General features: G+C 69.9%; 50 protein-coding genes and 1 tRNA gene (1 of these 51 only partly in view). 15 read left to right on the top strand and 36 right to left on the bottom strand.

Going from position 1 to position 56460, the window contains the following annotated elements; genetic code table 11:
* Positions 1-32: 32 nt before the first annotated feature.
* The 6 genes from Ahu01nite_RS24310 to Ahu01nite_RS24335 form a co-directional block, all read right to left on the bottom strand.
* Entirely contained in the window at positions 33-494 is a 462-nt protein-coding gene (locus Ahu01nite_RS24310) for an OsmC family protein (protein ID WP_203838922.1), read from the bottom strand.
* Positions 495-569: 75 nt separating this feature from the next.
* Entirely contained in the window at positions 570-1220 is a 651-nt protein-coding gene (locus Ahu01nite_RS24315; RefSeq protein ID WP_203838923.1) for an ABC transporter ATP-binding protein, read from the bottom strand.
* Positions 1217-4234: an FtsX-like permease family protein gene (locus tag Ahu01nite_RS24320; RefSeq protein WP_203838924.1), complete on the bottom strand. Its 3018-nt coding sequence runs from the start codon at positions 4232-4234 to the stop codon at positions 1217-1219. The genes Ahu01nite_RS24315 and Ahu01nite_RS24320 overlap by 4 nt, the downstream gene beginning before the upstream one ends.
* On the bottom strand, positions 4231-7266 hold the full coding sequence (locus Ahu01nite_RS24325; RefSeq protein ID WP_203838925.1) for an FtsX-like permease family protein: 3036 nt from the start codon (positions 7264-7266) through the stop codon (positions 4231-4233). Before Ahu01nite_RS24325 ends, Ahu01nite_RS24320 begins: the two co-directional genes overlap by 4 nt.
* A 46-nt stretch (positions 7267-7312) precedes the next feature.
* A complete protein-coding gene (locus tag Ahu01nite_RS24330; protein ID WP_203838926.1) occupies positions 7313-8320 on the bottom strand; it encodes a magnesium transporter CorA family protein in 1008 nt (335 codons plus the stop codon).
* Positions 8321-8352: 32 nt separating this feature from the next.
* Complete coding sequence (locus tag Ahu01nite_RS24335) at positions 8353-9150, bottom strand: polysaccharide lyase family 7 protein (protein WP_203838927.1); 798 nt, start codon at positions 9148-9150, stop codon at positions 8353-8355.
* A 158-nt stretch (positions 9151-9308) separates the two neighbouring features.
* Here Ahu01nite_RS24335 and Ahu01nite_RS24340 point away from each other — a divergent pair, with 158 nt between their 5' ends.
* The 3 genes from Ahu01nite_RS24340 (at position 9309) to Ahu01nite_RS24350 (ending at position 12031) form a co-directional block, all read left to right on the top strand.
* Positions 9309-10193 carry a dioxygenase family protein gene (locus tag Ahu01nite_RS24340; protein ID WP_239159095.1) on the top strand — a complete coding sequence of 295 codons (885 nt, stop codon included), beginning with the start codon at positions 9309-9311 and terminating at the stop codon, positions 10191-10193.
* A gap of 109 nt (positions 10194-10302) precedes the next feature.
* Positions 10303-11538: a COG1361 family protein gene (locus Ahu01nite_RS24345; protein ID WP_203838928.1), complete on the top strand. Its 1236-nt coding sequence runs from the start codon at positions 10303-10305 to the stop codon at positions 11536-11538.
* Between the two features lie 148 nt (positions 11539-11686).
* The gene (locus tag Ahu01nite_RS24350) at positions 11687-12031 is read left to right on the top strand and encodes an effector-associated constant component EACC1 (protein ID WP_203838929.1); all 345 of its coding nucleotides are present in this window, start codon (positions 11687-11689) and stop codon (positions 12029-12031) included.
* Here the strand turns inward: Ahu01nite_RS24350 and Ahu01nite_RS24355 are convergent.
* Together Ahu01nite_RS24355 and Ahu01nite_RS24360 are read right to left on the bottom strand one after the other, a co-directional pair.
* Positions 12028-12849, bottom strand: coding sequence for an SDR family oxidoreductase (locus tag Ahu01nite_RS24355; protein WP_203838930.1), 822 nt, complete (start codon positions 12847-12849; stop codon positions 12028-12030). The genes Ahu01nite_RS24350 and Ahu01nite_RS24355 overlap by 4 nt on opposite strands.
* A 76-nt stretch (positions 12850-12925) precedes the next feature.
* The gene (locus Ahu01nite_RS24360; RefSeq protein WP_203838931.1) at positions 12926-14416 is read right to left on the bottom strand and encodes an amidohydrolase; all 1491 of its coding nucleotides are present in this window, start codon (positions 14414-14416) and stop codon (positions 12926-12928) included.
* Positions 14417-14487: 71 nt separating this feature from the next.
* Between Ahu01nite_RS24360 and Ahu01nite_RS24365 the strand changes: the two genes are divergently transcribed.
* Genes Ahu01nite_RS24365 through Ahu01nite_RS24375 form a run of 3 tightly spaced genes read left to right on the top strand, consistent with a single transcriptional unit; the run spans position 14488 to position 16738 of the window.
* Positions 14488-15006 carry a SigE family RNA polymerase sigma factor gene (locus tag Ahu01nite_RS24365; RefSeq protein WP_203838932.1) on the top strand — a complete coding sequence of 173 codons (519 nt, stop codon included), beginning with the start codon at positions 14488-14490 and terminating at the stop codon, positions 15004-15006.
* Positions 15003-15674, top strand: coding sequence for a hypothetical protein (locus Ahu01nite_RS24370; protein WP_203838933.1), 672 nt, complete (start codon positions 15003-15005; stop codon positions 15672-15674). The genes Ahu01nite_RS24365 and Ahu01nite_RS24370 overlap by 4 nt, the downstream gene beginning before the upstream one ends.
* The gene (locus Ahu01nite_RS24375; protein WP_203838934.1) at positions 15671-16738 is read left to right on the top strand and encodes an amidoligase family protein; all 1068 of its coding nucleotides are present in this window, start codon (positions 15671-15673) and stop codon (positions 16736-16738) included. Before Ahu01nite_RS24370 ends, Ahu01nite_RS24375 begins: the two co-directional genes overlap by 4 nt.
* Before the next feature lie 944 nt (positions 16739-17682).
* Here the strand turns inward: Ahu01nite_RS24375 and Ahu01nite_RS24380 are convergent.
* The 6 genes from Ahu01nite_RS24380 to Ahu01nite_RS24405 all read right to left on the bottom strand — a co-directional run bounded on the left by Ahu01nite_RS24380 (position 17683) and on the right by Ahu01nite_RS24405 (position 22992).
* Entirely contained in the window at positions 17683-19281 is a 1599-nt protein-coding gene (locus tag Ahu01nite_RS24380) for a rhamnogalacturonan lyase B N-terminal domain-containing protein (protein WP_203838935.1), read from the bottom strand.
* An 11-nt stretch (positions 19282-19292) separates the two neighbouring features.
* A complete protein-coding gene (locus Ahu01nite_RS24385; RefSeq protein WP_203838936.1) occupies positions 19293-20693 on the bottom strand; it encodes a pectate lyase in 1401 nt (466 codons plus the stop codon).
* 103 nt (positions 20694-20796) lie between these two features.
* A complete protein-coding gene (locus tag Ahu01nite_RS24390) occupies positions 20797-21399 on the bottom strand; it encodes an RBBP9/YdeN family alpha/beta hydrolase (protein WP_203838937.1) in 603 nt (200 codons plus the stop codon).
* Positions 21400-21488: 89 nt separating this feature from the next.
* Complete coding sequence (locus Ahu01nite_RS24395) at positions 21489-21836, bottom strand: winged helix-turn-helix domain-containing protein (protein WP_239159096.1); 348 nt, start codon at positions 21834-21836, stop codon at positions 21489-21491.
* On the bottom strand, positions 21833-22288 hold the full coding sequence (locus tag Ahu01nite_RS24400; RefSeq protein WP_203838938.1) for a hypothetical protein: 456 nt from the start codon (positions 22286-22288) through the stop codon (positions 21833-21835). Before Ahu01nite_RS24400 ends, Ahu01nite_RS24395 begins: the two co-directional genes overlap by 4 nt.
* A 152-nt stretch (positions 22289-22440) precedes the next feature.
* Positions 22441-22992: a TetR/AcrR family transcriptional regulator gene (locus tag Ahu01nite_RS24405; protein WP_239159097.1), complete on the bottom strand. Its 552-nt coding sequence runs from the start codon at positions 22990-22992 to the stop codon at positions 22441-22443.
* A 181-nt stretch (positions 22993-23173) separates the two neighbouring features.
* Here Ahu01nite_RS24405 and Ahu01nite_RS24410 point away from each other — a divergent pair, with 181 nt between their 5' ends.
* Positions 23174-23980 (top strand): alpha/beta fold hydrolase, encoded by an 807-nt coding sequence (locus tag Ahu01nite_RS24410; protein WP_203838940.1) that lies wholly within the window; start codon positions 23174-23176, stop codon positions 23978-23980.
* A gap of 1 nt (position 23981) precedes the next feature.
* Here Ahu01nite_RS24410 and Ahu01nite_RS24415 read toward each other — a convergent pair whose 3' ends face one another.
* Both Ahu01nite_RS24415 and Ahu01nite_RS24420 read right to left on the bottom strand, forming a co-directional pair.
* Positions 23982-25010, bottom strand: coding sequence for a S66 peptidase family protein (locus tag Ahu01nite_RS24415; protein WP_203838941.1), 1029 nt, complete (start codon positions 25008-25010; stop codon positions 23982-23984).
* An 81-nt stretch (positions 25011-25091) separates the two neighbouring features.
* On the bottom strand, positions 25092-27998 hold the full coding sequence (locus Ahu01nite_RS24420) for a GH92 family glycosyl hydrolase (RefSeq protein ID WP_203838942.1): 2907 nt from the start codon (positions 27996-27998) through the stop codon (positions 25092-25094).
* Positions 27999-28181: 183 nt separating this feature from the next.
* Here Ahu01nite_RS24420 and Ahu01nite_RS24425 point away from each other — a divergent pair, with 183 nt between their 5' ends.
* Complete coding sequence (locus Ahu01nite_RS24425; protein WP_203838943.1) at positions 28182-29810, top strand: CocE/NonD family hydrolase; 1629 nt, start codon at positions 28182-28184, stop codon at positions 29808-29810.
* 32 nt (positions 29811-29842) lie between these two features.
* On the opposite strand, the gene Ahu01nite_RS24430 is transcribed toward Ahu01nite_RS24425, so the two are convergent.
* Genes Ahu01nite_RS24430 through Ahu01nite_RS24450 form a run of 5 tightly spaced genes read right to left on the bottom strand, consistent with a single transcriptional unit; the run spans position 29843 to position 34447 of the window.
* Positions 29843-30526, bottom strand: coding sequence for a hypothetical protein (locus Ahu01nite_RS24430; RefSeq protein ID WP_203838944.1), 684 nt, complete (start codon positions 30524-30526; stop codon positions 29843-29845).
* Between the two features lie 4 nt (positions 30527-30530).
* Positions 30531-31046, bottom strand: a complete 516-nt coding sequence (locus Ahu01nite_RS24435; protein WP_203838945.1) for a SigE family RNA polymerase sigma factor — start codon at positions 31044-31046, stop codon at positions 30531-30533.
* A 19-nt stretch (positions 31047-31065) separates the two neighbouring features.
* The gene (locus tag Ahu01nite_RS24440; protein WP_203838946.1) at positions 31066-31848 is read right to left on the bottom strand and encodes an HlyD family secretion protein; all 783 of its coding nucleotides are present in this window, start codon (positions 31846-31848) and stop codon (positions 31066-31068) included.
* A gap of 11 nt (positions 31849-31859) precedes the next feature.
* Positions 31860-33530, bottom strand: a complete 1671-nt coding sequence (locus tag Ahu01nite_RS24445; protein ID WP_203838947.1) for a glycosyltransferase family 2 protein — start codon at positions 33528-33530, stop codon at positions 31860-31862.
* On the bottom strand, positions 33530-34447 hold the full coding sequence (locus tag Ahu01nite_RS24450; protein ID WP_203838948.1) for a glycoside hydrolase family 16 protein: 918 nt from the start codon (positions 34445-34447) through the stop codon (positions 33530-33532). Before Ahu01nite_RS24450 ends, Ahu01nite_RS24445 begins: the two co-directional genes overlap by 1 nt.
* Positions 34448-34654: 207 nt before the next feature.
* Between Ahu01nite_RS24450 and Ahu01nite_RS24455 the strand changes: the two genes are divergently transcribed.
* Complete coding sequence (locus Ahu01nite_RS24455; RefSeq protein ID WP_203838949.1) at positions 34655-35809, top strand: dienelactone hydrolase family protein; 1155 nt, start codon at positions 34655-34657, stop codon at positions 35807-35809.
* Positions 35810-35812: 3 nt separating this feature from the next.
* On the opposite strand, the gene Ahu01nite_RS24460 is transcribed toward Ahu01nite_RS24455, so the two are convergent.
* The 12 genes from Ahu01nite_RS24460 to Ahu01nite_RS24515 form a co-directional block, all read right to left on the bottom strand.
* Positions 35813-37846 (bottom strand): 5'-methylthioadenosine/S-adenosylhomocysteine nucleosidase family protein, encoded by a 2034-nt coding sequence (locus tag Ahu01nite_RS24460; protein WP_203838950.1) that lies wholly within the window; start codon positions 37844-37846, stop codon positions 35813-35815.
* Complete coding sequence (locus tag Ahu01nite_RS24465; RefSeq protein WP_203838951.1) at positions 37834-40134, bottom strand: ATP-binding cassette domain-containing protein; 2301 nt, start codon at positions 40132-40134, stop codon at positions 37834-37836. The genes Ahu01nite_RS24460 and Ahu01nite_RS24465 overlap by 13 nt, the downstream gene beginning before the upstream one ends.
* On the bottom strand, positions 40134-41204 hold the full coding sequence (locus Ahu01nite_RS24470) for a hypothetical protein (RefSeq protein WP_203838952.1): 1071 nt from the start codon (positions 41202-41204) through the stop codon (positions 40134-40136). The genes Ahu01nite_RS24465 and Ahu01nite_RS24470 overlap by 1 nt, the downstream gene beginning before the upstream one ends.
* Entirely contained in the window at positions 41197-42264 is a 1068-nt protein-coding gene (locus Ahu01nite_RS24475; protein WP_203838953.1) for a protein phosphatase 2C domain-containing protein, read from the bottom strand. The genes Ahu01nite_RS24470 and Ahu01nite_RS24475 overlap by 8 nt, the downstream gene beginning before the upstream one ends.
* Entirely contained in the window at positions 42257-42982 is a 726-nt protein-coding gene (locus Ahu01nite_RS24480; RefSeq protein ID WP_203838954.1) for a vWA domain-containing protein, read from the bottom strand. The genes Ahu01nite_RS24475 and Ahu01nite_RS24480 overlap by 8 nt, the downstream gene beginning before the upstream one ends.
* Positions 42979-44403, bottom strand: a complete 1425-nt coding sequence (locus Ahu01nite_RS24485; protein ID WP_203838955.1) for a DUF4407 domain-containing protein — start codon at positions 44401-44403, stop codon at positions 42979-42981. Before Ahu01nite_RS24485 ends, Ahu01nite_RS24480 begins: the two co-directional genes overlap by 4 nt.
* A complete protein-coding gene (locus Ahu01nite_RS24490; RefSeq protein WP_203838956.1) occupies positions 44396-45115 on the bottom strand; it encodes a hypothetical protein in 720 nt (239 codons plus the stop codon). Before Ahu01nite_RS24490 ends, Ahu01nite_RS24485 begins: the two co-directional genes overlap by 8 nt.
* Positions 45103-45585 carry a PASTA domain-containing protein gene (locus Ahu01nite_RS24495; RefSeq protein WP_203838957.1) on the bottom strand — a complete coding sequence of 161 codons (483 nt, stop codon included), beginning with the start codon at positions 45583-45585 and terminating at the stop codon, positions 45103-45105. The genes Ahu01nite_RS24490 and Ahu01nite_RS24495 overlap by 13 nt, the downstream gene beginning before the upstream one ends.
* Positions 45586-46020: 435 nt before the next feature.
* Positions 46021-46614, bottom strand: a complete 594-nt coding sequence (locus Ahu01nite_RS24500; protein ID WP_203838972.1) for a GTP-binding protein — start codon at positions 46612-46614, stop codon at positions 46021-46023.
* Positions 46595-46909, bottom strand: a complete 315-nt coding sequence (locus Ahu01nite_RS24505) for a DUF742 domain-containing protein (protein ID WP_239159098.1) — start codon at positions 46907-46909, stop codon at positions 46595-46597. Before Ahu01nite_RS24505 ends, Ahu01nite_RS24500 begins: the two co-directional genes overlap by 20 nt.
* 77 nt (positions 46910-46986) lie before the next feature.
* On the bottom strand, positions 46987-47415 hold the full coding sequence (locus Ahu01nite_RS24510; RefSeq protein WP_203838959.1) for a roadblock/LC7 domain-containing protein: 429 nt from the start codon (positions 47413-47415) through the stop codon (positions 46987-46989).
* A gap of 41 nt (positions 47416-47456) precedes the next feature.
* A complete protein-coding gene (locus Ahu01nite_RS24515) occupies positions 47457-49802 on the bottom strand; it encodes a sensor histidine kinase (RefSeq protein WP_203838960.1) in 2346 nt (781 codons plus the stop codon).
* 551 nt (positions 49803-50353) lie between these two features.
* Here Ahu01nite_RS24515 and Ahu01nite_RS24520 point away from each other — a divergent pair.
* Together Ahu01nite_RS24520 and Ahu01nite_RS24525 are read left to right on the top strand one after the other, a co-directional pair.
* Positions 50354-51307, top strand: coding sequence for an RNA polymerase subunit sigma-70 (locus Ahu01nite_RS24520; protein WP_239159099.1), 954 nt, complete (start codon positions 50354-50356; stop codon positions 51305-51307).
* A gap of 22 nt (positions 51308-51329) precedes the next feature.
* Positions 51330-51965, top strand: coding sequence for an SDR family oxidoreductase (locus tag Ahu01nite_RS24525; RefSeq protein WP_203838962.1), 636 nt, complete (start codon positions 51330-51332; stop codon positions 51963-51965).
* Positions 51966-52288: 323 nt separating this feature from the next.
* Here the strand turns inward: Ahu01nite_RS24525 and Ahu01nite_RS24530 are convergent.
* Positions 52289-52360 (bottom strand) — tRNA-Val (locus Ahu01nite_RS24530).
* 58 nt (positions 52361-52418) lie between these two features.
* A complete protein-coding gene (locus tag Ahu01nite_RS24535) occupies positions 52419-52817 on the bottom strand; it encodes a TIGR02611 family protein (protein WP_203838963.1) in 399 nt (132 codons plus the stop codon).
* Between the two features lie 335 nt (positions 52818-53152).
* Here Ahu01nite_RS24535 and Ahu01nite_RS24540 point away from each other — a divergent pair, with 335 nt between their 5' ends.
* From Ahu01nite_RS24540 to Ahu01nite_RS24555, 4 genes are all read left to right on the top strand, one after another.
* Complete coding sequence (locus tag Ahu01nite_RS24540; RefSeq protein WP_203838964.1) at positions 53153-53584, top strand: SsgA family sporulation/cell division regulator; 432 nt, start codon at positions 53153-53155, stop codon at positions 53582-53584.
* A gap of 200 nt (positions 53585-53784) precedes the next feature.
* Positions 53785-54753 (top strand): AraC family transcriptional regulator, encoded by a 969-nt coding sequence (locus tag Ahu01nite_RS24545; protein WP_203838965.1) that lies wholly within the window; start codon positions 53785-53787, stop codon positions 54751-54753.
* A 101-nt stretch (positions 54754-54854) separates the two neighbouring features.
* Positions 54855-55310, top strand: coding sequence for an RrF2 family transcriptional regulator (locus tag Ahu01nite_RS24550; RefSeq protein ID WP_203838966.1), 456 nt, complete (start codon positions 54855-54857; stop codon positions 55308-55310).
* 118 nt (positions 55311-55428) lie between these two features.
* A complete protein-coding gene (locus Ahu01nite_RS24555) occupies positions 55429-55614 on the top strand; it encodes a DUF4236 domain-containing protein (protein WP_203838967.1) in 186 nt (61 codons plus the stop codon).
* Here the strand turns inward: Ahu01nite_RS24555 and Ahu01nite_RS24560 are convergent.
* A protein-coding gene (locus Ahu01nite_RS24560; protein WP_203838968.1) for a hypothetical protein crosses the window boundary here: on the bottom strand, positions 55609-56460 show its 3' portion. Its footprint extends 51 nt past the window's final position; only the last 852 of its 903 coding nucleotides appear in the window; its start codon lies off the right edge, out of view; it ends in the stop codon at positions 55609-55611. The two genes, Ahu01nite_RS24555 and Ahu01nite_RS24560, sit on opposite strands and share 6 nt — an antisense overlap.

Raw genomic sequence — 56460 nt, forward strand, 5'->3', positions numbered from 1 at the left:
CTGCCCTTCGCTGCGCTGACACGGCGCTCTGGCTACCCTGCGAACACGATCGTTGGAGTGATGGTGATCGTGGAGTTGAGGGAGTTGGCGATGTAGCACTCGTCGTGGCCCTGTTCGACCAGTTCGCGTACCAGACCCTCGTCTGTGCCTTCGGTGACCGTGATGGTCGGGTTGAGGGTGATCTGTTCGATGGAGGCCTTGCGGAGGTCTTCGCTCAGGTAGCCGGTCGCGTCGTCGGTATAGGCGACCACGTCGAGGTGCTTGCGGGCGGCGAGCGACAGGAACGACAGCATCTGGCACGAGCTGGCGGCGAGGACGATGAGCTGTTCCGGGTTGAGCAGCGTGGCGTCGCCCTTGAAGTGCGGGTCGGCGCTGAGCTGCAAAGACGCTTCAGCGGGTGCGGCCGTCGCGCTGTGGTTACGGGAGTAGGCGCGGTAGCCGACCCCGGTTGAGCCTTCCCACTCCAGCCGGGCGTGGTGCGCGAGTCGTTCCATCCCGCAACGATAAGCCCACGTCGGTGCGGCGCCGGCCGAAAGGTCAGCGGGCCGGAACCAGACGCCGGCCGGCGGTTAGCGGACCAGGACCGCGACGCCGTCGGCGAGGTGGAGTTCGTGGTCGCAGGCGGCTGCGGCTTCCGGGTCGTGGGTGGCGAAGACGACGGCGGCGCCCCGGTCGGCCTCCGCGCGGAGGAGGTCGATCACCCGTTGGCGGTTTGCGGCGTCCAGCTCGCTGGTCACCTCGTCGGCCAGCAGGACGTCGCCACGCAGCGCGAGGCCGCGGGCGATCGCCGTACGTTGCTGCTGGCCGCCGGAGAGCTCTTCGATGAGCTGGCCCGCCTGCCCGGAGAGGCCGAGTTTCTCCAATGACGTCGACGTGCCGCGGCGGGCCTCGGCCGGGGTGCCGCCGGTCGCGATCATGGCCACCGCGATGTTCTCCTCGGCGGTGAGGATCGCGGCGAGCCCGTTGTCCTGCGGGATCAGGACGACGCCGAGCTTCACGCCCTGGTCGCGGTCCAGCAGCGGGTCCCCGTCGACGAGCACCCGGCCGGCCGCCGGGGGCAGCAGGCCGGCCATGGCCGAGAGCAGGGTGGTCTTGCCGGCGCCCGAGGTGCCGGTGACCGCGAGCAGCTCGCCGGGGCGGGCGGTGACCGTGACCCCGGTCAGCACCGGAACCCCGTCGCCGTAGGCCAGGTCGGCGCCCTCTACCGTCAACGTCCTCACAGGACACTCCTTCGCAGATTCCGGCTCGTCAGGGTCGCCACCCCGCCGAGCACGACCAGGATCGCGAGCGCGACCAGGGCGATCACCCACGCGCGCGGCCAGATCGGCAGCGGCAGCGGGGGCGGCTCCAGCCCGGCGAGGGGCAGGGCCCAGCCGGTCAGTCCATAGCCTGCCAGCCCGGTCCCGGTCCCGGCGATAACCGCGATCAAAACCATCATGGGGTACGCCCAGAGCGTCGCCCGTCCCGCCGACCTGCGATCGAGCCCCTGGGTACGCAGCGCCGAGAGATCCTCCACGCGGCGCGCCCGGTCGACGACGGCGGCGAGCACCAGTGCGCCGGCACCGAGCACGATCGCGAGGCAGCCGGCGAGAACGTAGAACCACAGGGCCAGCGCCGGCCCCTGGTTGTCGAGCTGGTCGCGGGCCACCGTCGCGCGGATGTCGCCGGTGATCACGAGCCCCTGCGCGGCGAGGCGGTCGAGCACGTCGGCGGGAGCCGTGGCGGAGAGCCACACCTCGGCGTCGGTCGCCATGCCGGACTGGGTGGCGGCGCGGTCGGCGTACTCGAGGTCGACGAGGGTGGCGCGCTGGCCGAGCCGGGGCACCGCCGGGATCTCCGCGACCCGGTCCACCGCCAGGGTGCGCCCGTCGAGGCCGGTGATGACGTCGGCGGGGCGGCCGGAGGAGACGATGGGCATCGGGTCGGGGGCGTCCACCGGCTGGATCCAGGCTCCGCTCGTGCCCATGCCGCTCGGGGCGTCGATGTCCACACCCAGGGCGCCGTCGTCCGCGGTGAGCTTGCCGTAGTTGGACATACGCCACTGCGCGGGATCGCCGAGGCGTTCCGCGCTGACCGCCGGGACGACCGGGTTGATGCTGCCCAGGGACGTGATCCGCAGGTGGGCGGCGACGCCGGACGTGGCGTCGGTGGAGTTGACCTGCACACCGTCGACGCGGCAACCCTGAGCGCAGGCGGCGACGCGCTGGGCGTACTCGTTGGAGCCGTTGCCCAGCTGGGTGAGCGAGATCCGGGCGGACCCGCGGCCGGTGATCGAGCTGACCGCGAGGGTGAGGTTCAGCGGGATCGTGGCGCGGGCGCCGCTGATCTCGAACGAGATGTTGACGTCCTGACCCCTGATGATCACGGCTTCGGGTGCCTTCGGGTGCAGCAGCGCGCCCACGTCGGCGGCGGACGGCCCGCTGCCTGGCCAGTTCGCGACCGCTCCCAGCCGGGGTGCGTCGACGGCCAGGCCGGCCGGTTCGCCGGGGGCGTTGCCGGGCGTACGCGCGACCGCCATGGCGAACATGCCGTGGGGGTCGACGGTGCGCACCGCGGTCATCAGCTGCGACGGCGTCACCGGCTGGACCGAGACCGCGCGGGCGGCACCGGTGCCGAGCTCCGCGGCCACTTCCCGGTCGCGGGTGCCCGAGTCGACCGCGCAGAACGCGAAGACCGTCACCGCGACTGCCGCGATGAGCAGCGAGAACAGCCCCGTGGCCCCGGGGCGCCGGGCGAGCTGCAGACCGGCCAGCGCCACGCCGACGCGGCCGTTGCGCAGCGCCCGGGAGGCGATCCGCGCGACGAGCGGCAGCAGCGCACGGGCCACCACCAGCGCGACGGCGAAGATGATGAGTGCGGGCGCGAACAGCCCCGCCCCGGTCGGATCGCCGCCGGAGACCGCGAGCTGGACGCCGGTGACGACGGCCAGCAGGATCGCGGCGGCCTCGAGCACCGGTGGGCGCCGGCCCGTGCCGGGCACCCGGCGCAGCAGCGCGGCGACCTGCGCGAAGAGCTGACGCCGCTGGGCGAGCAGCGCGGCGAGGACGGCCGCGACGGCGGCGAGCGGCGCGTAGATCAGGGAGGCGAACCCCGCCGCGGCGCCGACACCGGGGAACAGCGTGGCGGCCATGAGGTTCACGAGGAGTTGCCCGGCCACGCAGCCGAGCACCGAACCGGCCACGATGGCGATCAGGTTCTCGCCGGTGGTCAGCCACCAGCGCTCGTACCAGCGGACGCCGCGCAGGGCGACCACGGCGAGTTCGGGGCGGCGGCCCTCGGCGCCGTACCCGGCGGCCAGGAAGATGACGAAGCAGGAGAGCACGATCAGCGGGACCGCGATGACCGGGACGATCTGGCGGGCGGCGGCCCGGCCGGAGTCGATGCGGTCGAGCAGGTCCGGCAGGCCGGTGCGCACCTCGACCGTGGTGTTCAGCTTGCCGGTCAGGTCGGTCAGGTCGCCGAGGGCCGCGCGCAGCCCGTCCAGCTTGTCCACGTCGAGGGCGCCCGGTCCGGCGGTGCTGTCGACCGACTTCACCGTCGCCCCGTGGTCCATCGTGTTCAGCGTGGCGAAACCGACGAACAGCGGCTCACCGGGCCGGTCCCCGGTGTCGGCGGAGAAGTAGCCGTGCGCTCCCCAGTAGGCCGCGTCCGGATCCGGCACGGTGTAGGTGCCGGCCACCGTGATCCGCTTCTCGGCGCCGTCGGCCACGAAGATGGGGGTACGCGGGTCCGTGCTGAAATGCGCGTACGCCAGCGTGATCGTGTCACCCGGCGCGAGCTCCAGCCGTTTCGCGGTCTGCTCGCCGAGCACCGCGTCGCCCTCGCCGACCAGGCACCGGCCGCTCACCAGGGTCAGGTGCGCGCAGACGTCCTGCCGGAAAACGAACCGCGTGCGGTTGGCCGGGTCCGGTTCGATCCCGACGGCCGGGTATTCCGACGCGTACACGCCGGTGAACCCGGGCAGCGAGGCCAGCACCGGGCCGAGCGTGGTGAAGCCGAGCCCGTTGCCCTCGGCGGCCTGCGGGTCGTTGCGGTCGTCCTCGGACTTGCTGAGGGCGAGCCCGCGCTCGACCGGGGTGGCGGTGGCGACCTGCCCGGCGGCAACCGCGCGATCGGCGGCCCGCAGGTAGGCCGGGGCGGCGACCGACGCCGCGACGGCCAGCAGCGACAGCAGCGCGAGGGCGACCGCCTGCCCGCGGCGGATCCAGAGCATCGCGAGAACCAGGGTGGTCATCGGTCGGCTCCCCGCTCACGCAGGGCGCGCCGGCCTCGGTTGCCCTGGCGCCGGCCCTGTTCACGCAGGCCGCGGGCGAGGGGGAGCAGCGCGAGCCGGCCGGTGACGCCGAGCACGACGAGGGTCGCCAGGCCGGTCAGGGTCAGGGCGGCGGCGCCCAGCGGTGATGGTGGCGGCACGATGTCCCAGCTGTCGGTGAACACGAACCCGGTGGACCCGGCGATCCGGCCGGCTGTCGCGGCGGCGAGCACTCCGGCCAGCACGCCGGCGACCACGAGCACCGTTCCGGCCGCGTAGCCGATGCTCACGGCAGCGCGTACGGTCAGGCCCTGAACTCGCAACGCACGCAGCTGTTCCAAATGGGATCTGCGGTCGGCGGCGGTCGCGACAGCGACGGCCGCGGCAGCGAGCAGGACCCCGATCACGGCCGCGAAGAGCGCGAACGCCGCGGCCCGCGCGGAACCCTGCTCGTCGAGCCGGTCGGCACGCGCGGAAACCGAGTCGTCGCCCACGATCGTCAGCCCGGCCTTTCTCAGCGCGGGCAGCAGCGACTCGGGCGCGTCCTGCGCGAGCCACACCTGCATGGCGCCGCCCTGATCAGCGTCGGCGGCCACCCGCCGGGCCGCGTCGATGTCCATCAGTACGCCCGACCGCCCGACCCCGGGCAGCGCCGGAGCCGTCCCCACGACCCGGGCGGTCACCGCGGAGACGCCGACCGAATACAGCAGCGCGTCGCTGAACTGCCAGTCGGTCGGCGGTGTCCCGGCCAGCAGCACGGGCAACGGCAGCGTCGAGTCGGCGGCGTAGACCCGGGTGCCGACGTTCGCCGCGCCGCTCAGGTTGGGGTTCATCGCCAGGGTCAGGGCACCGGGTCGCGCGGTGATCTCCATGGCCGCCCCGACGAGATCCGCCCGCCACCGGGAGATGTCGCCGAGCGTCGTCTCGTCCAGCACTGTCCGCTCGGGGTTGCGCTGGCTGAGGCCGGTGACGGTCACCTTGGCGCCGGTGGGCATGCCCTGCGCGGCGGACAGCTCCCAGAGGACCAGCCGGCACCCGGGCGCGGTGGTGCAGCCACCGCCGAGACGCGCGCTGACCGTGTGGGTGCCCTTGGTCAGCGGGCCGAAGACGGCGCTCGCGATCAGGCCGGTGGCCTCGTTCTGCACGACGGCCGAGACCGTGACCGGTGCCGGGCCGTCGCTGCGGACCCGCAGGTCGAGCCGGTCGCCGGTGATCGGCACCGGTTCGCGCTCCGGGGTGGCCCGCGCCAGCGTGGCGGGATCGCCGTATTCGGGGCGCCAGTTCGCGACGGCGGCGAGGCGGGAGCTGTCGACCGCCAGCACCGGCGGAACCTTGCCCAGGTCGGCGACGACGGCCATGGCGTTGTGCCCGTCCGGGTCGGCGGTGCGGACGGCGTGCTCCAGAGTGGTCCGGTTGGGTGCCTCGACGGTCAGCACCCGCGCGGCGCCCAGCTCCACCTCGGCGCGCTCGGTGCGGGCGGTCTGCCCCGCCCACCAGATGCCGGCGGTGGTGGCGAGGATGGCAACGGCGACGGTGACCAGCGTGAAGACCCGGTCGGTGCCGGGCTGCCGGGACACCCGCGCGGCGGTCAGACCCAGCCGCAGCCGCCCGGTACGCAGCGCCGCGGCCCCGGTCCGGTCGGCGATCCGGCCGAGCAGGCGCGCCAGGAGCAGGGCCAGCGCCAGCGCCACGAGAGCCGGCGCGACCAGGGCGAGCCCGCGATCCGCGGCGCCCGCGTGGGCCTGGTAGACGGCGGCGACCGCGACGCCGACCAGCACCAGGTCGAGCAGGTCGGCACGCCATCCGCGGTGGGCCGGTTGCACCCGGCGCAGCAGCGTCGCGACCGGCAGCCGCAGCACGGCGAACTCCACGGCGATGAGCACCAGCAGCCCGCCGAGGAGCACTACCAGCGCCGCCGCCGCGCAGAGCAGCAGTGCCGTGTTCCGGTCGGAGGCCTCCTTGACCGGGCCGGCCAGTCCCCACGCCGCGAGCAGGCCCAGCGGGGAGCCGAGCAGCACCCCCGCGGCCACCGGGACGAGATGCTGGCCGAACGCGAGGCCGAACATGCCCCGGCGGGTGCTGCCCCGCAGCTTCAGCAGGGCGGCGTCGCCCCGCCGCTCCCGGCCGGTGTAGCGCCCGGCGAGTCCGATGGCGAACCAGCTCAGCACCAGCACCTGACCGAGCGCCACCAGCACGCCGTCGCGGACCAGGTCGCGGTCGCGCGCGATGGTCGTCAGCAGCGGCCCGGTCGGGATCACGAGGCGCAGGTCGGCGTCGTCGAACGCCTGCCCGGCCCGGTTCAGCGCGCCGATCAGGTCGTAACCGCCGTCGCCGCGGATCAGCGCCGCGGGCAGGCCGACGTCGTACGTGAGCGTGGGGTCCATCAGGATCGGATCGCTGAACGTGTCCAGCGGGGTGAACGCCGGCGGCAGGCCGTCGTCGGCGCGGTAGAGCTTGTTGCTCCAGTACTCCCCGGCCGGATCGGTGGTGCTGTAACGGCCGACGACGCGCATCTCGATCGGATCGGAGATCTCCGTGGCGCCGATCTTCAGGGTGCTCCCGACGTCCAGGCCGAGCCGCTGGGCCGAATCCAGGCTGATCGCCACGTCCCCGGCGCGCGCAGGGCACTCGCCGACCAGCTGGACGTGGTCGCAGAACCCGTCGCGGTAGGCCAGCGCCATCGAGACGCGGGAAGCACCGGCGAACGCCGTCCGGGACAGCGTCATGCCGAGCACGGGCTGCAGGTCGGGCAGGGGCAGCAGGCGCCGGACGGAGCTCGCGAACGCGTCGAGGCCCTGGCGCGGGTCCTCCGCCACCTTCGACGACTGGCGTACGGAGATCACGTGCTCCCCCGCCGGGGCGTTGGCCACATCGGAGGCGGCGGCGCGGCTCGCGGCGGCTACGGCGTACCACGGCCCGGCGACCGCGACGGCGGCCGCAAGGGCGGTGAGGATGAGCACGGTCAACGCCTGCGCGGCCCGTGCGCGGACCGCACCGAGCACCAAACCGATCATGTCGCTCCCCCGCCCGGCCGAAGATCCCCGGGCAGGGTACGCGAGATCACAACCAGCCGCGCCGTTTCAGATAGAGATAGAGCGAACCGCCGGACACCGCGATCAGAAACACGCTGGCCACGAAGCCGGAAACCTTCTCGTAACCCCAGAACGGCACGTTCTGGCCGAACCACCCGGTGAGCGCCGTCGGCACGGCGATGATCGCGGCCCACGCGGCGAGCTTGCGGGTGATGTCGTTCAGGGCGTTGCTCTGCTCGTTGAGGTCGGCGTCGAGCAGCCCGATGATCCGGTCCCGGGACGCGTCGAGGGTCTCGGTCGCGCGCCGGGCGTGGTCGTCCACGTCGCGGTAGTAGGGCTTCAACCGGTCGTCGACGAGCCCGACCTCGAGCCGCAGCACGTCCTCGATCAGCGCGGGCATCGGTGCGACCGGGCGGCGCAGGTGGGCGAGGGCCTTGCGGAGGCCGAAGCCGTACATCCGGACCGGGCGCGGGGCGCCGCCGACCTCCAGGATCGCGTCCTCGGTCTTGTCCATCGCCTCGTCCAGCGCGCGGGCCGCGGCGAACTGCCCGTCGACCACCACGTCGAGCAGGCCGTAGACGAGGAACGCGACGCCGCTGTTCTTCGCCAGCTCGGGGTCGGCGTCCCAGCGCTTCAGCACGCCGGTGATGTCGACGTCGGATTTGCGTACGGTGATCAGCGCCCGATCGGTGATGAACGAGCTGATCTCCCACTTGTCCATCGTCGGGACGGGGCCGTCGGTGGTGACCTGGACGGCGTACACGTTCATGAAGAGGTGGTTGCTGTACCTGTCGAGCTTGGGCCGCTGATGGTCGTGCACGGCGTCCTCGACGGCGAGCGGGTGCAGGGCGAAGGCCGGGGCGATCGCCTGCAGGTCGGCCTCGTCGGGGTCGAGCAGGTCCATCCAGAGCACCGCGTCGGGGTGCTCGTCGAGCCTCTTCGCCGCCTCGACGGCACCGAAGCCCTCGGCCACGACACGGCCGCCCTCGTACAGCCGCGTCGTGACCGGGCACTTCGGCAATGCTGGTTCTGTCACAGGTGGGAGCCTATGCGGGCCCCCACCCGCGATCAGCTGTGGGAGACGGTCAGGGTGTAGAACTTGACCTTCGCACCGTTGGAGGTGCTCTCCGACGAGCTCTGGTTGTACGAGCCTGCCTTGAAGTACTGCTTGTACGGGTTGAACGACGACGGGATCGTGTACGTCGTCTTCGACCCGTTGACCGTCAGGTTGATCTTGTTGCCGGTCACGTTGATGACGTAGTTCCACCGGGTGCCGAGCGGGACGTTGCCGACGAGGTGCAGCGTCTGGCCGCCGTCGGGCGAGTTCTCCGTACCGATGTAGATGTCGCCGTTGGGCCGGTAGTAGAGCTCCAGCAGCGGCTTGGTCGACGAGCCGCCGGAGCCCAGGTGCACCTGGCCGACGGCGACGTTCTTGGTCACCGACACGATCCGTAGGTTCGCGGTGAGCGTGTGGTTGCCGGACAGCGGCCAGTCCGCGGCGCTGCCGTTGGAGTTCATCTCCCGCAGCTCGGAGCGCGCGTAGTTGGAGTTGGGCGTGGTGACGCCCTTCTCCGGCGCCCAGAACGTCATCGAGCCGTCGTTCTTGTCGGTCCAGAAGTACGCCGGGTTGCTGTACCCGCTCGCGCCCTTGAGCTGCGCCGGCGCGATCGTGGTGGGGGAACCGGGCGAGCCGATCGGCAGCTGCAGCGACCAGACCGAGAGGTTGAAGTTGCCGCCGGGCGCGACGGCGGGGTCGAGCGCCGCCGCGGCGGTCGTGGCCGCTCCGGCGTTCGTGATGCCGAGGACACCGAGGGTGCCTACTACGGCGGTGGAGGTGGCGATGGCGAGGAGTCGTCGTCGATTCATGCCGGGCCTTCCGTGGCTCTGGGGATGCGCCGCTCCGGGCCGGCGGTGGGGGTCCGTCCCGAATTGGCAAGGCAGCTAACAATTAACTCGTCTTACTTAAAGCTGTCAACTGTCGGCTATCGTGGTCACTTCAAGCTTCAAGTGTCAGGAGCCCGGTGATGAGTTCGCCCTTCGGATTGAACGTGCCCGCGGGGGCGTACGACGCCTTCCTGCCCGGCGCCCTGGAACGGGCCCGCACCCAGCGCGCCTGGACACCCGCCGACGGCCCGATGCCGGCGATGTACCTCAGCCACGGCGCCCCGCCGCTCTTCGACGACGGCCCCTGGCTCGCTCAGCTCCTCGACTGGGCGCAGTCACTGCCCAAGCCCAAGAGCATCCTGATCGTCTCGGCCCACTGGGAAACCGCGCCGCTGATGCTGTCGGCCACCGCCGCGAGGACCCCGCTGGTGTACGACTTCGGCGGCTTCGACCGCCGCTACTACGAGATGCGGTACGAGACCCCCGACGCGAGCGCCCTCGCCCGCCGGGTAGCAGCGGTCATGCCGGACTCCGAACCGGTCTACCAGCACCCGCGCCGCGGCCTCGACCACGGCGCCTGGGTCCCGTTGATGGCTATGTACCCGCTCGGCGACGTCCCCGTCCTGCAGATGAGCATGCCCACCCACGACCCGGCCCGGCTGATGGAGATCGGTTCCCGGCTGCGGTCGCTGCGCGCGGAGGGCGTACTGGTCATCGGCTCCGGCTTCATGGTCCACGGCCTGCCGTTCCTCACCCGCGCCATGGTCCAGCACGGCGAGATCCCCGCCTGGTCCGCGGACTTCGACGCCTGGGCCGCCGACGCCCTCGGCCGCGGCGACATCGACGAACTCGCCGCCTACCAGGACCGGGCCCCGGGCATGCCCTACGCCCACCCCACCCCGGACCACTACACGCCGCTCTTCGTCACGCTCGGCGCCTCGGCCGATCCCACGAGCCCGGTGAAGACGGCGATCGAGGGCTACATGCTCGGCTTCTCCAAGCGCTCGTTCCAGACAATCGGCTGATTGCGGTTCGGCCTCGAAAACCGGCCGGCGCCGGTCGCGGGGCATTGAACGTTGTGCGCGGTCCTTACGCTTTCAGACAGTAGTTCGGACTGTCCCGGAAGGATCCGCCATGCGCCGGTTCATGCTTGCCGCATCGGCCGCCGCCATCGCCGTTGCCGGTCTGGCCGCGCCGGCTCTTGGTCCGGCGGCGCCGGCCCGCGCCGCGGATCCCGTTCTGCTCGCGGGGAAGTCGTGGACGGTCGAGGCCACCCCGGGCAGCGGGTTCACCGCCGAGGTGACGGTGCGCAACAACGGCACGGAGGTTGTGCACGGCGTCGCGCTCTCGCTGTACACCGATCATCCGATCGAGCCGGCCACCTCAGCGGAGAACTGCCGCTATCACGCCGGCGAGCTGGGCACGGCGGTCGTGGGGGCCTGCCTGTTCGTGCAGGACCTGCTGCCCGGCGAGAGCTACCAGGCGAGCATTCCTTACATGCTGCGCGCCGACACCTATGCGCCGTCGCGTTACGTCGGCCAGTTCTCGTGGTCGCCCCTGGACGGCTTCGACGCCGACGAGCACGGCACGCCCGGCACCGGCGCCCCGCTCACCCTCGACGCGTTGCCCTCGGGTGACTTCGCCACGAGCGCTTTCAGCGACTTCGATGTTGCCGTCGCCGGCAAGCAGGGCGCCGACATCACCGCGATCGGCACCCGGGTCTCCGGCGCGGCCGGCACGACCGTGGACGCGACGGTGAGCCTGCGCAACAACGGCCCGGCGGTCCTCGGCGGCTCCCGCGGCGGCAATTCCGCGAGCGTCGCCGTCATCACCGTTCCCGCCGGGGCCGCCGTCGTGACGGTCCCGGACGACTGCGGCAAGGACGACGGCACCTATCTCTGTGACACCGGCACCCTGCTCGCCGTGGGCCAGACCGTGAGCTGGACGTTCGGCCTGCGCATCGCCAGGTTCACGCCGGATGCGACCGGCTCCGTCGAGGCCAACCCGGCGTGCTCGTGCCAGCGTTTCGCCGCCGACCTCGACAGGTCGAACGACAAAGCCTCGATCGTGCTCAACCCGGGCGCCGCTCCGAGCCCCAGCCCGAGCCCCAGCCCGAGCCCCAGCCCTAGCCCGAGCCCCAGCGAGACCCCCAGCCCGACGCCGCCGACCACGTCTCCTACCCCGGTCGCCACCGAAACCACCTCGACTCCCGCCGTGGTAGTCGCCGGAGACCCGGGTGGCACGGGCGGAGGCCTTCCCCTCACCGGGCCGGTGGCAGCACTGATCGGTGGCGGCGGCACCCTGCTCGTAGTGGTCGGCATCTTCGCCTTCATGGTGGCCCGCCGCCGCCGGACAACCTTCCAGGCCTGACCCGCCGCCGGACAACCTTCCAGGTCTGACCCCGGTCCGCCGGCGACCCCGCCGGCTGACCCCTATGGGGTGATACCTCGGTCAGGAAGCCGACTGTGGGCGGCATTCCCCCGCCTGGGCTCGTGTACCCAGGCGAGGGAGGCCATCCATGACTATGACTTTGCAGATCACGGTCGAGGGCGACGACGGCGACGAACGCGGGACCCCGTCGCTGCACCGCTGGTACCAGGACGACCCCACCGTCGTCGCCATCGCCGCCACCACTCTGATCCAGGACGCCCGCGGCCCGGCCGGCGTCGACATCATCGAAGCCACCGTCACCGACGCGATCGGGGCGGGCACCCTGCTCATCTCGTTCCTGCAGTGGCGCGCCGCCCGCCGCAGCCGCATCCGCACCATGGCCAAACTCCGCCACGGCACCCGCGTCTACCTGGTCCGCGACGACTCCCCCGAGTCAGTCGGCGAAATCGTCCGCGACCTCAGTGAACACTAACCCTGGGCTTCGATCGAGACGGGCTCCCATTCGCGCCACTCGGCGAGGCGGGATTCGTAGTCGGCCGTGGCGATGCCCAGGGGGCCGTTGCCGAAGAAGACCCGCAGCGGCGGGTGCTCGGCGTCGACGATCTTCAGAATCGCCGCACGGGTGGCTTCCGGGTCACCCGGGGCGGCGACCCGCTTGGCGCGGCTCTCGGCGGCGAGCTCCCGGGTCTTCTCGTACGCCGGGAGCTTCGTCGCGTGCTGCGCCGACGAGCCACCCCAGTCGGTGCTGTACCCACCGGGCTCGACCAGGGTGACCTTGATGTCGAAGAGCCCGACCTCCGCGGCGAGCGCCTGGCTGAAGCCTTCGAGCGCCCACTTGGAGGAGTTGTAGATGCCGATGTTCGCGAAGGCGGAGATGCCGCCGATCGAGGACACCTGGATGATGTTGCCGCCGCCCCCGTCACGCAGGAACGGCAGCGCCGCCTGGGTGACCCAGAGCGCGCCGAAGACGTTCGTCTCGAACTGGGCGCGGGCCTCGGCCTCGCTGATCTCCTCGATCATGCCGAACTGCCCGTAGCCCGCGTTGTTGACGATCACGTCGAGCGTCCCGAAGTGCTCGTGCGCCCGCGCGACCGCGGCGTAGACGGCGTCCCGGTCGGTGACGTCGAGCGCGATCGGGAGAATCTTGTCGCCGTACGTGGCGGCGAGGTCGGCGAGCGAGGCGGTGTCGCGGGCGGTCGCGGCGACGCGGTCGCCCCGGTCGAGCGCGGCGATGGCCCACTCGCGGCCGAAGCCGCGCGAGGTGCCGGTGATGAACCAGGTCCTGGCCATCTGCACGTCCTTTCTCGTGAAGTCTCACTTCCTTCATATCCCGCCGGGGACGCCGTCATGCCCCGAAGGCGCAGTGTCAGAGATCTCGCCAGGTCCATCGGCCGCCGAGCAGCGTCCCGGCCACCGGCATCTCCCGGAGCCGCTCCGGGCCCGCTGCCAGCGGATCTTCGTCGAGGATGACCAGGTCCGCGGTCTCTCCCTCTTTGATGTCGGTACGCCCCCGAGCGCTGGCCGCCATGGCGACGCCGACGGGCAGGCACTGCTCCGGGTGCCAAGCCTCGCGCCCGCCGCGGCTGCGTGAGGTCGCCGCGGCGATGGCCAGCCACGGGTCCAGCGGGGCCACCGGGGCGTCCGAGCCGAGCCGCAGCGTCGCACCGGCGGCGTGCAGCGAGCCGTACGCGAACGCCCGCCCGGTCCGCCCCGCCCACAGCGAATCGGCGACGTCCCGGTCGTCCATCGCGTGTTCGGGTTGCACGCTCGCGACCAGCCCGAGCCGGGCGAACCGGACGAAGTCGTGCTCCCCGACGAGTTGCGCGTGCTCGATCACGCCGGGCAGGCCGAGGCGCTCGAACACGTCGATGACCTCGCTGTTCGCCCGGTCTCCGATGGCGTGTACGGCCGCCGCGATGCCGTAGCGCGCCGCCGTGCGCAGCAGGTCCGCCAGCTTCTCCGGGGCGACGGTGGCGACGCCGCACGCGTGCGGGGACAGCGGATCCGCGCCGGGGTACGCCTCCCAGCACAACGCCGTACGCGTGTTCAGCGACCCGTCCACGATCACCTTCAACCGCCCCATCGTCACCAGGCCGCTCTCACCGCTCTCACTGTGCTCGCCGTCGAGCGGAACACCCGTGCGCAGCCCGGCGGCGACAGCGGCGTCGAGCCGTCCGGGCCAGACAGACGCCTCGACGCGGAGACTCGTGACGCCGGCCGCGACCCGGGCGGGCCACTCGGCGGCGTTGTCCGCGTTCTCGAAGTCCACGATCCCGACGACGCCGCGCCGGGCTGCTGCGGATGCGGCTTCGGCGTACGCGTCGAATCCGGGTCTGGTCTCGTCGAAGTCGTGCAGTGCGGCGATCCACGGCCCTTCCCGCAGCACCCCGGACTCGTCGAGCCGCAGGCCGATGCGGGCGGCGGCACCGGAGCTGAGCCATCCGCAGTGCAGGTCACCGCTCACCAGCACGACCGGGGTGTCCCCCGCGACCTCGTCGAGTTCCCGCAGCGTGGGCAAGTCGGGCCAGAGCGCGTCGCGGAATCCGTACCCGGTCAGCGCGGTCCCGGCGGGCGGCGGCGACTCCCGCAGCGTCGCCGCGACCAGCGCGAGCACGTCCGCGGCGCTGCCGGTCCCGGAGAGGTCGAGCCGGCTACGTTGCGTGACCCATTGGGTGAAATGGACGTGTTCATCCCACAGCCCGGGGCCGACAAACCGCCCGTCGAGGTCGACGGTCTCCGCGTCGCCGGGCTCGAGGGCGCCCTTGAGTGCGATGCGTACGATCCGGCCGCCGGTCAGGTACACGTCGTAGCGACGGTCGTCGCCGTAGAAGCGCGCGTCGCGCAGCAGTGTGCTCACCGCCTTACCTTCCCTCAAAAAAACTTGGAGAACCGTTGCACAACGCGCGAACGAAGCCCGTCATAGAGGGTGTGACCTTCGAGCAATTCGCGACGGCCCGGCTGCCGGCCCTGCTCAGGTACGCGGTTGTCCTCACGGGCGACCGCGAACTGGCCCAGGACGTCGTCCAGGAGGTGCTGGCCCGTGCCCACGTCAAGTGGCGCCGGATCAGCGATGCGGACTCACCCGAGGCGTACGTCCGCCGGATGGTGCTCAACGAGTATCTGTCCTGGCGGCGTAGCTGGGCGGCCCGCAACGTGCACGCGGTTGGTGAACGCCTGGCGGACCTGGACGATCTGCGCGGCGGGGTGCACGACCACGCCGACTCCGTCGTCGAGGCCGACGCCCTCTGGAACAAGCTGGCCACGCTCGGGCGAAAGCAGCGAGCGGTCCTCGTGCTGCGTTACTACGAGCAGCTGGAGGACGAGCAGATCGCTGATCTGCTCGGCTGCTCGCAGGCAACGGTTCGCAGCCATGCCTCACGGGCGCTCAAAACCCTCCGGCTCTCGTCGGAGCATCAGACCAGGAAATTTGCCGAGGAGAAGTCGTGAACGACCACGGAGACCAGCTTCGCGCGGCCTTTCAGACCCGCGAGAACGAGACGCCCGACCCCGCCGCCGTTTTCCAGCGCGTCACGGAGCTGTCCCGCACCTACAAGCGCCGCCGCCGCGGCCTGCAGGTCACCGGTGGGGCGGTGCTCGGTGCCGGCCTGATCGCCGGCGCCTTCCAGCTCCCGGGGATCATCCCCGCGAGCCACAACAGCAACTCCAGCATGGTCGCCCCGGCCGGCCCCGGCCTGTCCCCGGCGCCGTCGTTCTCGCCGACCCCGTCCGCGTCGCCCACCCCGGAGGAATCCCCGGCGTCGTCCGCCGAGGACAAGGCCCGCGACGCGTTCTTCGAGGCCGGCTACGGCTACGACGAGGCGGTCACGCTGGCCAAGCACTGGAAGATCAGCACCGAGGACATCGGCGAGGCCAAGGTCAAGGCAGGCGAGCTGATCCTGGCCCACAAGAAGCTCCCGGCCGGCGTCAAGCCCGACCCCGCGGTCGCCGAGTCGATGAAGAACGAGAAGTACGCCGAGGCGTTCTTCAACGCCGGCTACGACTTCGGCGACGCCGCTAAACTGGCCGACACATGGAACCTCAAGGACAGCTACGACGCCAAGGTCATGGGCGGCAAGAAGATTCTCGCCGGCGAACCGATGCCCTTCCAGCCGTGATCCCACCGCTGCACCGGCGCATCGGGTTCGAGATCGAGCTGATGGCCCCTCCGGGCGTCAGCCGCCGGACCCTCGCCACGGACCTGGCCGCCCGTCACGGCGGCCAGGCCCGGCCGGTGTGGCATCACGACAGCGAGCTGTCGATGGTCCCGGGCCTGGTCCGGTTCCTGCACGTGACCCCGGCCTTCGAGGTGACCCGCGCCGACGGTTCCCTGCTCTGCACGCTGGTCGACGACATCACCCTGGTCAACGGTCTCGACCAGCAGGCGCCCGCCAAGGACGGCTGGTTCCGCATCCTCGGCGACGAGGCCCGCCTGATCCGGCTGGTCGCCGCGCACAGCGACCCCGGCGGCACCATCGACACCGCGCTGGACAACGCCGCGAAGATCTGGAACCGCGACGTCGACCTCGTCGACGGCGTCTACCGCCTCGACGACGAGGCCGGCGCGAGCATCGCCATGGCGGCGCCCCTGACCGGCGAGCGCGAACGCCCCTGCGAGATCATCACCCCGCCGCTGGCCGCCGATCACGCCGTCACGCTGGAGCACCTGCTGGGCCCGGCCCGCGAGCTCGGCTTCACGATCCCCCAGGAAGCCGCGGTGCACATGCACCTCGACGGCGCCCCGTTCCACAACCCGGCCACGCTGGCCAATGTCATCCGGCTCTTCGCCTTCTACCGCGAGCCGCTGCGCACCGCACTGCAGACCAACACCAACTCCCGGCGCCTCGCCCCACTGCCATCCACCCTGGTCAGAGCGGTCTCTTTCGGTACGCCATCCTGGAAGGACCTCAGGTACGCCGCCACCGACGGCGAGCTGACCAAATTCTTCGACGTCAACATGGTCCAGCTCTTCCGCGAAAACCCGATCCGCGACACCCTCGAGATCCGCATCCTCCCGGGCGCCCTCCACACCGAGGACATCGTCAACCGCGCCGCCCTGGTCGAACTCCTCCTGGACCGCTGCGAAGACCCGGAGCCGATCCCCGAGGCCCCCACCGATCCTGCCGAAGCCCTCGAAGCCCTCCTCGAACTGGCAGCCGAAGCCCTCGCCAACCGGCCCTAGCGTCCTGGCCGAGGTCGGCCGGGCCGAGCCGGGCCGAGCCGCCGCGGGGCCGAGCCGCCGCGGGGCTAAATGTTGCGCTGCACAGCGGGATGCGACAACTTTATGCGGCGTTGTTCGTCAAGTATGGGCAATCGCGTCTGACAGCAGAACATGTGTTTCGTGGCCAGACGTGATTGGGCCGCGCTTGACGCCTGTCGCCGCAGAAGGTTGCGGCGGTGAAGGTTTCGACGCAACTTCGTGTCGTGACTGGATCGTGCCGCCTTACCACCGACTGCAAACGGAACAAAAGCTCAGGACACCAGGGTCTGTTCGTCGTTGAGGTCGGCGCGAGGCGCAATCCGGGCCCACCGACGACGGACCAGACCCTAACCGCGACCGACTGAGCTCCGCTCCCGTAGTGACGGAGCGGGACGGCCGGCTTTCGCGCGACGCCGCGCCCGCGCCCGCGCCCCGATCCAGCCCCACAGTCTGAGCAGGCGGCATACGAGGCTCCACGCCACACGCGCCCAGCCGGCCCAGGTCGGACGCCACGGCGCGGCACCGCCCCGAGCTGTCCAGGTCGGACCTCGCCGCGCGGGATGATCCTGAGGAACCAGTGCCGCCGGGGACGGCCGGTAGGCCTCGGCACGGCCCTGTCGACGCAGTTCGGCCCGGACCCGCGAACCGGGCAATCCCGGGGGCAGGAACCCACCCTCGTTGCCAGGCGATCTCACCGGGATCAGCTCCTTGCGCACCAGCGAAGAACAGAGGAAAGACGGCGGAGGCCGACCGGTCTGGCGGAACCGGCCGGCTCGGTCCCGGCCGCATGGGGTACGGCCGGGACAGGTACTGATCACGCCGGTAGAGGCCGACGCCCCTTACCCCGGGTCGAAAGCCTGTGCGTAATTAGGTTGTGCGCAATTTAGTTGTGCACAACTAAATTGCGCACAACCTAATCCGGGCTCTCACGCCGGGTCGAGGGACAGGGCGTCGAAGACGAAGTTCGGGCTGAGGAAGCTCTCGCCGCTGCTGCCGCTCAGGACCGAGATCGACATCGTGTTGCTGCCGGTCTTCAGGGCGCTCGCCGGGATGGTGAACGTGTAGGTCGCGTTCACGCCGCGCCAGGTTCCTCGGGTGACGCCCCGGGAGTTGAGGTTGACCGGGGCCGGGGAGGCCGAGGACGGCGAGGTGAAGCTGCCGATCGAGACCGCGGGACGGCCGCCGGCGAAACCTCCGGTGGTGGCGATGCGCAGGCGTACGCCCGAGGACGGCACCGAGGCCAGGCTGAATTTCAGGGCCAGCGGGGAGTTCACCGACTTGAACTCCGCCATCGGCCAGGTCGACGCGGAGGCCACGTCGACGGTGCCCGGCGTCCAGGAGGACATCCGTACGTCCGACGGGTGCATGGTCTCGATCTTGTCGGCGTTGCGGAAACCTGACGGCGTACCGTCGAATGCTCCGACCTGGAACAGCGTGCCCGCCGCCGGCAGGTCGCCGGAGAGCGCGAGTGTCGCCGTTCCCCCGGCCGTCACCGTCACCGGCTTGGTGGCGCCGACCGCGAGTTCGCCCGCGTAGAGCGTGGCCGTGTAGGTGCCGGGCCGGACGTGACCGATCACGAAGGCGCCGCTCTTGACCGTGCCCCAGTATTGGCCGTTGGTGCCCGCGAGGGCGACCGTGCCGTCGAGGGTGCCGCGCCAGGACCCGGTTGCCGTGCCGCTGACGTTGCCGCGCTGGGCATTGGAGAGCAGACCCGGGATGTACGCCGACAGGAAGTCGAGGCTGTGCAGCTCCGGCTTGGCGCCGTCGGTGAGGGCCATCGCGTACGGTCCGTGCAGGCCGAGGCGCAGGGCCTCGGGCTGCTGGTGGCCGCTGAACATGTAGTGCGTGATGTTCACGGCCGTGCCGGTGTCGTTGACCTCGATGTCGCGGAAGAACGGCCCGCCCGAGCTCATCTCGTGCGTGCCGCCGATGATGAACACGCCGTGCCCGTTGCCGCTCGCGCCGAACGGCTGCTGCACGATGGTCCGCTGCGAGCTGTAGAACTTCGACGCGGTCTGGCCGTTGTCGAACGAGAAGACGTCCTCGCCCTCGACCTTCGCCGTCGTGCCCGCGGTCCGCGCCGCGGCCGGCGACGAGGTGAGCAGCGACGGCTTGAGGCGCGTGATGAAGCGGGCCTCGCCGGGGTTGAGCGCCTTGGCGATGTTGGTCGCCATGTAGACCGTGTTGTCGCTCTTGCGGGCGAAGTAGTACTGGGTCACGCCGTTGCTGGTGTTCGCGACGGTCACCAGGATCGCGCCGTTGCTGAACGTCTTGCTCGAGACGGAGGCCGACGAGAAGCCCGACTCGAACTGACCGGCGGCCTGTCCGGAGGCCGCCAGCTCGACGCCGTTGTGCTTGAGCGACGTCATGTTGCCGTTGGTGGCGTTGACGATGAAGCTCATCCCGGAACCGCTGTCGAAGCTGACGTTCTCGGCGGCCGAGGCGAATTCCTGCCGGCCGATGAGACCGGCACCGGCGACGACGGCCACCGCGGTGAGGGCTACGACCAGTGTTTTTCTGGACATCGTTTCCCTCCCTACTTCAGGGTGATGTTGGTGGCGGTACAGGTCGCGTTCGGCTTGGTGTCGACCTCGGTCGGCTCGCCGCTGGTCACACCCTTGAAGCTCGCGCAGATGATGGTCTTGCTGGAGCTGCCGATCACGGTGACGTTGTCGATCGCGGCGGTGTCGCCCAGGTTCGGGTTGATGCCGACCAGGACCTTCAGCGGGGCGGTGACCGTCACGTTGGAGACCTTGACCTTGCGGGCGAACTGCTTCGAGCAGTTACCGCAGGAGCGGTAGAGCTTGCCGATGTCCGAGGCCTGGAAGTTCTGGATGATCATCGTGCCGGGACCGTTGTGCTGGAACACCTTGTCCGCGGCCTTCATCGCGCCGCCGCCGGTGATCGTCATGGTCTGGCTCGCCGAGGTGCCCTTGAACGTCGCGGCGTCCTCGCCCACGTCCTGCCACCACACGTTCTTCAGGGTGCAGGTGCCGAGGCAGTGCACGCCGTCCGCGGCGGGGGTGCCGATGATGACGTTCGACAGGGTCGCGCCGTCGGCGAGGTCGAAGAGCGCGTCCTGGCCCTCCTCCTGGCCGCTGCCGCCGAGGTCACCGGCGCCGATGAAGCGGGTGTTGGCGCCGTCGAACGTACCGGTGACCTTCTTCGTGGCGCTGAGCGTCTCGGTCTTGGTCGGTGTCGGCCAGCTCGTGGCAACAGGAGTCGCGGTGGCGGTCGCAGTCTTGGGGGGGGAAGCAGTGGGGGAAGCGGTGGCGGTGGCGGTGGCGGTCGCGGTCGCGGTGGGCGTCGAGGTGGCGAGGGCGGTGACCGCTACGTCGTCGAAGGCGGCCGACGCACCGGTGGTGACCAGGCCGACGCGACCCTTGGTGAGCTTCGCGCTGACATCGCCGACGAGGACGCTGTCGACGTACCCGCGGACCTTGGCGCCCGTCACGTCGAGACGCAGGGTGTGCCATCCGGTGGCGGCGGCCGGCAGCGCCAGCGTGCTGAGCACGGTGACCGCATCGGTGCCCTTGACCTCTTCGAGGCGGGCGGCGCCGGGGGCGAGCACGAGCCTCTCGAACTGGCTCGACCCGTTGACCCGCGCCGCGATACCCACGGAGCCGGTGCCGGTCAGCGACGACGCCTTGACCTTGGCCGTCAGCGTGTAGTCGGTCCATTCCTTGTCACCGGCGAACTGACGGGCGAGCGCGCTGCCGGCGTCCGCCTGGCGCAGCACCTTGCTGCCGTCGGTCGCCACGGACCAGGTGCCACCGGACTTGGTCCAGTTGCTGAGGCTGCCGCTCTCGAAGTTGTCGCTGAACGACGTGCTGTCGGCGAACGCGTTGGCGGTGAGACCACCGGCCGCGACGACGGCAACGGCGAAGCCGCCGATCAGGGCAGCGCGCCGCCGGCGTCCAGGCTTTGCGTTTGTCATCCGTCTGCTCTCCAAAGGATCATCGTGGGACGTGATCCTGGTGCTCCGGCGGACGCGAAAGGTTGCCCGGCACACCAGCAAAAATCGCTGTGTGCCGGGACGACTACTTCTTGTTCGTGACCAGGCGTACGCCCGGGTTGTCGCACCATTCGACCATCGACGGCCAGCGCCCGTACCCCGCGGCAAGGTCCAGGTGCCCGCCGCCGGGGATGTGATCGGTGGAGAACACCCCCGGGTAGACCACGTCGGCCGAGGGCCGGCAGACCGGATCGTCGGTGGTGCAGACCAGCCGGGGCTGCGCCACCGAGGTCGCGGTGACATCGTGGTGCGCACCCGGCGGCGGAACGAACTCGGCGAAGATCGGTTCACCGGCCAGGTACTCGGGGCTCGGCGGCGCGACGAACAGCAGCCGCGCGACCGGGAGGTGCACGCTGCCCCGGCGACTGAGGTGCAGCCAGGCCGCGCAGGACAGGCTGTGCGCGATGACGACGAGCTCGGAGCCCGCCGCACCGGCCAGCTCGTTCTCGATCGCGGTCAGCCAGTCCTTCAACACCGGCGCGTCCGACTCCGGCAACTGCGGGTATCGAACGGGGTGACCGCGACGGGTCAGCTCCTGGGCGAGCAGATACTGCCAGTGCTTGATCGGCCGCTGGTTCTGCCCGCCGTGCAAGATCAGGAACTCGGTTCTCTTCGCATCAGCGCTCACCGCGGTATCAACCGCATAACCGCGACCCGGTTACTGCCCGCGCGACCCGAGAGAGTTATCAACCTTGTCCGATACCTGCCACATGCACCTCAGAGCAGCTTCGCGATCTCCTGAAGCTTCGCGATGTGGGCGCTCAACGCGGAGCGCCCCGCCGCCGACAGGTTGAGCCACGTCCGGGGCCGCTTTCCGACATAGCCCTTACGCACCTCGACATAACCGGCGTCGCTGAGCCCGGAGATCCGCTTCGAGAGCGCCGAGTCGGAGAGCTCGACCGCATCACGCACGAATCCGAACTCGGCCCATGTCGCCCCGGCCAGCACCGACACGATCCCGAGCCGGACGGGATCGGCGAACAACGGATCAAGCCGCGCCCCGGTCCCGGCCGCCGGCTGCAGGCCGGGATCCGTGGGCGCCACTGCGGGCGGGTCGTCGGTCACAGCCGGGCGGTCCGGTCGAGCACGTGCCCCTGCCACCAGGGACCGGCGATCGCCAGCACCAGCCCGCCGGCGATGCCGAACCAGGCGGCCAGATGCGGCACCCCGACGTGCATCAGCACAACCTGCAGGGCCACCAGCACGATCACGCCGACCACCACAGCGATGATCCGCACGCGCCGGCTGAGCACCGGGCGCGGGCTCACCTGCCGCCCGAGCAGCGCGGATCCCCACCGGGAGCTCCAGAGAACGGCCGCGAGGACCAGGACCCAGGTCACCGTGCTGCCCCAACTCCGGCCGAAGGCAGGGACAAAGCCCAGCAGCGCACCGTACGCGGCCAGAAACGCTCCCCCGCCGATCCACCACCACCGGGACGTGACCGCCGCAGCCGCGGACCGGCGCTGACGGTTCTCGATCTCGTTCAGGGTGCGGCGGGCCTCTTCGGGTGTCGCCATGGTTCTCCAACTCCCGGTGCGTCAGGAAAGTACTTTCGCACTTGGAAAGTATCAGTTCACTTTCCATAACGGCAAGTACTTTCCTTGGACGCGACGCGGACTGGTCGCCCAACCCGGCGGAGCGGATCGATTGCCGAAATCGCGGAGAACCGTCAGCGGCGCGCGTACTCGACGACAGCCATGCAGCCCCGGTAGAGCGAGCCCGCCACCAGCGCCGGGTCCCCCAGATAGCCGGCAACCATCGCACCGTCGCGGACCATCACCATCCCCTCCGCCACCGAGCCGCTGTCCGGCAGGCCGAGCGGAGCCAGCATCTCCTCGAAGGTCTTCCTGTACCAGGCGCGGTGTGCGGCGACGACCTTGCGCACGGGATGCTCGGGGTCGGCGAACTCCGCGGCGGCGTTGATGAACGGGCAGCCGCGGAAGCCGGGGCTGCAACTGGCGGCGCCGATCCCCTCGGAAAGCACCTTCAGTGCCTTGTCGAGGTCGCCGCCACCCAGAGCCAAGGCCTGCAGCACGCCCTCGCGCTCCTGCTCGGCCCGCCGCTCGAGGTAGGCCACGATCAGGTCGTCCTTACTGCGGAAGTGCCGATAGAAGGTCACCTTCGTGGTGCCGACCTGCTCGATGACCTTGTCGGCGCTCACCGCCCGCAGCCCCTGCGCATAGAACAGCTCGGCAGCCGCCTCCAGGAGGCGTTCACGCATCGGCACCTTCACCCTCCCCACGATACGGACGTCACACCCCCTTGCTTTTCCCCAACCGGCAAGGCAGTCTCCTCAACGCAGGTAGAGTTACTAGTTAGTCTACCTAAGAAGGTTGTGCACAATTAAATTGTGCACAACCTAAACCGGTCGATGAGCAGTCAGACCCACGAAGGGAACCACCATGGCCATCTCCCTGACCCGCCGCACCGCGATCGCCGGCGCCGCAGTAGCCGCCCTCGCCACCACAGCTGTAACCGTGGCAATGCCCGCCGAAGCAGGCAGTCACCACGCCCCGAAGCCGACGATCGTGCTGGTCCATGGCGCGTTCGCCGACTCGTCAAGCTGGAACGGCGTGATCGAACGGCTCCGCAGGGACGGCTATCCGGTGCGCGCCGTCGCCAATCCGCTGCGAGGCGTGGCCAACGACGCGACCTACGTGAAGAACACCCTCGCCACGATCAGCGGGCCGGTGGTGCTGGTCGGGCACTCGTACGGCGGCGCGGTCATCACGAACGCGGCGGCCGGTGAGCCTGACGTGAAGTCGCTGGTCTACATCGCGGCGTTCGCGCCGGCAACGGGGGAAAGCCTGGCCGGACTGGGTGAGCGGCCGGTTGACCACCCGATCGACCCGCTGCCGCTGCTCACCGTCCCGACCCCGGAGACCCAGGGGGCTGATCTGTACGTCGACCCGGCGCAGTTCCGGGCCGCGTTCGCCGCTGACGTCGACAGGAACGAGGCGGCCGACATGGCCGTCGCGCAGCGTCCGATCGCCGCCGCGGCGTTCGGCGAGCCCAGTGCCGCGGAGGCGTGGAAGAGCATCCCGTCCTGGACCCTGATCACCAAGCAGGACAAGGCGATCAACCCCGAGCTGCAGCGTTTCATGGCCACCCGCGCCAAGGCTCACACGACCGAGGTCAACGCCTCGCACGCGGTGATGGTCAGCCACCCCGACGCCGTGACCAGGGTTATCGAGCAGGCTGCCAGGTAGGTCAGCGCACGCCGGCCTGGACCGTGAGGGTCGCTGCCGCGACGTCGATCGTCGCGGTGGTGCCCAGCGGCACGGTGAGCTGGCCGTTGCCGTGACCGATCCGGAGACCACCGAGCACGGGTACGCCGAGAGCGCCCACCCGGTCGAGCACGGCCTGCGCCGCCGTCCATTGGCCGGCGGTGACGGGTGCGTTGGTGAACTGGCCGATGGCGATGCCGGCGATGTGCCGGAGTGCGCCGGCGCGCAGCAGGTGGGTCAGCATGCGGTCGTAGCTGTACGGCGATTCGTCGGTGTCCTCGAACAGCAGGATCGCGCCGCGCAGGTCGGGCAGGTCGGGGGTGCCGATGCTGGTCTGCAGCATGGTCAGGTTGCCACCGAGCAGGGTGCCGGTCGCCGTGCCCGCGACCGTCACCAGGGAGCTTGGCTCGGCCGGGTCGGGGGTCAGGACGATCGGGTCGGTGGTCATGATCGCGGAGCGCAGGGACTCGATCTCGACCGGGCCGGTACGGGAGTCGGTCCAGTTGATCATCGGGCCGTAAAAGCTGACCTGGTGAGCGGCCTGCCAGAGGCGTCCACTCAGGACGGTGAGGTCGCTGAAGCCGACGAAGACGCGCGGGTTGCGGCGCACGGCGCGCAGGTCGAAGCCGTCGATGATGCGCTGCGTGCCGTAACCGCCGCGGGCCGCGAAGACACCCTTGATGCCCGGGTCGGTGAACGCGGCGTTGAGGTCGGCGAGCCGGGCCTCGTCGGTGCCGGCCAGGTAGCCGTACTTGTCGTAGAGGTGGGCGCCGGTTTCGACGACGAGCCCGAAGCTCTGCAGGATCTGGATGCCGCGGGCGAGCCGGGTGTCGGGAATGCCGGCGGTCGCGACGACGCGAACCCGGTCTCCCGCGACCAGCCGCGGAGCCTTCACGCCGGCGCGGGAAAGGCCGGGTTGGGGCGGTGCCGCCTGGGCGGAACTCCCGGCCGCCAGGATCGATCCGGATCCGAGCGCTGCGGCGCCGAGGAGCGAGCGGCGGGAGATCGTCATAGAGGCAGATTTCCGGTACGCGGCCCGTCCGTCAAGTGCAGCGACCAAAGTCGACGGTGGACGGACGGGCCGCGAGCGGTGTTACGAGACGGCGACGTCGAAGATGTGCATCATGCCCTTGTCGCTGCCCTGCGGGAGGGTGACCGCGTCGACGACCTTGGCGGGGTCGAGGGCCACGGGCTGGGTCGCGAAGACCCGGAAGGTGCCGTCACCGGCGGTGCCGTTGACGTTGTTGCGGCCGGCGACGGTGACGAGCGCGGTGTTGCCCGCCGGCGCCGTGCCCGCCCAGTCGCCGAAGCTGACCGGGACCTGCTGGGTGGTGCCGTCCGTGTACTGCACGGTGGCGGTGCCCGCCGAGGGACCGTTGGTCGCCAGGCCGAGGAAGGACACGGTCGAGGCGGCCACGTTGTCGAACTCGACGCGCTGGCCGTGCGGGAGCCAGTTGTCGGGCTTGCCGGGCTCGGCTGCGGGCCAGGTGAAGACCGTGCCGGTGCCGGCGAGCGGGAGCTGGGCACCCGGCCGGGCGCCGGCGGCGGCGAGGGCGTTACGGGACAGCGACCAGTCACTCAGGTCCATCGAGCCGAGGTTTCCCTGACCGTCCGGTGTGGTGCCCACGTTGTTCATAGCGTCGGCGCCGTCGGTGTAGGAGGGCGGGATGTCCGCGGTGCCGGTGCCCCAGGTGCCGACGGTGGACTTCATCGTGAAGTCGAGCGTGCCGCCCTTGCGCACGACGGAGCTGTCGAGCCACGACGCGGTCCGGCTCTTGCCGTCGACCTTGAGCGCGTTCACGTAACGCGCACCTGTGGCCGTACCCTTCGCATTGATCTTGATCTTGGCACTTCCGCCGATCGGGTCGATGACGATCTTGTCGAACATCGGGGCGCTGATGACCAGGTCACCGGTGCCGTAGATCGCCGGGTAGAAGCCCAGGTTGGCGAAGACGTACCACGCGCTGAGCGAGCCGGTGTCGTCGTTGCCGGGCAGGCCGGTCGGGGTCGTGTCGTACATCTCGGAGACCGCGCGGTAGAGCACATCGGTCGCCTTGGCCGGGGCCTGCAGCCAGTTGTAGACCCACGGTGTGCCGAACGGGGCCTGGTTGGAGAGGTAGTTGCCGGTCTGCGTGTACGCGCCGGCGTCGAGCTGCGCCATCAGCACGTCGAGCTCCGCGGTGGCCTTCGCGACGCCGCCCCGCTTGGCGATCAGCGTCGACAGGTTCTGCGGGACGTTCCAGCCGTACTGGTAGCCGGTCGACTGGTTGAACTGGCCACGGCCGGCGCTGTCATCGCGTACCCGCAGGTCGAAGCTACGGTCGAAACCGGTCCGCTCGCGGGGGCGGATGTGCTGGGTCTCCGGGTCGAAGACGTTCATCCAGTTCTGCGCGCGGGCCATGAAGAAGTCGTACGCCGGCTTGTCGCCGAGCCGGTCCGCGAGCTGCGCGATCGCGAAGTCGTCGGCCGAGTACTCCAGCGTCCGCGACGTCGCGAAGTCGCCCTTGCGGTTCTCGATCATGCCGGTGGCGAAGTACTGGTAGCCGTCGGTCCGCTTCGTGGTCGTCGCCGGCAGCACCTGCGTCGCCTTCATGGACGCGAGCGCGGCCGCGCGGTCGTAGTCGGTGGCGCCCATGTCGTCGAGCGTCGCGAGGATGACCTGCAGGTTGTCGCCCTGCATGCGGGAGACGCCCGGGGCCCAGCCGCCGGTCTGCTGGGTAAGCGCGACGATCGAGCGGTTGATGTCGTTCGCGACCTGCGGGAACGTCAGCGCGACGAGCTGGACCTGGCTGCGGTAGCCGTCCCAGCCCGTGCCGGGGAAGTTGATGTTCTTGTAGAAGTGGTGGCCCTTGGCGAGCGTGTAGAGCTTGTCGTCGTAGCCGACGTACTGCCCGTTGACGTCGTCGCGCGGGGTCGGGTTGAGGAACGCGTGGTAGAGCGCGGTGTAGAACTTGGTCCGCTGCTCGGCCGACCCGCCGTCCGCGTCGACCGTGCCGAGCGCGTTCTTCCACAGCTTCTTCGCGTCGTTCTTGACATCGTTGAAGCCGTCGTGGCCGACCTCGGTGTCGCGGTTGAGCGCGGCGTTCTCGACGCTGGTGTAGCTGAAGCCGGTCTTCGCGACGACCTTCGAGCCCTGCTTGAACGTCAGCCACGCGCCGGTGTCGTGACGGTAGTCCACGCCGACGTCGGTGGTGCTCTTGATCGCGTGCGTCGAGCCCGGGGTCAGCGCCTCGTCGGTCCACGTGCCGTACGACGCGAAGTCGTGGTCGTACGTGGTGGAGAAGTACGCCTTGTAGTAGTTGCCGTTGTCGCAGACGTCGACGCCGTACATCCAGCCGGACACCGTACGCGTCTGCGGGTCGATCGTGACCTCGCTGCCGAACGTGCGGTTGTTCGGGCCGGACGTGTCGAGGATCAGCGTCGAGTCGCCGCTCTTCGGGAAGTCGAAGCGGCTGACGCCCGTACGCGACGTAGCGGTCAATTCCGTCTTGACATCGTTGTCAAGATCCACGCCGTAGTAGCCCGGCTGCGAGACCTCGTTGGCGTGACTGAACTTGAGGTAGTAGTCCTTGATGTTCGTCGCCGGGCTCGACGGCAGCACACCACCGGTCAGCGCCCCCGCGTACGGAATGGTCGGGAACTCGTAACCGCCGTAGCGCCCGGTGCAGCCCGTGCCGTCGTAGCGGGTCATCCCGAAGCCACGGATCAGGTCGGCGGTGTACTCGTAGCCACCCTTCTCCCCGACCCCCGCATTGCCTTCCTTGTACGTCGTCGGGCTCAGCTGCACCATGCCGAACGGCACCGTCGCGCCCGGGAACGTGTTGCCGTACGCGTCGTTGCTCTTGTTCTGGGTCTGGTCCAGTTCCGTGCCGATGAACTGGTTGACAGCGTCGAAGGCCGAAAGCTCACTCGGCGCGGCAACCGCCGCGGTCGACGCCAGCATCGGCACCAGACAGCCGGCCACCAGCGCGGCCCTGCGCCATGCGCGTACGGGAGTCATGCACGTATTCCTCTACGTCGGTGAATGTGAGACGGGGCCAGTCTCCGCTCCACAGGAGACGCGCACACGACCGTGAACCGACTTCTAGATCAACTGCCGGTGCGCACCAGACCGGACCGGCATCGATTGTCGCGCATACATAGTGGTCGCGCTACGCCCCGTTGATCTTCTACTTTTGGTCCCATGAGCAGAGTGCGGGCGCGGTTCTCCCGGTGGATGCAGACGCGGCGGATCAAGGGGCTGACCCCGGGGCCTTACGACGTGGCCATCCAGCGGGACCTGCGGGTGCCCATGGACGACGGCGTGGAGCTGCTGGCCGACCTCATCAGGCCGGTGGGCCCGGTCGGCGATGCGCTACCGACGATCGTGGTCCGCGGGCCGTATGGGCGGCGCGGGCCCGTCGCCGGGTGGGCCCGTGCGCTCGCCCGGGAGGGTTTCCCGGTCCTGTTCCAGAGCTGCCGCGGCACCTGGGGTTCCGGCGGTGTCTTCACGCCGCAGGTCGACGAGCAGCGCGACGGGATCGCCACGCACCGCTGGGTCCGGCAGCAGCCGTGGTTCACGGGGAAGGTCGCGACGTTCGGGCCCAGCTACATGGGGTTCACCCAGTGGGCGGTCGCCGGGAAGCTGCAGCGCGAGGATCCGGCCAATGCCCCGGACGCGCTCTGCCTGGTCGTGACGATGCCCGACTTCGGCGCGCAGACCTGGGACAACGGTACGTTCGCGCTGCGCAACGCGCTCGGCTGGACCCAGATGATGGACCGCATGATCCGCCGCGAGATGCTCCCTCTGGCGCTGGCGATGATCCGGCCCGACCCCAAGCTGGGCAGGGCGTTCGGGGTGCTGCCGCTGCGGGACGGCGACACCGTCGCGACCGGGCGTCAGGTCCACTGGTACCAGGACTGGGTCGCCCACGACAAGCTCACCGACGACTACTGGACCCAGCAGTCACACACCGCCTCGGTCCCCGACGTCACCGCACCCGTCTACATGATCACCGGTTGGTACGACATCTTCCTCCCGGCCCAGCTGCGCAACCATGCCCAGCTCACCGCCGCCGGACGGCCGCCGCGGCTCACCGTCGGGCCGTGGGGTCACGTCTCCAAGGACATGGACGCGCCGGTCATCAGCGAGACCGCGGCTTTCCTCAAGGAGCACTTCGCCGGTGCGCCGGCCACCCGGGTTGCGCCGGTCCGGGCGTACCGGACCGGCGCTGAGGTGTGGCATCACCTGCAGTCCTGGCCACCGTCCGGGGTCACTGCACAATCGCTGTTCCTGTCCGGATCGGGCCGGCTCGACGCGGCGCAGCCCTCCGACGAAACCACCACCTATGTGTACGATCCCGAGCGCCCCACGCCGTCCGTCGGCGGCCCGAGCCTGCTGCCGGATTCGGGCCCGGTGGACAACGCGGAGCACGAGAAGCGGGCCGACGTCGTCGTGCTCCGCGGCGACCCGCTGACCGCACCGACCACGATCGCGGGCGAGCCCGTGGCCCGGATCCGCTTCCGGTCGTCCCGACCCAGCGCGGACGTCTTCGTCCGCATCTGCGACGTGCACCCCGACGGCCGCTCGATGACGGTCTGCGACGGCATCCAGCGGGTCGGCGCGTCCCCTGACTTCCAGGACGTCGAGGTCACCCTGTGGCCGGCGTTCCACCAGTTCGCGGTGGGCCACCGCATCGGCGTGCAGATCAGCTCGGGCGCCCACCCCCGCTACGCCCGCAACCCCGGCTCACCCGACCCTGCCACCACCCACCGGGCGACCCAGGAGATCGCCCACGACGGCTCCCGGATCGACCTGCCGGTCCTGCCATAGCGAGATCGGCGGGACCGAGCCGGACGACGCTGTCAGCCGCCGATCGACTGGGCCTGCGCGGTGACGGTGATGCCCTTGGCGAAGCTGACGATCTGGTCGTCGCTCAGCCCGACCGACGCCGGGACCTGCACCTGCACGCTGTGGCCCGCGTTGTCGGGGAAGAACAGCCAGCGGGTGTCCGACAGCTTGCCCTCCTCGGCCAGCGGGAATCCGAGTCTGCCGTCCGCCCCGTTGATGTCGACCTTCTTCACCGGCGACTCGGCGGGGAATTTCGACAGTCCCTGCAGCGAGACGGCGATCTGCCCCTCGAAGCTGACGGGCTCGCCGGGCTTCGGCCCGGCGATGTCCGCGCCGGGCGGTGCCACCAGGAAGGACGACGTGTCCGAGGAGATCACCTTCCAGTTCTCCGGCACGGTCGTCACTTCGAACCCCACCGGCTGGCTCCCCTGGTACGCGACCAGTTCCAGCCTCGGAGCCACGGGTGCCGCAACAACCTGCGCGGGGCTGCTCGGTGCCGGGCTGAACTGGCCGGTACCCACGCCCACAGCCGCCGCAGCGACGACGACGACCGCGCCGGTGACGCCGAAGCGCTGCCAGCGACGGCGAGTGACGGCACGATGACCGCGGGCCACGTCGCCGGCAACGACATCCGGCCCGGAGTGGCCGGTGGGCACGGCATCCGGCAGGTTCTTCAGGACGTCCATGACATCGGGCATCTCATTATCCTTTCGCAAAATTGGTCAGGTGACGCGCGGGGAAGAGCTCGCGGAGCCGCTGCAGCCCGCGGGCGCTCTGGCTCTTCACGTTGCCCTCGCTGCACCGCATCGCGTCGGCCGCCTCGGCGATGCTGAGGCCTTCGACGTAGCGCAGCACGACGGCCGCGCGCATGCTCGCCGGCAACGTGCCCAGCAACGACACGACCGTCGAGTTGTCGTTCCACGCATCGTCGGCGACCGGCGTTTCAGGCAGCTGTGAACGCACCTGTTCGCGACGCCGGAACAGGCTCCGGTGCTCGTCGGTGGCCACGTTGACCACGCAGCGCCGGGCGTACGCGTCGACGGTGTCCGACCGGACCCGCGGCCAGGCCAGGTACAGCTTGGTCAGCGCCGTCTGCACGACGTCCTCGGCCTTCGCCAGGTCTCCGGAGACCAGCAACGCGGCCACCCGGACCAGTCCGTCGCGGCGTGCCGACACGAACTCGGTGAACTCCCGGTCCCGCTCAGAGTTCCGTCCCACAGATCACCAGCCCTCTCACCTACCTACAGAACGCCCCTTCTACGGAATTGACGGCGCGAGGGTTGCATGGCAGCGCAATGAGTCTCGGATTGCCGGGTCCGGTGCGGGTGTCGATCTCGCCGGTGAAGCGCAGGCCCGGGACGAGATCGCTGACGTCCGCCGCGCTGGACGGCAGCAGCACCATCCGCAGGAATCCGGGTGCCGCGCCGGCCTCGCTGCCACCGGTCATGCTGGGCACGATCCGCTGGACGGTCGCCGTGAGGGAGCGGTTCAGGCCCTTCGCCTTGAGCTTGGCGGTCATTCCCGGGCTCAGGTCGGGGAGGTTCTCCACGGCGACGTCGGTGACGAAGATCAGCTCGGCCGGGTCGTACAGTTCGACGAACGGCTGACCCGGTTGCAGGGTGCTGCCCATGGTGACCGGCTGGTCGACGACGATGCCGGCCCGCGGTGCGACGATCGTGAGTTTCTTCAGGACGGGCTCGCCGTCGGAGTCGGTCGTGGTGACCTCGACGATGCCGAGCTTGGCGCCCGCCGCGACCCGCTGCTCGGCCTTGACCGAGACCTGGATGACCTGGCCCGGGCGCGGGGTCTCGACCGGGATCGGCTGGGCGGTCAGGGTGACGGCACCGAGGTCGACGAGGGCGGCGCTGGTCACCCGGTCGGCGGTGAGCTTGATGAAGACGAAGACCGCGGCGGCGAGCATCAGCAGGACGATGAACCGGGCCCGCCATTTGCGGCCCGACCTGCGGGCCGGCTTCGGTGCGGGTGGCGCGGGTGGCGCGGTGACGGTGGGGGCGGCCATGGTTGATCCCTTCAGCGCGTACGGGTGGCGGGTGGCGGCCCGGCGGCATCGGCCATGGCGGAGCTGACCAGTTCGTCGGTCTCCTCCCAGCGGGCCGGCCAGGGCAGCGCCCGGGACAGCAGCGCTCCGGCCTTACGGCGTTCCAGCCGCTCCTTGATGACCCGGGGCGCGATCACGGCCTCGGCGATGACCCGGCCCAGCACGAGCACGTAGATGGACGCCCAGGCGATGGAGAGCGAGACGGCGGCCACGTCGGTGCCACGCAGCGGGAGCGTGCTGATGCCGACCGCGATGGCCAGCGCGTTCAGCAGGAACAGCGCGACGTGCGGCAGGACCAGCTCGATGCCGGGCAGCCCGCCGGGGCCGGCGTTCGTGACCGTCCACTTGACGTGCCGTTTGAACAGCGCCATGACAAGGGCACGCACGTGGACCGGGGCCGCGCCGATGCTGGTGACGATCGCGGAGATCTTGAAACCGCCCAGCTGCAGGACGGTCACGAGCATGATCAGTACGTAGAACGGCGCGTAGTGCACGACCCAGGTGCTCAGGTCCGCACGGATCGGGCTCAACCCGAACAGCAGGTACACCGCCGGCAGGCACATGAGGATGAGCGCCGCGAGCGACAGCAGATAGTTGACGCCGGCGAGCAGATACTGGAACCGCTGGTCGATGGTCAGGACACTGCGCCGCAGCAGGCCACCGCGGAACATGACCTCGAACGCACCGTACGCCCAGCGGAACTGCTGTTTGAAGTACGGCAGCAAGCTGTCCGGGGCGAGTCCGCGCGCGAGCACCTCGGGCACGAAGAACGAGCGCCAGCCGCGTTTGTGCAGCTCGATCGAGGTCCAGATGTCCTCGGAGTTGCTGGCGGTATGCATGCCGACGATCTCCCGCAGCGCCGTACGCCGGAAGATGACGTTGGTGCCGACGCAGAACACCGCGTTGAAGTGGTTGCGCCCCGGCAGCACGAGCTCGTAGAAGATCCGCTGCGACTCCGCGGCCCCCTCGGCGACCAGGCCCCGCGCGCTCGGGAAGGCCTGCGGTGTCTGCACGAACGCGACCTTCTCGTCCTGCATGTGCGGCAGCGCGCGCAGCAGGAAGTCGGGACTGGGCACATGATCCGCGTCCAGGATGACCACGAACTCGCCGTCGGTGCGGCGCAGGGCCGCGTTGATGTTGCCCGCTTTCGCGTACACATGCTCGGTGCGCCGCAGGTAACCGACGTTCTCGGTGACGCACGCGTCGCGCAGGGCGTCACTGTTGCCGTCGTCCAGGACCCAGGTCTTGTGCTCGGCGCGCATGTCGCGGGCGGCCCGGACGGTGACCAGGACGATCTCGAGCGGCTCCCCGTAGACGGTGATGAACACGTCGATCGAGGGCGCGAGGGCACCGGTCGTGAGCCGGCGACGCCAGGCGAACACCTCCGGCGGGTCGGGGTGCTGGGTGTGCGCCAGCACGGTCCACCACATCGCGAGCGCGTTGAAGATCGTGATCCCCTCGGCGAACAGGACCAGGCCCCAGGTCCAGACGTTCCCCCGGTAGGCCGGGTTCAGCAGGAAGATCATGTAGAACACGGTCACGCACAGCGCGACGAGGACGGCGAACCGGGTGGATCGCTGGATCGGCTGCCACGACAGCTCGCTGACGGGCCCTATCCGGGCTTCCGCGGGAATGACACTCATCAGGATGCGCTCCTCAGGACGGCGACCCGGTCCACCAGCATCGGTACGCCCGGCTTGGTCGCGGGGGTCGGACCGCCACCGAACGCGGCCGGGAAGCTGCCCCCGATCGCGACGTTCAGGATCACGAAGAAGCCGTGATGGTTGGCCTGCTCCCAGGTCGCGGCGTCCACCTTGTCGGCGGCGACGGTGAAGGTGTTCTTGTCGTCGACGTACCACCGCAGCTGTTCCGGCTTGACGCTGCGATCGAACTCGATGGCGTACGTGTGGAAGTCGCTCCTGCAGCCCGCGCAGGCCTGCTCACCGCTGCCGATCCCGGTCGGTTCGCCGCACGGACCACCCACCGGCTCGCCGCAGTGCACGGTCTGCCACACCGAGTCGTGCCCGTTGGCAGCTTCCATGACGTCCCACTCACCGATGTGCGGCCAGTTCGTCGACCCCACCGCGCGGGCCGGTTCACCGAGCGCCCAGAACGCCGCCCAATAGCCTGCCGCCTCCGGACCGGTCACATCCGGCTGACGCAGCACGGCCTCGATCCGCACCTTGCCGCCCTCGGGCGCTGCGAAATCGGTCCGCTTGGTCTCCACCCGCCCTGAGGTCCAGGCCCCGACCCCGGCACCGGTACGCAGCGGCACGATCGCCAGGTGCCCGTCCCCGTCGAGGCGGACGTTGCCGGTGGAGTCGGTGGAGGCCTCGAGCTGACCGGTCCCCCACTGCGCGGCCCCGCCGGGATACCCGGTGCCGGTGCTGTAGATCCAGTCCTCCTTCGACAACCCGCTACCGGCGGGCCCGTCGAAGTCCTCACTCCACACGGGCGTCCAGCCCGCACCGGCCGACCCGCCACTCGTGCACCCGGCGGCGGCCAGCACGAGCACAACGGGCAGCATCAGCACAACGGGTAGCCGAAGCCACAGATTCATGATCAAGAAGCAACCCTCGGATATCGACGCCCCCGCACTCGGGCGGGCTGAACGACAACCGGGTCCAGGGCTGCACCCCCGAAGTTAATAGGTACGCCGTGAGCGCGCAGCGTGACAGGTCACGCCTACAGATGGCGCAGATATCGAGTGACGGGCATCGATCAGTGGCAGTCTTCTCCGGAGACATGCATCGACAAGGAGGAATGTATGAACCGGCGCAGCTTCGTATCCCTGCCAGCGGTCACCCTCGCAGCCGGCCAGCTTCCCGCTGGTCCCGAGCCTGTATTCGAGGGGCCCTCGGTCGTCGAGGGCAACCTGCCGGTCTTCGCCGAGCGCCTCAAGGCGGAGCTCGACTTCCCCCTGTCCTGGGCGAACACCCGCGGTAACTTCCCCGACTGGAAACGGCGGGCCCGCGCCCAGGTGCGCGAACTGCTGTGGCAACCCGAGGACCGGACCCCGTTCGACGTGGAGATCATCGACGACCAGCCGCGCGACGGCTACCGGCAACGGCAGATCCTGTTCAACGTCACCCGCAACAGCCGGGTCAGGGCGACCATGCTGCTGCCGGAGGGCCCCGGCCCGTTCCCGGCCGCGCTCCTGTTGCACGACCACGGCTCGAAGTTCGACATCGGCAAGGAGAAACTGATCGAGCCCTGGTACGACGAGACGCGCCGGGCGTCGGCACAGGCCTGGGCCACGCGCTACTTCGAGGGCAGCTTCGCGGGCAACGCGCTGGTCGCCCGGGGCTACGCGGTCCTCGCCGTGGACGCCCTCGGCTGGGGTGACCGGGGCGGCCTCACCTACGACGGCCAGCAGGCACTCGCGAGCAACCTGTTCAACCTGGGCTCATCGCTGGCGGGCCTGCTCGCGTACGAGGACATGCGCGCGGCGGCCGTGCTCGCCACCCTGCCCGAAGTGGACCACCGCCGGATCGCCGCCGTCGGTTTCTCCATGGGCTCCTACCGAGCGTGGCAGGTCGCCGCCCTGTCGACCCACATCGCCGCCACCGTCGCCGTCTGCTGGATGACCGCGCTCAAGGACATGATGGTCACCGGCAACAACACCCTGCGCGGCGGCTCGGCGTTCCACATGCTCCACCCCGGGCTCGCCCGCTACCTCGACATCCCCGACGTGGCGAGCATCGCCGCGCCGCACCCGATGCTGGTCTTCAACGGCGAACTCGACACCCTGTTCCCCCGGTCCGGTGTCGAGTCCGCCTACGCCACGATGCGCGCCGTCTGGGCCTCGCAGCACGCGAGCCACCGCCTGGCCACCAAGCTCTGGCCAGGACTGGGCCACACCTTCAACCTGGCGATGCAGGAGGAAGCCTTCACCTGGCTGGACCGCGTCCTGACCCGGTGACGCTCAGATGGTGCCCCGGGCCGGGGCGTCGTCGAGCAGGCCCTGTTCCGCCGCCCTGACCACAAACGTGGCCGCGTTGGCCGCGGCGAGCTCGTGGAAGTCGTCGGTCTTGCCGAACCCCCAGTCGCAGACCGCCTTGACGACGATCCAGTCGACCTTGGCGTGCGCCGACGCGGCATACACGCCGGCGCCCTCCATCTCCCCGCCGACCGCGTCGGGCGCCAGGGCCCGCAGCTCGTCACGCAGCGACCGGGAGTTCACCAGCGTCCCCGCCGACAGCATCGGCCCGAAATGGACACGCGGCGACTTGCCGTAGCCGCGCGCGACCTCCCGCATCCGGGCGAGCAGGGCCGTCGAGGGCGTGACCTGGTCGCCACGGATCAGGACGGTGCGGGGCCCGGGCGGCGGCTCGGTCGTCTCAAGGATCCGGGCGACCTCCGCACCTTCCCGCGGCAGGGGTGGCTGCCCGGTGCCGGCGGGGTCGATCTCCTTGCGGTCGTCGATCGCGCGCAGCTGGGTGCTGACCAGGATGTCGCCGGCCTCCTGCTCCCCCGGCCGCAGCCCGTAACAGATCCCGGTCAGGATCAGGAAGTCCAGGTCCAGCGTGGTGACCAGGGCCGCCGCGGCGATCGACGCCGCACCCGGGCTCACCGTGCCCGGCTCCACCTGGGCCAGCATCAGCTTGGTCCGGCCCACCGCGCCGAGCTCCGTGACGACCTGGTGCGGGAGCACGATCGGGCGGGGCGTGACGTCGCTGACCGCGCCGACCGCACGTACGACGGCCTCGTACTCGTCCCCGGTGGCGACCATGATCAGCGTACGGGTGTGGTCATGCACGATCTTGAACCCTTCTGCCAGGGAGTTCATCTCGATGCGCCGGATGCGCGTGTACTGGTTGATGGCGGCGACGGTGACGAGCAGGCCGGTCAGCGACATCAGGCTCACCAGCCAGCCGATGACCCAGGACTGCCGGCTCGCCGGGCCGAGGCCGTACGGATCGGTGAACAGCAGCCGCTGGGCCAGCCAGGTGAACGCGTCCCAGTAGGTCACCGGGTGCCCGTCGCACCGCGTGGCACACACCGCGCGCTCCCAGCGGGGAACGTCCCGCGACAACAGCGCGACCATCGCGATCTCCGCCGAGAGATACCAGAAGAGAAAGCCACCACGATCGAAGATCCGGATCGGTGCCCGTACGGGCCGGTGGTCGGACAACAGCACCGTGACGTCGCTGTCGGCGGCGAACAGATGCCCCCGGTCCGACCACGCGGCAACCGCGGCACGCATCAGCCCGGTCGTCACCCCCCGCCGCAGGCAGACCAGCGACTCGGTCGTCTGCACGTCCTTCACCCGGACACCGGTGTCGGCGGCGACGCGCTCCAGCTCCGCCCGCAACAGCCGGTCGAGGCGCTGCTGGACCAGGCGCAGCAACGGCTCCGGCCGCCCCGCGTCGAGGTGATGGCAGAACGCCAGGGTCCACCGGGTGCCGGGCAACAGCTCCGCCGCGATCGGGCCGCTGCCCCGGGCCCGCCGGCCGAACTCCCGGAAGAACCAGAGCGAGCCCCAGACCACCAGGCAGCTCAGCATGATGAGGACATACGACAGGACGGCCACCGTCACCAGCAGACCGGCCGTGATCAGCCAGCGCTGCCCGGTTGCCCGGAACAGCACGGCACAGACCGCCGCCACGGCGAAGAGCACCGCGATGGGCGCACAGAACAGGAACAGGTCCCAGCTGCGTACGACCCGGCGCAGCACCGCCTGCCGCAGTCCCGGGCTCGGGGACCGCCTGCGGGCGTCCGCGGGCGGTTGCAGCAGCGCGAACGAGCCGGGACCGCGCCAGACCAGCCGCCCGTCCCTGGCCGCTACGTAGATCAGCAGGCTCAGCGGGCCGCGGGTGCGGAACACCCCGAGCGTGCTGCGCGGGCGTACGACCGCCTCGGCTTCCCGCCCGAACTCGGTGTCCCGCACGGACCGGGCGGCGGCCCGGCACAGCGCCCACGGAACCTGCCCGTCCTCGGCGGGGTTCACCGCGTCCACCGGCGGTGCAGGACGAGCACCGACGCCCAGACCGCGACGGCCAGCGCCAGGACCAGGCCGAACACCAGCAGCCAGAACCTGGTCGCACCCGCGTTCCACAACGCGTCGGTGTACAGGGCCGGACCGCGATAGCTGTTGAAGCCGGTGTACGACGCCATCGCCGCCAGCCCGAGCCGGGCGGGCAGGATCCGCGTGACGATGCCGAGGAACCCGTTCAGGTGGAACAGGGTGCCGCTGAGTGCGACCTGGAGCACCGCGAGCAGGGTGCTCCACGTGACCGCCCGTTCCAGGCTCGGCGAGCACGCCGAGATGAACAGGCCGATGCCCATCGACGCGAGCATGGTCAGCAGGACCACGGCGTAGAGCATGCCGAACGGCGGGAGCCCGTACGCGTCCGGCGGCAGATCGCGCAGCAGGGCGAACTCGACGCTGACCACCCCGGCCAGCACCGCGCACACGCCGGTGAAGACGATCGCCTTGGACAGCGCGATCGGCAGCGCCTCGACGCCGACCCGGAAGTCGCGGTGGAGCTTGCCCTCGTCGTTGACGATGTCCGGGTAGGTCAGCGACGCCCCGGTCAGAGCCGCCACGGTGACGAGGATCGAGAGCACCGAGCCGATCGCGGCACTGGGTCGCAGTCCGCCACCCGACGCCGCCACGGCGAGCCCGGTGCAGATCAGCGGGACCAGGAACAGCACGGCCAGGGTGCCCCGGCCGCGGCGCGCGGTGAGCATCAGCTGACGGTGCAGCAATGTGGGGAGACCGGCGAGCTTCCAGCGCAGAAGGGGCGCTGAGCGCGTACGTGTGATGCCCGGGGGTGGGGTGTTGCGCTGGTTTCCCGGTTTCGGGTCCTGGTCCAGCTCGACCATGAGGTCCGCCCACGTCGGATGACGCAGCGTGGCGAGCACCGATCCGGGCGGTCCCGCGTCCCGGACCCGGCCGCCCCTGCCGATGGTGATCACCTTGTCCACATAGCCGAGATGCTCGGTCGCGTGGGTCACGATGATCACCGTGCAGTGATAGGTGGCCGCGACCTCGCGCAGGCTCCGCATGATGTCGCGGTCCTTGCCCGGGTCCAGCCCGCTGGTGGGCTCGTCCAGCAGCAGGAGCTGGGGATCGCCGACCAGTTCGGTGCCGATCGACACCCGGCGTTTCTGGCCCCCGGAGATGTCGTCGACCGGATGGTCCCCGAGCTGGTCGAGGCCCAGCCGGTCGAGGACCTGGGCGACACGGTCCTTGACCTCCGCCGCGGAGGTGTCCGCCGCCGCGCGCAACCGGGCGGCATACGTCAGCGTCTCCCGGACGGTCAGCGTGCCGAACAGCCCGTCGTCACCCTGCGGGACGTAACGGACCTGCCTGCGGCGCAGCTCGGGATCGGTACGCAACCCGTTGCCGGGCCCCAGCTGAACGGTCCCCTGCTGCTCGGCGAGCTCACCCATCAGCACCTTGATCAGCGACGACTTGCCCGCACCCGAAGGCCCGACGACCGCGACGACCTGACCCGGATCGATGCTGATGGTCACGTTGTCGAGGCGTTTGCGGTTCTGGTGGCCGTAGACCGTGACGCCGTCGAGGCGCACCGACAACCCGGTCTCCGCCGTCGAGGGGCGCCGGGCACCGGGGACGACCTCCCGGACACCGGCGACGGGATCGGGCATCCGGGCGGTGCCGCCGAGGAGCTCCGCGCTGACGGTCACCGCGGTCTGGCCGATGACGAACACCTCACCCTCGGACAGCGTCGCCGACATCTGGCGTACGCCGCCGACGTAGAGCTCACCGGAGATCCACCACCGGCCCAGACCGTCGACCCGGACGGTCGCGTGCCGGGCCCGGACCAGCGGGTCGTCGATCGAGATGTCGGCGTGGGTGCCCGTACGCCCGATGACATAGCGCCGGGCACCCCGCGACGGCTTGTCGTCACGGATCCTCGCGGGGAGCCGCGGAGCCTCCCCCTCCGGCGCTGTACGCGGGTGGAACGGGCCGGTCGGCGCGCTGGACAGCAGGCCGATGCTGGTGGGCCGGTCCAGGTCGAGCTTCTGCCGCACATTGCTCACCGGGCCGCCGTCGATGCGCAGCACCCGGGCGGCGGGCACGTTGTCGGCGTGGAAGTACCACCGCCCCAGCATCGGCACGAAATGGCCGAGCCGCTGCCCGGGACCGTCGTCGGCCGTACGCCCGATGCGCAGCAACGGCCCGTCCTGGAACAGGTAGTGGACGTCGTCCGCGGGAAGCTTGATGTCGGCGGCGCCCAGGTTGAGGACGAGCACCGGGTTGTTGCGGGTTTCCATCAGAAGTCGCCCATCCGGAGTCCGATGATGACGGCAAACACGACGCTGGTGATCCCGATCAGCGACATGGCGGTGACGGCGAGCATCGCCACCCTGCCGCGCGCGGTGGACGCCACGTAGCCGGGCAGCAGCCGGGCCGGCAGCACCGGCGGACCGGGGTCGGGCCGGTAGGAATATCCGGGCGGCAGCCACCCCGAGCGCAGGATCACGGGCGCTTCCCGTTCCCCGGTCAGCCGTGACCACTGCTCGGCCAGCCGGTCCCAGGCCGGGCCGTCCGCGGGGTGATCCACCACGGCGAGCAGCAGGTCGCGGGTGCCGGCGGGCGCGACGGCGGCCAGTACCGCACGGTCGTCCGGCCCGAGACCGGTGAGGTTGGGGACCTCCAGCAGCACCCGCACCACCGTCCACATGAGCTTCGTCAGGTCGCTCGCGGCCGTGGGGATGCTGACGGTCGGCATGACCTCGTCCATCAGGTCGGGCGCGGCCGGGCTCGCGACCTGCCCCCACTCCCGGCCGGAGACCATGGAGTCGCAGTCGACGACGTACACGGCGGGGTGCACCGGGTCCGCGGCGAACAGCACGTTCTCGTTCTGCAGGTCGTTCACCACGACCCCCTGACCGTGCAGCCAGCGCACCGCCAGGATGACGTGGCCGAGGATCGCGAACGTGAGGTGCGGCGCCGGCATCCCGGGACTCGCCCCGGGCAGATCAGAGAGACTGCGAGGGGTACGCAGACCGTGGCGCCCGGCCGCGAAGAACCGGCTGTCCGCGGCGGGGATCAGGAGCCCGGCGAGGCGGCCGTCACCGCGTACGGTGCGCCGTGGCCAGGCGGTGAGAACGTCAAGGCGCTCCCGATCCGGCCCGGACCGGCTCTCCCGCCAGCGCAACAGCCGGACCAGCGCATCCTCGTGCACGTCGCTGAGGTGTTCCGGGGTGAACTCCTTGAACAGGTACTGCTCGCCCCGGTAGCGGCACCAGCGCAGCGTCGCGTTGCCACCCGGGTCGATCCGGACCTGCCGCGGGTCAAAGAAGTCCAGCTCCGCCAGGTCTGCGTCCAGGTCGTCACCCATCGACGGCGCCCTCTCCGATCCACACGGCGACCGCCGACCGGTCGTCGGACCAGTACTCGTCGACGAAGCCGACGTGGTTGACGAAGTCGAGCCAGCCGGGGCGCTGCCGCCAGAGCCGGGCCAGGGCGCGGGCCAGCGGTGACACGCTCATGTCCAGGGCACCGGTGAAGCCGTCGCTGCCGAGCAGCAACACCGACCCGGGCGACAGCACGAAGCTGTAGACCCGTGGCTCGGCCGCGTGGGTGGGCATGTCGCGGGTGGCGTTCTCGCTGCCGCCCCGCTCGTGGTGCAGCACCGTCCACCTGCTGTCGAACAGTGCCCAGGCCTCGGAGTCGCCGACGCCGACGACGGTGACCTCGGCGCCGTCGAACCGGGGGATCACCTCGGCGACGACCAGGGTGCAGGCCCCGCTCTCGCCCTCTTTGAGGGAGCGCACCAGGCCGGCCCCGATGGCCTGGAACATCCGGGTGGCACCGTCCGCGAAACTCAGGCTGTCCGGGCGGGTCGTGCACAGGTGCAACGCGGCGGTGATCGCTTCGGCCGCCACCCGCCCGGAGGCCGCCAACGAGCCCAGCCCGTCGGCGACGGCTACGTACAGTGCGGAGTTGGTCTCGTCCCAGGCGGCGCCGATCGCGTCCTGTCCCTCGGTGCCCATCCCGGCGTGGGTGGCGCCGCGCAGGCTGGCGGCCCGCACGTTGAGCAGCACCGCCGGCCGGGCACCGCCGGTCGTGCCGCACCATCCGTGAAAGAACGACCCGTGCCAGGCGCTGCCGGTGACCACCCGTGCCGGGAGCCGGGGTTCGCGTTCCTGGCCGTCCCGCGGGGGGTCTATCACCAGCCGGACCACCTTCGGCTGTGCTTCCTCCGGTTGTTCCTCCTTCACCGGCACGTCGGGCGGCGGCTCGATCCCGTCGCGGTTGCGATCGGGACGGTGCCACAGGCGGGGGATCTTCTCCACGGGTGGCAGCGTCAGATGTCCCGTACCGAACAGCACCAGCGCGAGCGCGGTCACGCCCAGCACGGTGGCCACCACCACGGCCATGAACGGGTTCTCAATCATGGACCCGCCGCATCCCCCGCGGTTCGTCGATCACCATCTCGCCCGTCCGGACGGAGAGCTTGATGCTGCGCTCGATGACGGTGATGACGCTCTCGGCGAGGCTGTCCCCCGCACCCTCGTCACGCGCCGTGGCGATGAACGCGTTGCGCTCGCGGCCCTTGCCGGTGGCGATCGCGAACAGGGTGCCCTGGTGGGCGCCGTGCAGGCCGATCGCCGCGATCCGGGCCTGTACGGGCTCGGAGACGATCTTCTCGCGGTACGGCATCCACTCCCCGGGCCGCTGGAACTCGCCGTGGGCGTACGGTGCCCCGTCGGTGATGAAGAAGACCAGCGGCCGGGCCACCTTGGTGCGGTAGTTGCCCGCCGCTCCGTGCGCCTCGATCGCCACGCGGTCCACCTCGATGCGTTCGTGCAGGAAGCGCAGCGCACCGGCGTAGTCCGTGTGCCCGCCGTCGCGCGGGCTGCGCACCTGCACCGGCTCGGCCAGCGACGTCATCGGGCACAGCAGCTCCGGCCGGTCACCGAATGCGATGACGCTGATCCACGCCGCCTTGGCCAGCGACCGGGAGTCCGACAGCGACATGATCAGATCGGGGATCATCTGCTCGAACTCCTCCTGCGGCGCCAGCGCGCCGGGCAGCCGCCGGCGCATGGACGCGGAGCTGTCGAGCATGATGTAGATCGGGTAGCTCTTGCGCTCCGAGACGGTGACGCTCATCGCCGCCACCCCCGCGGCCGGGCGTCGTCGTCAGTCCCGCCCCGCGGCCGGACGGTACCGTCGCTCCCGCCCCGCGGCCGGATGTCGCCGTCGATCCCGCCGCGCGGGGGCGGCACGGTCAGGGGCAGGGTCGGCGAGTCGTGCAGCAGATATTCCGCGCGCGCGTCCGTGAGCTCCTCCCGCAGCACCTCGACGTCCACGTTGCGCATCCGGGCGTCAACCTCGACCTTGTCGACGGCGGCGGCGTGCTCGGCGAGCATCTGATGCCGGGCCAGCGCCTCGTGGATGACCCCGCGGCGCCGTTCGGTCTCGTTGACGACGCCCTGCATCCGGCGGCCCCGGTTCAGGCGGTCGGTGACGATCCGGTCGTACGCCGTGTAGCCGGTGAGGAACTTGACGATGACCGGCAACGCGTCGACCACGATGAAGAACAGCCGCAACGCCCACTCCGCCGAGTGCATGTACGTGTTCTCGTCCACGAGCTTGCCGAGCGCACCCAGCCGCTCGAGCAGGCCGATCTCCCGCTGGTTGCTCTTGTAGTCGCCGACCTTCGTGGCGATGACGTCGTTGATCTTCGTACCCTCATCGGCGCGGCTGGTGCCCAGCTCCCCGGTGAGCGTCACGAGCCGGTCGTTGAGCTGTTTGAGCTTGGTGTGGTTGGCCACCATGTTCTGGTCGGAGTAGAACTTCTCCGCCTCGCCGCGCAGCCGCCGGCAGTTCGGTCCCTGCCCGGTCTTGCCGCTCAGGCCCTCGCCATCGGTCCCGTTGCACTCCTTGCGGGCGAGCGCCTCCATGTTCTCGTACTTCTTGTCATCCTGGTCGACGTCGGCCTTGAGGGTCTTGATGTCGCCGTTGACGTCGGCGATCTCCTTCTCCTTGGCGGGCGCGTCGGTCTGGACGTTGATCCGCTTGTCGTCGCAGGTCCTGGCGTTGCGCCCGGGCGCGGACGGGGCCGCCTCCGCGGTGCCGGGCGGCGGGTTGCACTTCTTGAGATCGGTCTCGTACTGCCCGGCCGAGACGATCCGGTCGTCCCGGACCCGCTGCTCGATAGCGGACTGGAAGACCCCCAGCAGCAACGGCTCGGCGATCACCACCCCGAAAATGATCGAGAGCACCAGGCGGGGCACCAGTTTGCGGGCCCGGACGCCGGCGTGCGGCGACGCGGAGCTAGCCATCAGCCACCGGTCGAGCGACAGGATGAACGCGCCCCAGACCGGCACGAACAGCAGAATGCTCGGGTGGAAGCCGTCGAACACACACATCAACGCCACCGTCATGGAGAACATGGCGATCAGCGCGGTGCCGAGCACCACCCCGCCCATGGCGGTGAAGCGCGCCCGTTCCCCCGGCACGGTGTCGAGCACATCCTCGTCGGCCCCGGTCAGGACACGCAACGCCCGGCCACGACTGCGGTCACTCACGGTTCTCTCCCCAGGTGTAGTTGCGCATGATCGCCGGGTCGCCGTCGGCCATAGGCATCTCCCCCGGCGCGCCGTCCTCCTCCGGGGGCGGCGCCGCCGGCACGGTCCTGCCCTGCTGCTGCGGCAGGGTGGCGAGACGTTGCGGTTCAAAGGCCACATCGGTGAGGCGTACGGTCAACCCGGCCACGATCAGCGGATGCATCTCGTGATAGGCCAGCAACCGGGCCGTGGCATTCCGCTGAAAATGCGGCCAGCCACCGTGCAGATCCGTCGACTGGGTCAGGAACCGCAGCCGCGGATCAGCGCTCAGATGATCGGCCAGCAGCGGCCCGACATCCCAGCACCCGGCGTCCAGCACCAGCTGCGCATCGGTCACCAGGCAGAAGAAAACAGCCCGCACCGCCACACAGGTACGCGGATCAGCGCTGGGCAGATAAGCCACCGCCTCCCGCTGCACCTGCCGCGTGGACACCACCGCCACGGCAACCGCGTCAACCACCAACTCCGCGTCCAGCCGCAGCGAGGTGTCGGGCAGCACCTCGTACGAATCCCCGAGCTGGAAGACCAGAACACTGCCCGGAGGCTGCCGGGGAATCTCGTGCAACTCCCGCCGCGGCCGCCGGAACATCCGCCGCTTGATCGGCTCCAGCTCCGCCGAATCGAGCACCGGATACCCGAAGCCCAGCTCCTCGCCCGCCATCAGCTCTTGCACCCGGAGTCCCCGGTGGGCTCCCCGAACTTCACGACGGTCAACTGAATGGCCGCCTTCTTCTCCGGGCTGCTCCCGGCCTTCGCGGACTGCCCCAGAACAATCCAGTTCCGGTCCACCAGCGGATACCGCCCCTGCCCCAGACCGTCCTTGGCGACCACGACGAAGAAACCGGCCCCCCGCAGCGCATCCTGAGCTTCTTGCAGGTCGTGACAGACAACGTCGGGCACAACACCCTTCTCCACCGCCACGTCATCCTGGTCATCGGTCGGCTTCCGCACCCCGAGCGTCACGGTCATCCCGTCAGCGACCCCGGCCCCCGCCGACGGCTCCTGCTGCTCCACCACCCAGTTGTTCTTCTCCAGAATCGTCCGGTTCTTCCCGGTCGCATCCACAGCCCGCACCGACATGAACCCCGCCGCCCCGAGCAACGCCTCAGCGTCGGACAGCCGCTCACCGTTCACATCAGGCATCGCCCGGTCACCCACACCCGACGAGCTCACCAGCTCCGACGGCGTCGGCGACCCGGCAAAGCTCGTGGGGGCCGCAACGTTCGTCGGGGCCGCGGGCACAGCGGGAACCGGATCCGGAGTGGACCCACCGCAAGCAGCCAAGGACAAGCAGCCGGCCACCAGGAGACCCGTGAACCAGCGGGACACATGCAGCACGTCGTCACCTCGATCAAGGACATGCGGGCGCGCAGAAACACCCACCGAAAGCAAAAATTGATAACCGCCGAACCGCGGCGCCGTAACCGAAATTAACCCCTCTGATTCCATTCAGAGATCGGCTGACCCGGCTGCCGTCCCAGCGGTTCGGAACCCCACCGCTACCGATCGGCGGCCACGCCGTACAGACCGCCTACTCCTTCCGGGTGTCACCCCGGATCAGCCCCACACGGGAACGGGTCAGCTCGTCCGATGGGCGCGTCTGCGAGTCAGGACCCGTTCGGTCAGAGCCACCAGCACTGCCTTGACGGACTCGCGCCGCCGGGCGTCACACTCCACCATGGGAAGACCGTCCTGCACCCCGAGGGCGTCGCGGATCTCGGCGAGGTCGAACCGGCGTGCATCGTCGAATGCGTTGACACCGATGACGAAGGGGATTCCCCGCATCTCGAAATAGTCGATAGCCGGGAAACAGTCCTCGATGCGCCGGGTGTCGACCAGCACGATGGCTCCGAGGGCGCCGTCGACCAGGTCGTCCCAGAGGAAGGCGAAACGGTCCTGTCCGGGCGTACCGAAAAGGTAGAGCAACAGCGCGTCGTCGAGGGTGATCCGGCCGAAGTCGAGCGCGACGGTGGTCGTCGTCTTCGCGGAGACCGCCGAGGTGTCGTCGATCCCGACCGACCTCTCCGTCATCTCGGCCTCGGTCACCAGCGGTTCGACCTCTGACACGGCGCCGACGAAGGTGGTCTTACCGACCCCGAAACCGCCGCTGATGACGATTTTGACGGCAACCGGTGGCGGCGCCGCCACCGCGCTAGAGCGACCGAACACGATCTCTGATCCTCTCGATCAACGCGGTGGAAAGCTCACCCGGTGCTTCCCCGACAAGTACGTAACCCTCGGCTACCAGGTCAGCGACGATGACCCGTACCACGCCCAGCGGCGCGCTGAGCGCTGATGACAGGTCCGCGATCGACTTCGGCACCTGGCACAGTTCAACGATGCGTCGTGATTCGAACCGCAGCGGAGCGGACAGGGCGGCCGGTGCGGCGTGCAACTGGGTCTCGATGCGCAGCCCGTCGTGAACCGGCCGGGTCCGGCCGCCGGTGAGCATGAAAGGGCGGACCATGGGGTCTTCCCCGGCGGGTGGCGCCCCTGGGTACGGGGGAGGATGCCCAGGGTCGCCGATGCCCCTCGATCCCCGTGTCATTGCGGCAGATACTGCCTTGACTCGCTGATCAGCGCGGGAGTCAGCATGTCGCCGAAGCGCTCGGCGAGCATCGAGAGCTCGAAACCCACCAGGCCGGGATCGCCGTCGCCGCCGACCACCACGCCCAGACAGCTCCCGCCCGCGATCACCGTGATGACCAGGAATCCGCGGCGCATCTCGATCATGATCAGTTTGAGTCCGTCGAAGTCGTACCGGCGTGAGGCACTGCGCGCCAGGCTTGCCATGCTGGACACGATGGCGGCGAGCTGGTCCGCCTCGGTCCGGTTCAGCCCGTCGGAACTGGCGATGAGCAGCCCGTCCGACGAAACAGCCACGACGTCACGGGCGCCGTCCGTCTGATGGACGAAGTTTCCCAGGAGCCAGTTGAGCTGATGCCGATCGATGGATGGTGCCTCTGTGTTCATGTGGTCCCCTTTGACTTCTCCGTGATGTAGTGGCCCGCGGGTCACTGCCGCCCCACCCGGTCGGCGGTTCCGCGCCGCATGCCGTCACGGAGCGCGGACAACCGGGCGCCTGCCTCGATGGGCGAGTCAGCGATCGGCCCGGCGGGCTCGAGCCCCGGGACGGGCGCGGTCACTGCCTGGTGCGGCCGGCGCTCACGCGGGATTCTCTTTCGCAAACCGTTCGGCGTACGGCCGGCGTCGCCCGGATCGGGCAGGTACTCGACGTTCAACGCGGGTTTCGGGGACTCTCCCGGGGCCATCCATGACGCGGACACCACAGGTTGGCTCTCCGCGACGACGTAGTCCACCTCCAGCGCCCGGGGCCGCTCCCGGGCGACCGGAATCCGGGCGGTGCTCTGCCGCTCCGGCTCAGGCAGTGGCCCGGTCAGGTGGCGGTCCGCCCCTGTGCCCGGCTCGTAGCCAGGGGTCTGTGGCTGCGCGGCCACGGTGGCGCCGACCGGCGCCGGTTCGGCGAGCAGCCCGGCAGGCAGCTGGATCCGGGCCGTCACGCCGGTTACCGGCGACTGGGTGAGCTCCACCTCGATACCCATCTCCGCGGCAAGCCGGCCGACCACGTAGTGGCCCAGGAAACGGGCGGGGGCGGTCAGGAAGTCCCCGTCACCGCGCAGGCGCTCGTTGGCCCGCCGCAGGTCTTCCTCGTTCATCCCGATGCCCTGGTCGCAGACCGCGATCAGGTATCCGCCGCCGAGCCGCCGCCCGTGGATCTCGACCTCCACGTCCGGCGGGGAGAAGACAAGACCGTTCTCGATGAGTTCGGCGAGCATGTGCGCCAGGCCGCTGGCGATCCACCCGTGGACCAGCACCTCATCGGTGCGGCGCAGGATCACCCGGCGATACTCCTCGACCTCCGACACCGCAGCGCGGATCACGTCGGTCAGCGGCGCGTGCCCGGACCACTGCCGGGGGCTGGCGGCACCCACGAGGACGAGCAGACTTTCCGCGTTACGCCGCATCCGGGTGGCCAGGTGGTCAAGCTCGAAAAGATTGGCCAGCCCGGTCGGGTCGGACTCCTCCCGTTCGAGCCGGGTGATGAAGCCGAGCTGCCGTCGTAGCAGATTCTGGTTCCGGCGACCGAGGTTCGCCAATGATTCCGCGCTGGTCCGCCGCAACTGCGCCTGCTCGGTCGCGAGGTTGTACGCCGTCTCCTGTACCCGGTCGAGCGCTTCGGCCACCTGACGTACCTCGCTGGTCGCGCCGGAGGCCACCGTCACCGGTTCAGGTGGGTCCTCCACGTCGCCCGCCACCGCCCGCCCCACCGCCTCCGGAAGCCGCTGTTCCGCCAGCCGGTTCGCCTCGCCCGCCAACGTTGCCAGCGGTCCGGCGAGCGCCCTGGTCCCGGCCGTGGCCAGGGCGACCGAGCCGGCGAGGCAGAGCAGGACAACCACTGCCAATGCCGTGGTACGCACGGTCGCGCGCTGCCGCAGCGATCTCGCCCTTTCCTGGGTGTCCTCCCCCACGCGCTGGGCGAGCCGCGTCAGATCATCGAGCACGGTGGCCAGCTCGGACCACCATGACCGGGCGCTCAGCGACAGTTTCCTGCCATCGCCCGATCCCAGCGCGGCCTGTTCCAGGGCATGGGCCTTCGCCGCGCTCCCGGTGTTGAGCAATGCCGTCATGGCCGCCGCTGTCGCCGGGGTGGCGAACTCGTTGAGCTCGGTCAGGAACAGGTCCCGGGCGGCGACGATGTCGAGGAACTCGGAGAACTCGCCGTCGCGGAATCCCCCGGCGGAGAACACGCCCCGCAGGAACACCCGCTCCTGGGCCGTGGCCTCCCGTACCTCGATCAACTGCTCGACCGACTCGGCACCCCGGCGCAACGCCTCGTCGCTCACGATCGACAAGTGCCGGGTGTTCGCGGACAGCTCCTCGATCAGCGTGGAGTAGAACTCGAACGTGTCCTCCTCGTCGGCCACCCCGGTATCGATGCCGCCCCGCACCTCGGCAAGTCCGTCCAGCTTGCTTACCGGCTCAGCGGCTTGATCCTCGAGCGTGCCACCGTCCGTCAGCAGAGCCGCCACCGCCCGCCGGCGGCTGTCCACCTGCCGGCGGGCCGGACCGAGTTGAGCGCGGAACTCCTCCGCCCCTGCGAGCAGGGCCACGGCGTACCCCCGCTCGTTCTGCAGCTCCTGCACGAGACCCTGCATCGCGAGGATGACCGTGACCCGCTCCTCGGTCGCCGCAGCCCCCCGATAGCTGGAGACCTCACCGGCCGAGAAGAAACTGAGCAGCACGATCATCGCCACCAGGGGCAGAGTCACCATGCGGATGATGCGACCCCGGATCGTGTGCCCGCCCCCGGTCAGCACCGCACCGGTAGTGCGCTTCATCCCGCCATCCCTCAATCATTTTCCCGTAATGACATGGCGCAGGGAATAAGATATTGCCCGTTGCCGGACAACCCCCACCTCGGAACTCCCATAGAATTGACGCGAACCGAATTCCCGTCAATTACCCGATCGAGCGACCCCGCCACTACGACCCACCAAAAGGGACACAGGCTCGAAGTTCTCCCAGCAAGACAGGGATTTACCGGCACCCGACGCGTCCGGGTGCCAGCTTGCGCGCCATTTGCACCGCTGAATGTGGATACATGTTGCCGAGCGCGACAGCGACCTGACTGCGGACCACCGCCGCCGATACCGGAAATTGCACTCGCGCGTCAACGATATGACCTCACCCGGGACACTATTACCCGGACAGAAAGTCCGTCACGTTGTCGCCGGACACGCCGGCACCCGGCACGACCGGAACGATAATGATCAAATCCTGTGGACCTGTCCGATGATGACCTTCCAGCCCGCTCTCGCGGACATCGGGCCAGGCGGACCGGTGATTTCTGGTACGCGCGCGGATCTGAACAGGTGGAGGAGGTGTGCGCGTGAAGGACACGGGTTTCACGGAGACCGCCGGACCGCTGCGACACGAGATCCTGGTGCACTGCTACCGGATGCTCGGTTCGGCGACGGACGCTGAGGACGCAGTACAGGAGGCGTTTCTGCGGGCGTGGCGAGGGTTCGACCGGTTCGAGGGGCGGGCCTCGGTACGGACCTGGCTGTATCAGATCGCCACGAACGTCTGCCTGCGCTTCGTCGAGCAGCGAGCGAGGCGGGTGCTGCCCGCCGGCCTGGGCGAGCCGGAGCTGGACTGGCATCTGCCGGCGCGGCCCGCCGGGGAGGAGACACGGTGGGTGAGTCCGCTGCCGATCGATCCGGCGGAGGTCGCCGGGGATCGCGAGAGCGTCCGGTTGGCGTTCGTCGCGGCATTGCAGCACCTGCCGGCGCGGCAGCGTGCTGCGCTGATCCTGCGGGACGTCGCGGATCTGTCGGCCGGCGAGGTGGCGAGCGCGCTCGGCACGACAACGGTCGCGGTCAACAGTGCGCTGCTGCGAGCCCGAGCGCGGATCGCGCGGGAGGCTCCCGACCCGTCCGACCTGAGCGATCCCGAAAGCCCAGAGGCCAAAACCCGGCTCCTGCGATATCTGACGGCGTTCGAGCAGGCCGACATGGCGGCGCTCGCCGCCGCTCTCTGCGAGGACGTGACCCTGGAGATGCCGCCACACGCGACCTGGTTCGCCGGACGGGAATCGGTGCTCGGCTTCCTCGGCGCCAGCGTGCTGCGGGAGAGGAGCCGATTCACAGGGGTCACGGTGACGCCGCCGGCGAACGGACAGCCGACCATCGCGCTCTACTCCGGATCACACGCCCATGCGCTGCAGGTCCTCGACATGACCCGGGCCGGGATCCGGCGCGTCCACATCTTCTTGCAGCCGGATCTCTTCCCGATTTTCGGGCAGCCGGTGAGTCTCGCCGCCGGCCCGGATCTCCCCATCTGAATCCGATGCTGTGGAGGAACCAATGGAAGAAAACAACGTGGTGGTGGTCGGCGGCACCCGCGGCCTGGGACGCGCCGTTGCCGACGCGGCGCGCGAGGCCGGGGCACGGGTGACCGTCGTGGCACGGTCGGGTGAGGTCGCGGGTGACGCCGCCGACGAGGCGTTCGCCGACAAGGTCCTGGCCGAACACCGTCCCGGCCTGCTGGTGGTGACGGCCGGAGCAGTGCCGGTGATGAGGCCGCTGGCGGAGCACACGTGGGAGACGTTCTCCACTAACTGGAACGCCGATGTACGGATCGCGTTCGTCTGGCTGCGGGCGGCGATGCGGCTGCCACTCGCGCCGGGCTCCCGGGTGATCGTGTTCGGCAGCGCGGCCGAGTTGCACAGTGGATCCCCGCTCAGCGGAGGCTACGCGGGCGCGAAGGCCACGATCCGGATGATCACAGGCTATGCGGCCACCGAGGCCAAAGAGCTCGGCATCGCGATGACCACCGTACTGCCGACGATCACGCCCAACACGGGGGTAGGCGCGACGGCCATGGCCGCATACGGAAGAAAGAACGGTCCGACCCTCGAAGCCGTAGCCACCGCGGTCCTCGCCCTCCCCGCCGGCTCAGGAGCCTACGTATGGGAGGCCACCGCCCTACGACCACTCTAATCAACCCCGGGCCCGAGGCCGCGCCGCCCACCCGACCAGCCCCGGGCCCGCCCCCGACCAAGCCGCCTAGCGCAACAAGCAAACCAAGCGCAACGAGCAGACGAACCGCAAGCAAGCCGCCAAGCGCAACGAGCAAACGAAGCGCGAGCGAGCCGCCCAGCGCAAGCAAGCGAACGAAGCGCAAGCGAGCCGCCAAGCGCACACCCGTCAGTAGGGGGCGTGGGTGGCGAAGCCCCCACCCCGCGTAGGCCAAAGGCCACGCAAAACAAAACGAGACCGACCCGGCTCACGCTAACCGTGAGCAGAGTTCGGCCTCGGGATCGTGGGCGATACTGGGATCGAACCAGTGACCTCTCCGGTGTGAGCGGAGCGCTCTCCCGCTGAGCTAATCGCCCTCAACGGATCCGAACTCTACCGGACCCGCGGCTCGAAGCGCTAACCAGGGTCGGCGCGTCACTTGCCGGTGATGAAGTTCCAGATCAGGGACGCCAGGTCGATGCCCATGGTGAGCTTGACGGAGAGCCAGACGACCGCGCTGATGAAGATGAAGCCGGCCAGGCCGATGAGGGCTCTCAGGTGCAGGGGCTGCTTGAGGATCCAGTGGGTCCAGGCCTGGACGTGGCGGCGGGTGAAGTGGAGCAGGCGCTTGGCCCAGGTGAATTCGACGGCCCAGATGGCGAGGCCGAGGATCACGATCGCCCAGCCGGGGCCGGGGAACGGGATGAGGATGATGCCGGTCACTACGACCAGGGTGCCGAGGATGCCTACGCCGATTTTGAGGGCCAGGCGGCCGGTGGGGTTGGAGCGGATCCGGTCGAGGAAACCCGTGGGGTTGCCGGGGGAATCGGTCATCGGGTCAGTTGGGGGCATCTCGTTCACTTTCACCGGCAAAATCCCTGGCTCTCGCTCATTTCATCCCCCAGTGTTCCCTTCCCCCGTCACCGCCCGGGAGGAATGGACGTTACCGGAGTGAGTCAACTGCTGAACCACCCGACGCCGGGCGGATCCGAGCACCTGGGCAGAACAGGACAAGATACCGTTTAACGGTTTGTCCGGAGAGCTTATCGGAACCGTCTTCCCACTACTGGGTGAGATCAGCGTATGGCGGAGCGTAATGACAGGGATCACCTGAGTATGGGAAACGCGGGGTTCACCAGCCCCGCAGCGGTGCCGGGGGGAGTTCGTCCATGAGTACCATTCGTCCAACGACCGTCGAGGTCGAAACATCGCTGCGGCTCGTAGCGCCTGATGCCACGGCCCTGCCCGTGCGCGCCAGTCTTCGCTACGACCCAGCCGACCCGTACGCCGTCCACGTGTTGTTCCATGCAGAATCAGCCGGTGGGGAAGCCGTGAGCTGGTCCTTTGCACGGGAACTGCTCGTGACCGGGCTCGACGAGCCAGCGGGGATCGGGGACGTCCGGGCGTGGCCTTGGGTCACTCCGCGGGGCGACTTCATTGCCCTGGCGTTGTCATCACCCGATGGCAACGCACTGTTCGAAGTTCCACGCAGCGTTCTTGTCCGATTCCTCCGGCGCACCTATGTGGTGGTGCCGCGGGGCCGGGAGTCCGATCATCTGGACGTGGACGCCGCTGTCAACCGACTACTCGCCGGTCGATAGCAACACAGCTCGAAGAACAAAAGGGATTTACGGGGCGACCCGCGTGGATACTGCCGGTCCACGCGGGTCGCCTTTTTACGTACGAAAGAGAAGTCTCTTTTGTCCGTTTGAAAACTCAATTTCCGATACGTCAGCGAGATATCCACTGACCTCGGGAGTCACGCGTGCATCCCTGGTCAAGGCCCGATACGGTCGGCTCGATGGTCACCTCCGTTCAGCGCCCCACCAGGTCGGCGCCCGCGCCCCGATGGGCCGGCGTGGGCACCTGCACGCTGTCCGAGACCGACCTGGCCACCGCGCAGCCGCAGCCCCGCCGACTCCCCTACCACCTGCTCGCTCTGACCACCGCCGGTCACGGCACGGTCGAGATCGACTTCGAGCCGCACCGGTGCCGGCCGGGCACCCTGCTCTGGATCAGACCGGGTCAGGCCGTGCGCTTCGGCGTCGAGCCCGGACTCGACGCCACCCTGGTCAGCTGGAACAGGGACCTTCTGACGGCGGCCGAGGTGGCCGGCGTACCCATCGATGATCTTCCTGGCCCTTCGAACTGGCAGCTGGCCGGCGAGGATGAGGATGCCGTGATCACCGAGGTCGCGCAGCTGGGGGTGGACTGCGCCCGGCACTCGTCGGCCACGGGCGCGAAGGACCTCACCGCCGGACTGCTCCGGCATCAGCTCGCCGTCCTCGTGCTGCGGATCGCACTGCTGGCTTCGGGTACGGAAGCCGGTTCGATCTCCACCTCCGAGTCACGCACGTTCGCGCGTTTCCGGCGCGATCTCGAGGCCGGTCACGGCCGCAGCCGCCGCGTCGAGGACTACGCCGCGGGGATCGGCTGTTCCGTGCGGACGCTCACCCGCGCGAGCCTGGCGCTGACCGGACGGACCGCGAAACAGATCGTCGACGATCGGGTCGCGCTCGAGGCCCGCAGGCTGCTGGCCTGCACGGACATGTCGGTGGCGGAGATCGGGCGGCGACTCGGCTTCGGCGAGCCGACGAACTTCGGGCGGTTCTTCCACCGCGAGGTCGGGCTGAGCCCCGGCGCGTTCCGGGGCGAGTCCGGCTCCGCGATGCCGGCCGAGGTCGCCGACGACGTCGCCGACATCGGAGCCCGCATCCCGGCCCAACGACTGACGTCCAATGAGCCGGCCGCGGTCGAGCCGGCACCCTGACGCGACACCTGCGATCGGAGATTCACGCTCTGTGATGCCCGAATTCCCATAAATCCTGGGGTGCGCGAGGTGCTCCGGCGCGGAAGGGGCAGAATGGGGTGGTGCAGATCTCCGCGCGCGGCGACTACGCGGTACGGGCGGCGCTGAGCTTGGCCCACGCCTACCCGGCCCTTATGTCAGCCCAGGCCATCGCCCAGGACCAGAACATGCCCCGGAAGTTCCTCGAGGCGGTTCTGGCAGATCTGCGTCGCGCCGGGGTGGTCAGAGCGCAGCGCGGTGCCGAGGGTGGATACACGCTGTCACAGCCCCCACGCGACGTGACCATCGGTCAGATCCTGCGGGCGGTCGACGGTCCCCTCGCGGGCGTCCGTGGCCTGCGTCCGGAGGAGACTCAGTACACCGGCGCCGCCGAAAACCTGCCGAACCTCTGGGTCGCGGTGCGCTCCGCGGTGCGCGAGGTCGTCGACGAGGTCAGCCTCGCCGAGCTCATCAGCGGCCGGATGCCGGCCCACGTCCGCAAGCTCACCACCCGCCCGGACGCCTGGCAGCCCCGCTGATTCAGCCCGGCAGTCGCGCTGAATCAGTCTGGCGGCCCCGCTGATCAGGTAAGGGTTTCAGAAAATCGGACATCGGGAATCTGTGGGTCAACTGGCTCTTCCACGGAAGGACACCCCGATGGGCATCATGTACCGCAGTCGCAAGAAGTTCGGTCCCCTCATTCTGAACTTCACGCAGCGGGGCCTGTCGTCCTGGACCATCAAGATCGGTCGCTGGTCCTGGAACTCCAAGGCGAAGGCACACCGCGTTGACCTCCCCGGCCCGCTGTCCTGGAAGCAGGACAAGTCGAGCAGCAACTCATAACGAGATGACCACGTCTCCTCCGAGACGGCCCTGCTCCGGACGCCGGGTCACCGACCCGGCGTCCAGCAGCGCATGCACCACCCGCGTCGCATCCGACGCGCGGTAGACCGTCTCGGTGAGAGCGAAGGTTCGCAGCTCAGCGACGGTCACCGGCCCGGCCTGCCCGAGATGCGCGAGCAATTCCCGGCGCAACGGCCCGGGATGCGGTTCGAGCGAGATGTCGATCAGGTGCCGCTCCGGATCACCCGGATCGCGGTATCGGACGCCTGCGAACTCGTCCACCGCCCACAGCACATCCTTGAACGACTCGAGGCTCTTGCCGAGCGTGGTGGCGTACACGACGATGTCGGCCGGGTCATCGGAAACCGCGAGTTCCACCGCCGCGACCAGCGGAAACCCGGCCGTGTGCAGCGCTTCCCGGAAGTCCGGGACCGAAGACCCCGCCGGCAGGACAACGAGGATCTCCGCCGGCTTGCCGGTCGCCAGGGCCGCGAGCGTGGCCGGCGAGGGTGGCCCACTCGCGCTACTCGCATCCAGAAATCCCAGCATGGGTACGCGCAGAGCACCCGCAGCCTTCAACGCCACCCCGATCCGCTCGTGCGTCCCACCCCCGATGGTGAGGACAGTGAGCCCAGGAGCGGGCGGCAGCTTCCCCAGCCGTGCGGCGACGTCCCCGACCTCCGAGCCGACCGCGAGCATGGTCAACTCCCGCCCGCGAACCAGATCGGACTGCTCGGTGAACACCCGAAGGGCGGCCTCGGCAAGATCCGGGACGTCGTCGGCGTACCCGTGGACGTAGGCCGCCCGGCGCCCGCGGTGCAGCGCCTGGGGTGCCCAAGTTTCCAG

It is taken from the genome of Winogradskya humida (assembly GCF_016862215.1).
In the GTDB taxonomy this organism is placed as follows: domain Bacteria; phylum Actinomycetota; class Actinomycetes; order Mycobacteriales; family Micromonosporaceae; genus Actinoplanes; species Actinoplanes humidus.

Excerpts from the sequence above, each read along its gene's own strand:
- Ahu01nite_RS24545 (WP_203838965.1), top strand. The coding sequence starts at position 53,785 with ATGGTCACCTCCGTTCAGCGCCCCACCAGGTCGGCGCCCGCGCCCCGA.
- Ahu01nite_RS24385 (WP_203838936.1), bottom strand. The coding sequence starts at position 20,693 with ATGACAAACGCAAAGCCTGGACGCCGGCGGCGCGCTGCCCTGATCGGC.
- Ahu01nite_RS24430 (WP_203838944.1), bottom strand. The coding sequence starts at position 30,526 with ATGCCCGATGTCATGGACGTCCTGAAGAACCTGCCGGATGCCGTGCCC.
- Ahu01nite_RS24340 (WP_239159095.1), top strand. The coding sequence starts at position 9,309 with ATGAGTTCGCCCTTCGGATTGAACGTGCCCGCGGGGGCGTACGACGCC.
- Ahu01nite_RS24540 (WP_203838964.1), top strand. The coding sequence starts at position 53,153 with ATGAGTACCATTCGTCCAACGACCGTCGAGGTCGAAACATCGCTGCGG.
- Ahu01nite_RS24475 (WP_203838953.1), bottom strand. The coding sequence starts at position 42,264 with ATGATTGAGAACCCGTTCATGGCCGTGGTGGTGGCCACCGTGCTGGGC.
- Ahu01nite_RS24405 (WP_239159097.1), bottom strand. The coding sequence starts at position 22,992 with ATGCGTGAACGCCTCCTGGAGGCGGCTGCCGAGCTGTTCTATGCGCAG.
- Ahu01nite_RS24505 (WP_239159098.1), bottom strand. The coding sequence starts at position 46,909 with ATGGTCCGCCCTTTCATGCTCACCGGCGGCCGGACCCGGCCGGTTCAC.
- Ahu01nite_RS24310 (WP_203838922.1), bottom strand. The coding sequence starts at position 494 with ATGGAACGACTCGCGCACCACGCCCGGCTGGAGTGGGAAGGCTCAACC.
- Ahu01nite_RS24425 (WP_203838943.1), top strand. The coding sequence starts at position 28,182 with ATGAGCAGAGTGCGGGCGCGGTTCTCCCGGTGGATGCAGACGCGGCGG.
- Ahu01nite_RS24400 (WP_203838938.1), bottom strand. The coding sequence starts at position 22,288 with ATGGCGACACCCGAAGAGGCCCGCCGCACCCTGAACGAGATCGAGAAC.
- Ahu01nite_RS24495 (WP_203838957.1), bottom strand. The coding sequence starts at position 45,585 with ATGCCTGATGTGAACGGTGAGCGGCTGTCCGACGCTGAGGCGTTGCTC.
- Ahu01nite_RS24355 (WP_203838930.1), bottom strand. The coding sequence starts at position 12,849 with ATGGCCAGGACCTGGTTCATCACCGGCACCTCGCGCGGCTTCGGCCGC.
- Ahu01nite_RS24470 (WP_203838952.1), bottom strand. The coding sequence starts at position 41,204 with ATGGGTGACGACCTGGACGCAGACCTGGCGGAGCTGGACTTCTTTGAC.
- Ahu01nite_RS24510 (WP_203838959.1), bottom strand. The coding sequence starts at position 47,415 with ATGAACACAGAGGCACCATCCATCGATCGGCATCAGCTCAACTGGCTC.
- Ahu01nite_RS24415 (WP_203838941.1), bottom strand. The coding sequence starts at position 25,010 with ATGACGATCTCCCGCCGCTCGCTCCTCGGCGCCGCAGCGCTCGGATCC.
- Ahu01nite_RS24450 (WP_203838948.1), bottom strand. The coding sequence starts at position 34,447 with ATGAATCTGTGGCTTCGGCTACCCGTTGTGCTGATGCTGCCCGTTGTG.
- Ahu01nite_RS24345 (WP_203838928.1), top strand. The coding sequence starts at position 10,303 with ATGCGCCGGTTCATGCTTGCCGCATCGGCCGCCGCCATCGCCGTTGCC.
- Ahu01nite_RS24380 (WP_203838935.1), bottom strand. The coding sequence starts at position 19,281 with ATGTCCAGAAAAACACTGGTCGTAGCCCTCACCGCGGTGGCCGTCGTC.
- Ahu01nite_RS24480 (WP_203838954.1), bottom strand. The coding sequence starts at position 42,982 with ATGAGCGTCACCGTCTCGGAGCGCAAGAGCTACCCGATCTACATCATG.
- Ahu01nite_RS24320 (WP_203838924.1), bottom strand. The coding sequence starts at position 4,234 with ATGACCACCCTGGTTCTCGCGATGCTCTGGATCCGCCGCGGGCAGGCG.
- Ahu01nite_RS24465 (WP_203838951.1), bottom strand. The coding sequence starts at position 40,134 with ATGGAAACCCGCAACAACCCGGTGCTCGTCCTCAACCTGGGCGCCGCC.
- Ahu01nite_RS24535 (WP_203838963.1), bottom strand. The coding sequence starts at position 52,817 with ATGACCGATTCCCCCGGCAACCCCACGGGTTTCCTCGACCGGATCCGC.
- Ahu01nite_RS24445 (WP_203838947.1), bottom strand. The coding sequence starts at position 33,530 with ATGAGTGTCATTCCCGCGGAAGCCCGGATAGGGCCCGTCAGCGAGCTG.
- Ahu01nite_RS24440 (WP_203838946.1), bottom strand. The coding sequence starts at position 31,848 with ATGGCCGCCCCCACCGTCACCGCGCCACCCGCGCCACCCGCACCGAAG.
- Ahu01nite_RS24525 (WP_203838962.1), top strand. The coding sequence starts at position 51,330 with ATGGAAGAAAACAACGTGGTGGTGGTCGGCGGCACCCGCGGCCTGGGA.
- Ahu01nite_RS24410 (WP_203838940.1), top strand. The coding sequence starts at position 23,174 with ATGGCCATCTCCCTGACCCGCCGCACCGCGATCGCCGGCGCCGCAGTA.
- Ahu01nite_RS24350 (WP_203838929.1), top strand. The coding sequence starts at position 11,687 with ATGACTATGACTTTGCAGATCACGGTCGAGGGCGACGACGGCGACGAA.
- Ahu01nite_RS24555 (WP_203838967.1), top strand. The coding sequence starts at position 55,429 with ATGGGCATCATGTACCGCAGTCGCAAGAAGTTCGGTCCCCTCATTCTG.
- Ahu01nite_RS24455 (WP_203838949.1), top strand. The coding sequence starts at position 34,655 with ATGAACCGGCGCAGCTTCGTATCCCTGCCAGCGGTCACCCTCGCAGCC.
- Ahu01nite_RS24335 (WP_203838927.1), bottom strand. The coding sequence starts at position 9,150 with ATGAATCGACGACGACTCCTCGCCATCGCCACCTCCACCGCCGTAGTA.
- Ahu01nite_RS24420 (WP_203838942.1), bottom strand. The coding sequence starts at position 27,998 with ATGACTCCCGTACGCGCATGGCGCAGGGCCGCGCTGGTGGCCGGCTGT.
- Ahu01nite_RS24515 (WP_203838960.1), bottom strand. The coding sequence starts at position 49,802 with ATGAAGCGCACTACCGGTGCGGTGCTGACCGGGGGCGGGCACACGATC.
- Ahu01nite_RS24325 (WP_203838925.1), bottom strand. The coding sequence starts at position 7,266 with ATGATCGGTTTGGTGCTCGGTGCGGTCCGCGCACGGGCCGCGCAGGCG.